Below are 54933 nucleotides of genomic sequence, written 5' to 3'. Positions count from 1 at the left end.
TGACGCTGGCCCGGCCGCGCGGCATCGACCAGATCGTCGCCGGCGTCTCCACCAGCGACGGCGACGGCGTCAAGCTCACGCGCGTGCTGCACCAGCCGCTGCAGCAGCGGCTCGACCCCTACCTGATGCTCGATGCCTTCGGCAGCGACAACCCCGGCGACTACATCGGCGGCTTCCCCAGCCATCCGCACCGCGGCTTCGAGACCGTCACCTACATGATCGCGGGCCGCATGCGCCATCGCGACAGCGCCGGCCACGAGGGCCTGCTGGCCAACGGCGGCGTGCAGTGGATGACCGCCGGCCGCGGCCTGGTGCACAGCGAGCTGCCGGAGCAGGAGGAAGGGCTGATGCAAGGCTTCCAGCTCTGGCTCAACCTGCCGGCCAAGCACAAGATGCGTGAGCCCTGGTACCGCGACATCCAGAGCGAAGAGATCCCCGAGCTCGTCACGCCGGCCGGCGTGCACGTGCGCGTGATCGCGGGCAAGAGCCATGGCATCGTCGGCGCGGTGCAGCGCGAGCACACCGAGCCGCTCTACCTCGACCTCACGCTGCCGCCGGGCACCGAGTTCGCCCAACCCCTGGCGCCGGACCGCAATGCGCTGCTCTACGTGTTCCGAGAATCGCTCTACATCGGCAGCAGCGAGATCCCGACCAAGCGCATGGCCATCCTCGCCAACGATCCGGACAGCGATGGCGTGATGCTGCGTGCGCCCGCCTCCAACCACAGCCCGGCGCGCGCGCTGCTGATCGCGGGCAAGCCGTTGCATGAGCCGATCGCGCAGTACGGTCCCTTCGTCATGAACACCCGCGAGCAAGTGACGCAGGCCGTGCACGACTTCCAGAACGGCAAGCTCGGCTGAGCGCGACGGCGCCGAGGCAGGCTGTAGTCGCCCACCTACCGCAGCTTGCGCCTGTCTCGGCGGTGCGCAAGCGCCGCGCGCTGCGTAGATTGGGGCGATGACCGAAGTCCGCAAAGGCCAGGCGCCACCGCCCATCGAACGCACCGAGTTCCACGAACGCTTCATGCAGGCTTACCGCGACCCGGCGTATCGAGCCGAGTCGGAGGCGCTGGCGCGCATCGAGCTCATCGCCTGGGAGGCCTACCACGAAGGCCGCAAGGCCCCCGTGACGCGCAAGGCGGGCCCTGGGTACGCCGACCCCGAGTACGAACTTTCCGTCGACTGGCTGGAAGCGAAGGCGCGCATCGAGCGCGCGCAGGCCGCGTGGTCGAAGCCCGAGACGAAGTCGCGCGTGCTGTTGATCAACGGCTCCCCGCGCAACGACGGCACCTGCCCCGGCGAGATGTCGAAGACCTTCCGCCTGCTGCAGCTGGCGCGCGAGGTGCTCGAGGCGCAGCAGATCGACAGCGACGTGCTGGACCTCAGCGTGCTGACCTCCGACTACGGCCGTCACATCCATCCCTGCAAGGGTTGCGTCTCCACCGCGATGCCGCTGTGCCACTGGCCCTGCAGCTGTTACCCCAACCATGCGCTGCGGCAGACCGGCGACTGGATGAACGAGATCTACGAACGCTGGGTCGCGGCCCACGGGGTGATCATCTTCACGCCTACCCACTGGTATCAGTCCACCAGCCCCCTCAAGCTGATGGCCGACCGCCTGGTCTGCGCCGACGGTGGCAATCCCGACCCCACCTCCACCCACGGCAAGAAGGCCGACGAGGCCAAGGCCATCGAACTCAAGGGCTGGGACTACCCCAAGCACCTGGCGGGCCGCGCCTACGGCCTGGTGGTGCACGGCGACGTGGCCGGCGTGGAGAGCCTGCGGCGCAATCTCAGCGACTGGCTGGACTGGATGGGCCTGATCGACGCCGGCGCCCAGGCGCGGCTGGACCGCTACCTCGGCTACTACGGCCCCTATGCGACCAGCCACGATGCGCTCGACCAGGACACAGGCCTGCAGGAAGAGGTGCGCAACGTCGCGCGTGCGGTCGCCCGCGCGGTGGGCGCCCTGCGCGCCGGCCGGCTCGCGCCGCCGGACGCCGGCCTCGAGCCCCCGCGGCCCAAGTAGAGGCCGGGGCCGAAACGGCCTGACATCTTTCTTTACGCCCGCCTCACGCACGCGCGACGGCGGCGACACAGAGCGCTTCCACACTTGCCTCACCTGCCGCCGTATCGGCAGGCTTCTTCGAAAGGAAGCACCCTCATGATCTCGTCTCGTCAGAAAAAGCTCATGGCCGGCCTGATCGCCTCGGCCGCCTTCGCCTGCAGCACCGGCTTCGCGCAGGGCTTCTCACTGTCCTCGACGGCCGCCCCGCCGCCCCGCCACCACCGCGCAGGCCGCCCGGCCGATGCCAAGCCCGCGCGCCCGCACATGGACGGGCCCAGCGCATGGAGCGTATGCAGGCCAAGCGCACGCAACGCCTGGCCGAGCTCAAGCAGAAGCTCAAGCTCGAAGCCAGCCAGGAAGGCGCATGGAACAGCTTCACCGCCGCGCAGCAGCGGCCGGCTCGCCCGGCCGGCCAGGCCCGCATGGACCGCGCCGAGTTCGCCAAGCTGACGACGCCGCAGCGCCTGGAGCACATGCAGGCCCGCCAGGCCGAGCGCAGCGCCCGCTTCGCCCGGCGCGTCGAGGCCACGCGCAGCTTCTATGCGACGCTGTCGCCGGCGCAGCAGAAAACCTTCGATGCGGAAACCGTGCATTTCGGCCATCGCGGCGGCCCCGGCCACCCGCATCACGGCCAGCGCGAACCCGCGAAGAGCTGAGCGCGGCACGCGCCCATGAAAAAGCCCGCAGCGATTGCTGCGGGCTTTTTTTCGCGACCACGACACGCTTACTGCGGCGTTCCGGTCTTGTCGGTCGGGTTGGTCGGCACTTCCGGCCGCTCGCCACGCTCACCGAAGCGCGGCTTCACCTTGCGCGCATCCGCGCTCACATCGCCACGCGACATCTCGCCCGTGGGCCGCGGCATCGCATTGGGCTGACCGTTCACCGTGGTGGTCGCCTCGCCCTTGGGGACCGGGTTGTTGATGTTGTTGCGGTTGTGGGCACGCGCCTCGGCCCTCACGGCCTCGCGCGACGCGGGGTCGGTGCCGTCGGGCCGCTGGGTGGCGTTGGCCACGCCGCCCGGCACGCTCTTGGTGCTGGCCTGCCCGCCCTTGGCCGGGTCGGGCTGCGCCGGAACACTGGTCGTCTGGCCGAAACTGGCGCCCGCCAGGCCCATCAGGCCGGTGAGCACCGCACTTGCAATCAAGGCTCTCTTCATGGTGATGTCCCCTTCAAGGATCAAACAGAAACGTGAGCCCCCCTTGCTCGAGCTCTGAGTTCACCGTAGGAAGCCCCCGGCACGCCGGATGTGGGGATCGGGCAGGCCCGCCTGTAGGAGCCGGCCGCTGCCTTCCGCAGGCCCGCGAAGAAGGTGGCAAGCTCCTACAGCGAGGGCGCACACCTCGGCTTACAACTGCGCATGTGAAGCCCTCCACCCCCGCCGCAGGTACGGTTGCCTCGCCCACCTCGCTCAAGGTCATGACGGTGAACACCCACAAGGGCTTCACCGCGCTCAATCGCAAGTTCATCCTGCCGGAGCTGCGCGAAGCAGTCCGCACCGTAGGCGCCGACGTGGTGTTCCTGCAGGAGGTGCTGGGCACCCACTCGCGCCATTCGCGCCGGATCGACAACTGGCCGGAGGCGCCGCACTACGAGTTCCTGGCCGACACCATGTGGCCGCAGTTCGCCTATGGCCGCAACGCGGTCTATCCACGGGGCCATCACGGCAACGCGGTGCTGTCGAAGTTCCCGATCGTCCACTTCAAGAACCACGACGTGTCGATCGTCGGCCCGGAAAAGCGCGGGCTGCTGCACTGCGTGCTGCGGCTGCCGGGCCGCACGGTCGACGTGCACGCGATCTGCGCGCACCTGGGCCTGGCCGAGAACCACCGGCTGCAGCAGCTCGAGCTCTTGTGCCACATCGTGCGCGACGAAGTGCCGGCCGACGCGCCGCTGATCGTGGCCGGCGACTTCAACGACTGGCGCGGCCGCGCGCACGAGATCCTCGAGCAGGGCGCCGCGCTGCGCGAGGTGTTCGTGCATGCCAACGGCAGCGCCGCGAAGACCTTCCCCTCGCGCTTCCCGCTGCTGTCGTTGGACCGCATCTACGTGCGCAACGCGGGCGTGCACGCCCCGGTCGTGCTGCCGCGCAAGCCTTGGTCGCACTTGTCGGACCACGCGCCGCTGGTGGCGGAGATCGAGCTCTGAAGAGGAACGCCATGGCCCAGCGCTGGACAACCGGCAACCGCGTGGAACTGCTCGAGAACGGCGAGCAGTTCTTTCCGCGCGTTTTCGAGGCCATCCGCACGGCCGAGCGCGAGGTGATCGTCGAGACCTTCATCTTGTTCGAGGACAAGGTCGGTCTCGCACTGCACGAGGCCATGTGCGCCGCGGCGCAGCGTGGCGTGAAGGTGGACCTGATGATCGACGGCTTCGGCTCGCCCGAGCTGTCCGACGCATTCGTCGAAAGTCTGGGCGCGGCCGGCGTGCGCGTGCGCGTGTTCGACCCGGGCCGCCAGTTCCTCGGCCAGCGGCTCAACCTGTTTCGCCGCATGCACCGAAAGATCACGGTGATCGACGGCAGGATCGCCTTCGTGGGCGGCATCAACTTCTCCGCCGATCATGTGATGGACTTCGGCCCCAAGGCCAAGCAGGACTATGCCGTCGAGCTCGAAGGCCCGATCGTTTCGGAGATCCACCGCTTCGTGCTGCACGCCATCGCCGTGGGCAACAAGGGCGCCGGCTGGTTCCGGCGCCGTCTCGCGGCGGCACCGCCGACGGCCAACGCCGCGGCCGGCGAGGCCGAGGCGCAGTTCGTCACGCGCGACAACCGGCGCCACACGAACGACATCGAGCGCCACTACCTCGCCGCCATCCGCAGCGCGCGCCAGCGCATCGTGATCGCCAACGCCTACTTCTTCCCGGGCTACCGGCTCATCAAGGAGCTTCGGCGCGCGGCGCGGCGCGGCGTGGAGGTGAACCTGATCCTGCAGGGTGAGCCCGACATGCCGATCGTCAAGGTCGGCGCCAGCATGCTCTACCACCACCTGTTGCATGCCGGCGTGTGCATCCACGAGTACTGCCAGCGGCCGCTGCACGGCAAGGTCGCGCTGGTGGACGATCGCTGGAGCACGGTCGGCTCCAGCAACCTCGACCCGCTGAGCCTGTCGCTCAACCTCGAGGCCAACGTGATCGTGCGCGACGCCGCCTTCACCGCACGGCTCAGCGAGCGGCTGGAACTTCTGATGCGGCATCACTGCAAGAAGATCGACGTGGCCGAGCTCAGCGAGTGGAGCGCCTGGCGGCTGGTGCGCAGCTTCTTCGTCTTCCACCTGCTGCGCTGGTATCCCTCCTGGGTCGGCTGGCTGCCGCGCCATGCGCCGCGACTCCAGCCGCTGGCCGGCCAGGGGCCGCATGGCGGCGCTACGCGGACGGACAACGCATGAGAACCGCACGGCCGCCCGAAGGTGTTCGCCCCCCGTTGCGCGGCGAGGCGCCGAGTCGCGGCGTGGCGCGGCACGCGTGGTGGCCCTGGCTCAAGCGCATCGCCACCTGGAGCTTCTTCGGCCTCGTGGCCTGGCTGCTGGTGCGCCAGGCACGCACGATCGATTGGAGCGAGGTGCTGCAGGCCGTGCTCGAGATCCCGCTGCCGGCCTTGTTGGCCGCCCTGCTCTTGGCTGCCTGCAGCTTCGCGATCTACAGCACCTACGACCTGCTCGGCCGCCACATGACGCGCCACCGGCTCGGCACCAGCACGGTCATGGGCGTGACCTTCATCAGCTACGCCTTCAACCTCAACCTCGGATCGCTGATCGGCGGCGTCGCCTTCCGATACCGGCTCTATTCGCGCCACGGCCTGGACAATCTCACGATCACGCGCGTGCTCGGCTTCAGCATGCTGACCAACTGGCTCGGCTACCTGGTGGTGGCCGGCCTGGCCTTCTTCTTCTGGCCGATGGCGCTGCCGCCCGAGTGGAGGATCGAGGAGGACGGGCTGCGCATCCTCGGCGGCACGCTGATCGTGCTGGCGCTCGCCTACCTCATCCTCTGCGCGGTGGCGCGGGAGCACACCTGGGAATTCCGCGGGCACGAGCTGCAGACCCCGGCGCTCGGCATGGCGCTGCTGCAGCTCGCGATGTCCTGCACCAACTGGGCGCTGATCGGCGGCGTGATCTGGCTCCTGCTGCAGCAGCAGCTGCCGTATCCGCAGGTGCTCGCCGTGCTGCTGGTGGCCGCGGTGGCCGGCGTGATCACCCACGTGCCGGCCGGTCTGGGCGTGCTGGAGGCGGTGTTCGTCGCGCTGCTGTCGCATCAGATCGCGACGGATCGCCTGCTGGGCGCGCTGCTGGCCTATCGGGCGATCTACTACCTGCTGCCCTTGTGCATCGCGTCCGCCGCCTATTTCCTCACCGAGGTGCGCGCGCGGCAACGCCGGCGGCGGGCCGCTGCCGCAGGACCCTGACGCTGGTGGGGAGCGCGAGAACGACGGAGCTTGCCATGCCTGATTCCCCCCGATCGCCTGAACTGCCGGAGGATCCCGAACAGGCCCTGGAAGCGCTGCACCAGGCGACGGACCGCTGCCGCGAATGCCCGATCGGCGAGCACGCCACGCAATCGGTGTTCGGCGAAGGGCCAGTCCGCGCCACCGTGATGGTGGTCGGCGAGCAGCCGGGCGACCAGGAGGACCTGCAGGGCCGGCCCTTCGTGGGCCCGGCCGGCCGGCTGTTGGACAAGGCCGTGGAGGACCTGGGCTGGTTGCGCGAGCGGCTCTATGTGACCAACGCGGTCAAGCACTTCAAGTTCGAGCTGCGCGGCAAGCGGCGCATGCACAAGACGCCGGCCCAGCGCGAGGTCGCGGCCTGCCTGCATTGGCTCGAAAGCGAGATCGCCCAGGTGCGCCCCCAGGCCCTGATCGCGCTCGGCGCCACCGCCTCGCGCGCCCTGCTCGGGCGGCCTGTCGCGGTGATGCGCGAGCGGGGCCATTGGCACACCGACGCGCGCGGCCTGCCGGTGCTGGTCACGCTGCATCCATCAGCCCTGCTGAGGGGCGATCCGGAGCAGCGCGAAGCCGCCTATGAACAGTGGTTGAAAGACCTCTCAGGCGCCAACGAATACCTGGCTCCGCGCAAGCGCTCGCGTCAGAAGCGATAGAGGTAGCGGACCTTGTAGAAATTCTCGCCGGGGTTCGGTCTCCTGATGCCCGCGTTCGAGAAATGCTGGATCCGCAGCGAGAGCTCGTGCTCCCCGCGCGTGCCGAAGCTGCGGCCGATGCCCAGCTGCTCGGTGAACTGGAAGCGGGTGCTGAAGCTGCGGTCTGGCGTCTCGTAGCGGTCGTTCATCGAGGTGGCGCCGAGGCCCGCCTCGAAGAACCAGGGCGAGGCGCCCTCGTCGAAGCGAAAGCGCCAGCCCGCGATGGCGCCCAGCTGCGAGAAGTTGTGATAGCCGTCACTAGCGACGGTCGGCGCACGCCACTGGCTCAGGAACAGGTCCGCATAGACCGTGACCCGGGTGCCCCAGACGAGGTGCTGCGCACCCCAGGGCAGGACCGCGCCGATCGTCAGCGACCGGGTGCTGGTGTCGTTGTGCGGCGCGCGGCCGGCATCGACGTAGAAGGCGGGGTTGCCATCCTCGAAGGCGGAGGCGGCGAGGGAGAGCGACAAGAGTCCCGCACACAGCAGGACCTTGGCGCAGGACGATTTTTTATTGGACATTCGAACAGCACCTGCGACGAACGAAAACGGTGACTACCATCGCCGCCTTACAAGAGACGGACAACGGCATGTCGCCGCGACAGAGGATAGGAAATCTTCTCTCAAATTTGGCAGCGCTGCCGCAACCTCCTTCGATAAGCCTATAGTGCATCTCAGCTCATTCGTATGACGTTCATGTCCGCAGCCCTCACCTCCCCCCGCTTCTTCAACCCGTTCATGCTGTGGGTCGACGTCGCCCTCAAGACGCAGGAGATGCTGATGCACTCCGGCTCCGTGATCCAGCTGCGCACCGGGCTCATGGCCAAGGCCGGCTTGGTGCCGAGCGACGCGGACCTTGCCGAGATGCAGCTCATGGGCCACGAGAAGCTGGCGGCAGCCACCGAGTCGGGCTCCGCGATCGCCAACCAGCTGCACAGCACCCAGTTCGCCCTGGTCAATCGCGCCATGCGGCAGTGGCTGAGCGGCGCCGTCGCGCTGGTCTCGCTCGCCACCAGCACCACGCCGGCGCAGATCGCGACGCACGGCCGGGCGCTCGCGGTTGCGGCCACGCGTTCGGCCGCCACGCTGAGCCAGCTGTCGAGCGCCGGCGCGCGCATCGCGCAGCGCGGCCTCAAGCCGATCCACGCCAAGGCGAGCGCCAACGCCCTGCGGCTCGCCGGGCCACAGGCCTGAACGCGCGCCGCGTCGCGGCGCAAAAAAACTGCCCTCGCCCAAGCTTCGCGTAGCGCGAGGCTTGCTAGCCTTGGGCTCATGCGGATCTCCGAACTCGCTCGCCGCGCCGACGTCACGGTGCACGCACTGCGCCACTACGAAAGGCTGGGCCTGCTGCTACCGGCCCGCAATGCCGCGGGCTATCGCGACTATCCGGAGTCGATGCGGCGCGAAGTGGTGTTCATCGCAATGGCGCGGCGCATCGGCTTCTCGCTGCCCGCCATCGCCGAACTGCTGCCGGCCTACCGCGCCGGCCGCCTGAGCATCACGCGCATGACCGATGCGCTGGAGGAGCGCACGGCCGCCCTCGACCAGGAGATCGCCCGGCTGCAGGCATTGCGCGCGCAGGTGATCGAGCACGCGGACTGGCTGCGGGCGCAACGCCCGCAGCGCGCTGCGATGCCCTCGAAGAAAGCGAAACAGGCGCCCTGGCCGGGCGCCAAGGAGAAGAGACGATGAACGACAGCCCCCAACTCCGGCGGGTCGAACAAGCCGTGCTCGCCATGCCGATGGCGCGCACGCTGGGCCTGCGCTTCACGCAGCTCGCGGCCGGAGAGGTCGAGATCGAGCTGCCAATAACTGAGGCCCTCAGCTTCAGCCCGGGCCGCCTGCAGGCCACCGCGGTGTTCGCAGCGGCAGACTTCGCCGCCGTGTCGGCGGCCGGCAGCGTGCTGCCCGAGGGCTGGCGCAACGCGACGGTGGACGCCACGCTGAAGCTGGTGGCCCCCGCCGTCGGCCGCGCCGTGCGTGCGCGCGGGCGCGTGGTGCACGGCGGCCAGCTGCTCACCGTGTGCGCGGCGGAGGTCTACGCCGTGGCCCCGGAGGGTGGCGAGACGCTGTGCGCCACGCTGCTGGCGACGGCGCGCAGCATCCGGCCCGACTGAGGGCGTCCGCGCCCTCTCAGGGCTGCTCCGGCACCAGCCTCAGCAGCGTGATCTCCGAGGGCGCGCCGAAGCGCTTGGGCGGCCCCCAGTACCCGGTGCCACGGCTCGTGTAGACCCACATCTCGCGCAGGCGGTGCAGCCCGGCGGTGAAGGGCTGCTGCAGCGGCACGAACAGGTTCCACGGAAAGAACTGGCCGCCGTGCGTGTGGCCCGACAGCTGCAGCTGGTAGCCCGCCTCGGCCGCGGCCGGCGCACTGCGCGGCTGGTGCGCAAGCAGCAGCCGGGTGCGCACCAGCGGCGGCGCATTGTCCAGCGCACCCTGTGGGTCGCTGGCATGGGCGGCATCGAAATGCGCCGCGGTGTAGTCGGTCACGCCGGCCACCACCAGGGCGCTGTCGAGCACCTCCTCGTCGGTCTGCGCGCCCTTCACGTTGCGGGTCTGCAGCACCACGTGCTCGTTGAGCAGCACGCGCAGGCCCAGGCGCCGAAGCTCGTCGATCCAGGCGTGGGCGCCGGCGTAGTACTCGTGGTTGCCGGTCACCACGAAGGTGCCGTGGCGCGCGCGCAGGCCGGCCAGCGGCGTCACATGCTCGCGCAGCTCGGCCACGGTGCCGTCGACCAGGTCGCCGGTGATCGCGACCATGTCGGCGCCCAGCCGGTTGACCGCGTCGACGATGCGCTGGATGTAGCCGCGCCGGATGGTCGGGCCCACGTGGATGTCGCTGAGCTGGGCGATGGTGAAGCCCTCGAGGCTCGCAGGCAGATCGCGGATCGGCACGTCGACGCGCACCACGCTGGCGGTGCGCCGGGCGTTGAAGAAGCCGATCAGCGTGACCAGCGTCGCGAGCAACGCCACTGCCGCTGCGCTCCAGGACTGCGCGCTCGGACTATCGATCGACCCACCACCGACCCAGGCGAGCGCCCAGGCCAGCAGCAGGCCTGCATCGCGCACCAGCGTGAGCACGAAGATCGAGGAGAACCAGCCCATGCTCAGCAGCCCCAGCCATTTCCAGCCATGGGCCAGCGCCGGACGCCTGGCGCCGGTGCGCGCACCGATGAAGGGCAGCGGCATGGTCGCGGCCGAGAGCAACAGCGCGGCCAGCAGCAGCGGCCAGGCGCCGGTGAGGCTCGCCAACGCAGGCAGAAGCCGCAGGCCTATGTAGACATGCAGCAACGTGACGAGGAGTGTGAGGGGGCGAAGCGGCATCGAGGCCTTGGTCGGTAGCGGAGCACCAGCAGCGCATGTGGGCGCTTGTAGCGCCGCATTCAAGGCGTGTGCCAGCAAAAAGTAACGGCCCGTTCCACGGCAGCCTCACTCGATCACGAAGGCCAGTGCCACAGCGCCCAGCGCCAGGATAGCGAGGCCGGCCAGGAACAGCAGTTCGGCACGGCGCTCGTGACGTGGCCCCTGGTGGCGCGAACGTATCGAGGCAAACGAAAGCACCGCACTCGCCAGGAAGACCAGAGCGTCGAAGGCCAGCAGCTTGTCGATCAGCACACCCGAGCGGCCGTTGCGGCGCAGCCGGCCGATCGAAAGCACCGTCATGCACACCCCGACCATGGTGGCCGAGGTCGGCAGGATGTGGGCCGAGAGGCCCCGAGGCTCCTCGGGCTGTGGCTCACGAATGCGCACTGACGTCGGTGCCGGCCGGCCAGAGGAAGAGCGTGCGGGTCGGGCTGCCGGCGTGAATCTCGACCGTTTGCTTCAGCGTGCGGCCGGCCAGCGTGGCTTCCACCTCGTAGCGGCCGGGTTCCAGGCGCGCCACCATGAAGGGGCCCTCCGCGCTGACCTGCGACAGCAGCGCGTGGCCGGCGGCATCCCGCACCGTGACGGCGACATCGGCCGCGAAGTCGGAGCGGCTGCCGTCCTTGATCGCGAACTCGAAGGTGGCCGGCCAGCGCGGCGCCACGGTCTGCATCAGCGCGGCTTCGTCGCTGCTGATGCCCCCGCTCATGTACTCGATGCCATTGGCCATGTGGATCGGCGGGTTGTACGCCGCATGCGCTGCGAGCGCACCCAGAAGCGACGCGCCTCCAAGCGCCAGGGCGGCCGCCGGCCGCCAGAAACGGGTTGTGTTCATAGCCATGTCCTTGCTCGGGTTGGGAAGCGGAGACGAAGCGTTTCGCCCCACGCCCGGGACTATGGGCGGCCAGCCTTAGATGAAGCTGAACTTCGGCGGCGCGCTGCCGCAGGCGCGCTGCGTCAGTCGCTGGTGCGCGCAGCTGCCTGCTGCTCCGCCCTGCGCGGGCCGCCGGCATTGGCGAAATCGACGTTGGAAGGCCAGACGAACACGGCCCGCGAAGCGACGCCGTTGAACACCGTCAGCGGCTGCCTCAGCGTGACCCCCGCCAGGGTGGCCTCGATCTCGTAGGCGCCGGGATCGAGCCGCGCCAGCATGAAGGGGGCGCCCGCGACGGCTTCCATGATCGGGCGGCCGGTATAGCGCTCGCGCACCACCACCGCCACATCGGCAGGTACCTCGCCGGGCTTGGCGCGGTTGACCGAGAACTCCAGCGTGGCCGCCCAGCGCGGCGACACCATGCGCATGAACGCCGCCTCGTCGTTGCTCTTGCCGCCGCACATGTACTCGATCCCTTGGGTCATCAGGATCGGCGGGTTTGACGGCAGCGCCTGCGCCGATGTCCATGCACCAAGGAAGACCCATGCCGCCAGGGGCCACCCGATCCGGTTCGCTTTCATGCTGCTGTCCTCGCTCCAAAAACGGCGTCCAATCGGCCGAAATTCTTGCTTAGCAAGAGTCGGGCTAGGTATAGCGTTTACGAGCAGTGCGGCTGCGAAGCGCGCCGGATGCGGGACTTTTTTGCAGCCCTCATGTTGGAAACCCACGTGGCGGCCAGCGCTCGAGCACAGGCAGGCGGATGGAAGGCGCCGAGGCGCCTGCCTTACACGTCGATATTCGCCGCCCGCAGCGCGTTCTGCTCGATGAACTCGCGCCGCGGCTCGACTTCGTCGCCCATCAGCATGGTGAACACGCGGTCGGCTTCGATCGCGTCGTCGATCTGCACCCTGAGCAGGCGTCGCACGTTGGGGTCCATGGTGGTTTCCCACAGCTGCTCGGGGTTCATCTCGCCCAGGCCCTTGTAGCGCTGGCGCGAGGTGGCGTTCTCGGCCTGACCGATCAGCCAGCGCATGGCCTCGCGGAAATCGCCCACCTTCTCTTCCTTGGCCTTCTCGCCCTCGCCGCGACGCGCCACGGCGCCTTCGCCCAGCAGGCCGCGGAAGGTCTTGGCGGCTTCGGCGAGCGCGGCGTAGTCGGCGCCGTGCACGAAATCCTGCGTGATCACGCTGCTCTTGATGTTGCCGTGGTGGCGTCGGCTGATGCGCAGCAAGGGCTTGTCGGTGCGCACGTCGAACTCGCTGGCCACCTCGGCCGGCACGCCGGTGGCGCTGAGCTCGCGCAGCTTGGCCTGCAGGGCCACGGCCGAAGCTTCGGCAGCGGGGGTGGTGTCCAGGTCCAGCGACACGCCGTCGGCGATGGCGCGCAGCGCCTCCGCGTCGAGGAAGTTGCCCAGGCGCGCAATCACGGCCTCGGCCAGCTGGTGCTTGCGCGCAAGCTCGGCCAGGGTGTCGCCGCCGAGCGTCGTCGGCTCGTTGCCGCCGGTCCGGATGCTCGCGTCCTTGAGCGCCACCTTCAGCAGGAAGGCGTCTAGCGCCGGGCCGTCCTTCAGGTATTGCTCCTCCTTGCCGACCTTCACCTTGTAAAGCGGCGGCTGCGCGATGTAGATGTGGCCGCGCTCGACCAGCTCCGGCATCTGGCGATAGAAGAAGGTCAGCAGCAGCGTGCGGATGTGGGCGCCGTCGACGTCGGCGTCGGTCATGATGATGATGCGGTGGTAGCGCAGCTTGGCGACGTTGAAGTCGTCGGCGCCGCCACCCGCCGTGGTCGCGCCGGCGCGGCCGATGCCGGTGCCCAGCGCGGTGATCATGGTCAGGATCTCGTTGCTGGTGAGCAGCTTCTCGTAACGCGCCTTCTCCACGTTGAGGATCTTGCCGCGCAGCGGCAGGATGGCCTGGAACTTCCGGTCGCGGCCCTGCTTGGCCGAACCGCCGGCGGAATCGCCCTCCACCAGGTAGACCTCGCACAGCGCCGGATCCTTCTCCTGGCAGTCGGCCAGCTTACCGGGCAGGCCCATGCCGTCGAGCACACCCTTGCGGCGCGTCATCTCGCGCGCCTTGCGCGCCGCCTCGCGCGCCCGCGCGGCCTCGACGATCTTGCCGCAGATGATCTTGGCGTCGTTCGGGCGCTCCTGCAGGTAGTCGCCGAGCAGCCGCCCGACGATGTCCTCCACCGGCGCGCGCACCTCGCTGGACACCAGCTTGTCCTTGGTCTGGCTGGAGAACTTGGGCTCGGGCACCTTCACGCTCATCACGCAGCACAGGCCTTCGCGCATGTCGTCGCCGGTGACTTCGACCTTGGCCTTCTTGGCCAGCTCGGTCTCCTCGATGTACTTGTTGATCACCCGCGTCATCGCGGCGCGCAGGCCGGTAAGGTGGGTGCCGCCGTCACGCTGCGGAATGTTGTTGGTGAAGCACAGCACCTGCTCGTTGTAGCCGCTGTTCCACTGCATCGCGACCTCGACGCCGATATGCGTGCCGGGGATGCCGCCGTAGGTGTCGGCCGGCCGCTCGCCTGCGGCGTAGAACACGTTGGGATGCAGGACCGTCTTGCCCTTGTTGATGAACTCGACGAAGCCCTTGACGCCGCCGGCCCCGGAGAAGTCGTCTTCCTTGCCGGTGCGCTCATCCAGCAGGCGAATGCGCACGCCGTTGTTGAGGAAGCTCAGTTCGCGCAGGCGCTTGCTGAGGATCTCGTAGTGGAAGTCGGCGTTCTCCTTGAAGATCTCGGTGTCGGGCAGAAAGTGCACCTCGGTGCCGCGCTTCTCGGTGTCGCCCGTGACCTTCATCGGCGACACCTCGACGCCGTTCACCTTCTCGACGATGCGGTTTTGCACGAAGCCCTGGCTGAACTCGAGCACGTGCACCTTGCCCTCGCGCCGCACGGTGAGGCGCAGCATCTTGCTCAGCGCGTTCACGCAGCTCACGCCCACGCCGTGCAGGCCGCCCGAGACCTTGTAGCTGTTCTGGTTGAACTTGCCGCCGGCATGCAGCTCGGTCAGCGCGATCTCGGCGGCCGAGCGCTTGGGCTCGTGCTTGTCGTCCATCTTGACGCCGGTCGGGATGCCGCGGCCGTTGTCCACCACCGAGATCGAGTTGTCGGTGTGGATGGTCACGACGATGTCGTCGCAGTAGCCCGCCAGCGCCTCGTCGATGGAGTTGTCGACCACCTCGAACACCAGGTGATGCAGGCCGGTGCCGTCGGACGTGTCGCCGATGTACATGCCGGGACGCTTGCGCACCGCCTCCAGCCCCTCGAGGATCGTGATGGAGCCTTCGCCGTAGGCATCGGCGGCGGGTGGCGTCACTTCGATCGGGATTGCGCTGTCGATCTCGGGGGTGTAGACCGGCTCGGTGTGCGGCGTTTCCGGCTTGCTGTCTTCGCTCATCAGGATCTTTCTACTCTCTCGGGAACCAGGTTTTATCGTCTCTTGAAAGACCAAGCCCGCGGAATGCGCGGGCGGTCTCGTCACTCCCTGTCGAACGCCATCAGATGCGCATCGGCATGACGACGTACTTGAAGGACGCGTTGTCGGGGATCGTCATCAGCACGGAGCTGTTGGAGTCGGCGAGGTCGAGCTTGACCATGTCCTGGCCCATGTTGGCCAGCGCATCGATCAGGTAGCCCACGTTGAAGCCGATCTCGATGGCGTCGCCGCCGTAGTCGATGTCGAGCTCGTCCTGGGCTTCTTCCTGCTCGGCGTTGTTGGAGGCGATGCGAAGAGTCCCGGGCTCGATGTTGAGGCGCACGCCCTTGAACTTCTCGCTGGTCAGGATGGCGGTGCGCTGCAGGCTGGCCAGCAGTGGCGCGCGGCCGAGCGTCACCGAGTTCTTGTGGTTCTTGGGGATCACGCGGTTGTAGTCGGGGAACTTGCCCTCGACCAGCTTGGTGACGAACTCCATGCCCTCGAAGGCGAACTTGGCCTGGTTGTTGGCGAACTGCATCTCGATCGCGCCCTCGGCGTCGGACAGCAGGCGCTGCATTTCGAGCACCGTCTTGCGCGGCAGGATCACCTCCTGGCGCGGCACCTCGACGTCCAGCATGGCGGAGGCGAAGGCCAGGCGGTGGCCGTCGGTGGCCACCAGGCTGAGTTGCTTGCCCTCGGCCACGAACAGGATGCCGTTCAGGTAGTAGCGGATGTCGTGCACCGCCATCGCGAAGGAGACCTGGCTGAGCAGGTCTTTCAGGGTTTTCTGCGGCACGCTGAACACGGGACCGAAGTTGGCGGATTCCTGCACCAGCGGGAAGTCTTCGGCCGGTAGCGACTGCAGCGTGAAGCGGCTCTTGCCGCCCTTGAGCACCAGCTTGCTGGCGCTGGACTCCAGGCTCACCGTCTGGTCGGCCGGCATGGTGCGCAGGATGTCGATCAGCTTGCGCGCGCCCACGGTGGTGGTGAAGTTGCCCTCGTCGCCGCCGAGTTCCGCATGGGTGCGGATCTGGATCTCCAGGTCACTGGTGGTCAGCTGCAGACGGGGGCCGGTCTTGCGAATCAGCACGTTGGCCAGGATCGGCAGCGTGTGGCGCCGTTCCACGATCCCCGCCACCGACTGCAGGGCGGCGAGGACTTTGTCTTGTGTAGCCTTCAAAACGATCATGACTTACCTCTTCCTTTATTTCTTTAATTCAAATTAGTAGTAGTAGATAAGGGGCGCGCCCCGCTGTGGACAGAGCCATTTTCCGCTTTGGCGACAGGTACTTGCCGTTGCCGGCTGGCTGTGTGCAGGCGTGCTTCGGTGCTGTCGCGCCAAGGCGCACAACTTCCGGGAGTGCGACTCGCCTGTGGACAACAGTCCGTTTGTGCCGGAACTTTCCCCAGAGTTGTCCTTTGACAGGCCTTCGTGAATCTGCGATGACAGCCATGCATCAGCCCTTGAGGGTTTGTTCCAGCACGTGCAGTTGCTGGTTGAGCTCGGTGAGCTGCTGGCGCTCGCCGGAGATCTTGCGCACCGCGTGCAGCACCGTCGTGTGGTCGCGGCCGCCGAACAGCTCGCCGATCTCGGGCAGGCTCTTCTGGGTCAGCTCCTTGGCCAGGTACATCGCGATCTGGCGCGGCCGCGCGATCGAGGCCGGGCGCTTCTTCGAGTACATGTCGGCGACCTTGATCTTGTAGTAGTCGGCCACCGTCTTCTGGATGTTCTCGACCGAGATCTGCCGGTTCTGGATCGACAGCAGGTCGCGCAGCGCCTCGCGCGCCAGGGCGATCGAGATCTCCTTCTGGTTGAAGCGCGAATAGGCGAGGATCTTGCGCAGCGCGCCTTCGAGCTCACGCACGTTGGAGCGCACGTTCTTGGCCACGAAGAAGGCCACTTCCTCGGGCATCTCGGCGTTCTCGGCGCGCGCCTTGTTGATCAGGATGGCCACGCGCATCTCGAGCTCGGGCGGCTCGATTGCCACCGTGAGCCCGGAGTCGAAGCGCGAGACCAGCCGCTCGTGGATGTCCGCCAGCCCCTTGGGGTAGGTGTCGCTGGTCATGACGATGTGCGACTTCTTGGCCAGCAGGGCCTCGAAGGCATTGAAGAATTCTTCCTGCGTCCGGTCCTTGTTGGCGAAGAACTGGACGTCGTCGATCAGGAGCAGATCGAGCGAGTGGTAGCGCTCCTTGAACTCATCGAAGGTCTTGCGCTGATAGGCCTTGACCACATCCGACACGAACTGCTCCGCGTGGATGTAGAGAACTTTGGCGTCGGGGCGGTCGGACAGCAGCCGGTTGCCCACCGCATGCATCAGGTGGGTCTTGCCCAGGCCGACGCCGCCGTAGATGAACAGGGGGTTGTAGAGATGGCCCGGCGTGCCGGCCACGTGCATGGCGGCGGCGCGGGCCATGCGGTTGGCCGTGCCCTCGACCAAGGTCTCGAAGGTCAGGCCGGAGTTGAGTCGGTTCTTGAAGGCGCCGCCGGACGGATCCTCGCCCGGACCGGCCACGTCGCGTGGCACATCGGTTTCGACTGCGACGGCCATGGATACAGGCCGGGCAACGATTTCGCGAGGAGCAAGCGCTAACTCGATGATCACCGGCTGGCCATAGAGCTTCTCGGCCATGGCGGCGATCTTGCCCGCGTACTGAGCCCGGATCCAGTCCAGCTTGAAGCGGTTGGCGACGAAGACGGTGACCCGCGAAAGATCGTCCGCGACCCTGGCGGTCAGCGGCTTGATCCAGGTGTTGAATTGCTGTTCCGACAGTTCCTGCGCGAGCTGGTCGACGCAGGCTTGCCAGAGGCTGTCGCCAATGCCTTCACTCGGCATGGGGGGTCTGAAAGGTCAAGTGTCCCTCGATCATTTGTCGTTCTGCTTGTGGATAGTCGCCCCTGGGATGGGCCGGTGATTCTAACTTGTCAAAACCTTATCCACATGGTTTTCCGATGCGCGGAAACCGCTCCCAGGCACGCGTGGATTGTTGCGGCGCAGAATGTTTGCGATAATCGCGGGTTTCCCTGAAAACCTCTTTGTGGGTTTCGGGGTAATCAAACTTGATCTACGGTCAGCCCGGAGCCGCTTTGGCAACAGGCGTGGCAACAGAACCCGACAGCCCAGCTTTGCGGGTCCACCAGGAAATCCATCATGAAACGCACCTACCAAGCATCCAAAGTCCGCCGCGCCCGTACCCACGGCTTCCTGGTCCGCATGAAGACCCGCGGCGGCCGCGCCGTGATCAACGCACGCCGCGCCAAGGGCCGCAAGCGCCTCGCCGTCTAAGGCTCCGTTGCCAGTCGTTCCGCTGCCGCCGTCCTTGTCCGTCGGCGCCCTGCGATTGGCTTCCATGCAGCGGCTCAAGACCCGCGCGCAATTCCAGGCTGTTCTTGCAGGTGCTACCGTGGCGCGCACCACCCATTTCGCCTTGCACCGTTGCGCGCTCGACGCGCAAGCCGGCTCTATGCCGTTGTTCGCCACGCAGGACGTGTGGGTCGGGGCAATGGTGCCCAAGCGCTGGGCGCGACGGGCCGTCACCCGCAATGCCATCAAGCGCCAGATCTACCGAATGAGTTCGGCCGCCGAAGCCTCGTTGCCACCTGCTGCGCACGTGGTGCGGCTGCGCGCGGGCTTCGACCGCAAGGAATTCGAAAGCGCGAGTTCCGACAAGCTCAAGGCCGCCGTTCGCGCCGAGCTCCAGCAACTGCTGGAACGCGCCGCCCGTGCTGCTGCTGCGAGCGCATCATGAAAGCCCTGCTGATCGGCCTGGTGAAGGCCTACCGTCTGCTGCTGAGCCCTTGGCTCGGCCAGGGCTGCCGCTTCGAGCCCACTTGCTCGGTCTATGCCATCGAGGCGCTCGAGCGCCACGGCGCGGCGGCCGGCAGCTATCTGACTCTGTGCCGTCTCGCCCGCTGCCAGCCGTGGTGCCAGGGCGGCCATGATCCCGTTCCCCCGAGGAAGGAGCGCGGTGCCCGCGATACGCGTGCGCTGTTCTCCTCCCTTTTCTCCGACGACAAGAAGTCTTCTTCATGAACGATATTCGCCGCACCATCCTGTGGGTGATTTTTGGTTTCTCGCTGGTGCTGCTGTGGGACCAGTGGCAGGTCTTCAACGGCCGCAATCCCACCTTCCTGCCGTCGACCAAGCCGCCCGCGACAGCGACGGCGCCGGTGGCCGCACCGGCCGGTGCAGCTTCGGGTGCGGCATCAAGCGCAGTGCCGCAGGCCACCAGCACGACCCCGTCCAGCACCAGCGGTGCCGGTGCGGTGCCGGATGGCAAGACCGCTGCGCCTGCGGCGAGCGAAAAGGTCGTGGTCACCACCGACGTGCTCAAGCTGACCTTCGACACCGAGGGCGGTTCTCTGGTGCAGAGCGAGTTCATCCAGCATGACGACCTGACGGAGAAGGACAAGCCCTTCGTCCTGCTCGACCAGAGCGCCAACCGCTACTACGTGGCCCAGACCGGCCTGATCGGCGGCACCTTCCCGACCCACAAGACGCCGATGACCTTCACCGGCGAACGTACGCTGAAGGAGGGTGCCAACGACTTGGCGCTGCGCTTCGAATCCGCGGACCTGGGCGGAGTCAGGCTCGTCAAGATCTGGACCCTCAAGCGCGGCTCCTACGACATGCAGGTGCGCCACGAGATCGTCAACACCGGCACGGCGGCGGTCTCGCCGCAGCTCTATCTGCAGATCGTGCGTGACGGCAACAAGCCGCCGGGCGAGTCCTCCTTCTACTCGACCTTCACCGGCCCGGCGGTCTACACCGACGCCAAGAAGTACCAGAAGATCGAGTTCAAGGACATCGAAAGCAACAAGGCCGACTTCGTCAAGGAAGCGACCAACGGCTACGTTGCGATGGTGCAGCACTACTTCGCGAGCGCCTGGCTGCTGAAGGACGGCGTTCCGCGCGACCTGTTCGCGCGCAAGGTCGACAACAACCTCTACGCGGTCGGCATGATCACGCCGGCCGGCGCGGTGGAGCCCGGCGCCTCGAAGGCCATCGACGCCGAGTTCTTCGTCGGCCCGCAGGCCGAGAAAACGCTCGAAGCCGTGGCGCCCGGCCTCGAACTGGTCAAGGACTACGGCATCTTCACCATCATCTCCAAGCCGCTCTACTGGCTGCTCGACAAGCTGCACACGATGCTGGGCAACTGGGGCTGGGCCATCGTCGCGCTGGTGGTGCTGCTGAAGGCCGCCTTCTACTGGCTCAACGCCAAAGCCTACGCCAGCATGGCGAAGATGAAGGCCATCAACCCGAAGGTGATGGAGATGCGCGAGCGGCTCAAGGAAAAGCCGCAGGAGATGCAGCAAGAGATGATGCGCATCTACCGCGAGGAAAAGGTCAACCCGATGGGCGGCTGCTTCCCGATCGTGATCCAGATCCCGGTGTTCATCGCGCTCTACTGGGTGCTGCTGTCGTCGGTCGAGATGCGCCACGCGCCCTGGATCGGCTGGATCAAGGACCTGTCGGCGCCGGACCCCTGGTTCATCCTGCCGATCGTGATGACTGCAACCTCGTTGTTCCAGACCTGGCTCAACCCGACGCCGCCGGACCCGATGCAGGCCAAGCTGATGTGGATCATGCCGCTGGCCTTTAGCGTGATGTTCATCTTCTTCCCGGCCGGCCTGGTGCTCTACTGGATCACGAACAACGTGCTGTCGATCGCGCAACAGTGGTTCATCAACAAGCGCCTGGGCGTGCTCGGAAAAATCGGCAAATAGCGGGCGAACGCACCCGTCTCGAGCAAGGGCCGCAGAATGCGGCCCTTCTTCTTGAAGATTCGACATTCATCCATGCTGGCGCGCACCACCGATCCCATCGTCGCCATCGCCACGGCCTCGGGCCGGGGAGCGGTCGGGATCGTGCGCGTCTCTGGCGCGCGGCTGGCGCCCGTGATCGCGGCGATCTGTGGGCGCAGCCTCAAGCCGCGCGAGGCCACCTACCTGCCCTTTCGCGATGCCAGCGGCGGCGCCATCGACCATGGCTTGGCCATTCACTTCCCGGCGCCGCATTCCTATACCGGTGAAGACGTGCTCGAGCTGCAGGCGCACGGCGGGCCGGTGGTGCTCCAGCTGCTGTTGGCACGCTGCCTTGAAGCTGCCGCCGAAGACGACTCCGCCACCGGCCGGCCCCGGCTGGCCGGCCTGCGCGTGGCCGAGCCGGGGGAATTCAGCCAGCGCGCCTTTCTCAACGGCAAGATCGATCTGGCCCAGGCCGAGGCCATCGCCGACCTGATCGACGCCAGCACGGAGGCGGCGGCACGCAGCGCCGGGCGCTCGCTGTCGGGCGCCTTCTCGCAGGAGATCCACACGCTGCGCGACGCCTTGATCCACCTGCGCATGCTGGTGGAGGCGACGCTGGATTTCCCGGAGGAGGAGATCGATTTCCTGCAGAAGGCCGATGCCGAGGGCCAGCTCGTCGCCCTGCAGGCGCAGCTGGGCGCGGTGCAACTGCGTGCGCGCCAGGGCGCGCTGTTGCGCGAAGGCATCAAGGTGGTCATCGCCGGCCAGCCCAACGCAGGCAAGAGCTCGTTGCTCAACGCTCTGGCCGGCGCCGAGCTCGCCATCGTGAGCCCGATCCCGGGCACCACGCGCGACGTGGTGTCGCAGACCATCCAGATCCACGGCGTGCCCCTGCATGTGGTCGACACCGCCGGCTTGCGCGACAGCACGGATCTGGTGGAGCAGATCGGGGTCGCGCGCGCCTGGGGCCAGATCGAAGGAGCCGACGCCGTGCTGTTCCTGCACGACCTGACGCGCGTGGCCGGCGCCGACTACGCGCAGGCCGATGCGGAGATCCTGCGGCTGCTGAGCGAGAAACTGCCCGCCGGCGTGCCGGTGCTCGACGTCTGGAGCAAGCAGGACGCAGCCCCATCGGCGGCGCCGGCCGCGGGCATCAGCCTGTCCGCCAGGACCGGCTTCGGGATCGAGGCGCTGCGCCAGCGCCTGCTCGAGGTGGCCGGCTGGCAGGCGGTGCCGGAAGGCGTCTACCTGGCGCGGGCGCGCCATGTGCAGGCGCTGTTGCGCGTCGAGGAGCATCTCGCGATGGCCGCCGAACACCTGGCGGCCCGCGCACAGTCCCTCGATCTGCTGGCGGAGGAGCTGCGCCTGGCGCAGAACGCGCTCAACGAAATCACGGGCGAATTCGGCGCGGACGACCTGCTGGGTGTGATTTTTTCCCGGTTTTGTATCGGAAAGTAGACAGAAAGCGTTAGTAGATGTGACTTCTGTCACTGCAATCTGACGCAATCGTCGATACTGCGTTCCGGCACGCACGCACAGCAGGGTGAATCAACATGTCTTCGAGCATCCAGGATCTTTGCCGCGCCGTCGCACAGAACACCAGCTACGACGCGTTCGCTCCGGCCTTCAATGCCCAGCAGTGGGAGATGTTCGCCGGTTATCTGCAGCCCTACGACCTCAACGCAGGCCAGGTGCTGATCGACCAGGGCGCCCACGACCGCACGCTCTTCTTCATCGAGCGCGGCGCACTCAGCGTGCATCTGATCGGCAGCCAGGGGCAAATGCGGCTCGCCATCCTCAATCCCGGTTCGGTGGTGGGCGAAGGCGCCTTCTTCTCCAGGCTCCCGCGCTCGGCGAACGTGGTGGCCACGGGCGCGGCGCGCGTCTGGCGGCTCACGGCCATCCGCTTTGCCGAGATGTCGAACCGCCAGCCTGCCCTGACCCTGGAGCTCTCGATGGCCTTGGGCGCGGTGATTGCGAAGAGAATGGTCAACAAGCCCAAGCGCGTGGCGGTGACCTGAAGCCCTCGGCCTGACGAGTGCGTCGACCACCATCCTCCGCCGCTTGGAGGGTGATGCGTACAGATTGAGGGGCTTCCAAGATGGCTGTGGAGTGCGCGTCCTGCGGGACGCAGAATCGCGACGGCGCCAAGTTCTGCAAGGGCTGCGGCCATCGGCTGGTGGCCGTTGCTGTCGCCGCGAACGACCGGGTTGCGCCCGCCGGGTGGCCGATCACGCAGCGGATGCCGCTGCCCGAGGCCCTGGAGAAGAGGTCTTCATCCGCCGCCGATGAAACAACCGTGGCGATCGGTCGTTCGCCCGCCCCGCCACCGCGGGTGCCAACTCGCCCTGCCCCCTTGCCACCGTCTCCGCACGCGGTTCGAGCGCCGAAGGCGGCATCGCGTCCCGCCGCGCTCTCCGCCCCGACGGCACGGCGCCGATCTCGGGCGCTGTGGGGCGGGGCCCTGCTGTTTGTCGTACTCGCTGCGGGCGCCTGGTACATGCAGAGCCCGCGCGACACCATGACGCCGGCCGTGAGCCAGACACCTGCCGCGGCGGGAGCGGTCGCCATGGCGCCGCCGGCTCCCGCGCGTGAGGCGGTGTCGCCCACTCCGGCCCCCCAGCCGGCGCCGCCTGCCCAGAGCGCACCGGCCCCGGCTGAAGAGCCCGCTCCAGCGCCCCAGGCGACGGCCATCGCCGAGCCGCCCGCATCAGCCCCGCCATCCGCCAAGGCCGAAGCCCCGGCGAAGCCCGCGGCCGCTGCTGCGCCGAAGGCTCCGGCCGCTGCCGCGCCCAAGGCTGTGGTCGCCGCCGCGCCCAAGCCGCGCAAGGCTCCGCCGGCCGCGCCGACGCCCGCACCCCAGCCAGCGCCGACGCCTGCAGCGGTCGCCGCCGCGGCGCCGGCCGAACCGGTCGCGCCGCCCAGCCCCGAGGCGGCATGTGCGAGTCAAGGCTTCTTCGGCCGCTCGCGCTGCATGGTCGCTCAATGCGCCAAGCCCGAGAACAGGGCCCACGCCCAGTGCGACGCGGTGCGGCGCCAGCAGCAGATCGACGAGGAGAAGCGCAACCCGAGCCTCGCCAACTGAGCCCCGTTGCGCGGGGGCTCAGCCCTTGTGCAGCAACTCGATGGCGATGGCGAGCGCGCCGGGCTTGCCCGAGAGGACCAGCGTGTCCCCGTCCGCCAGCACCACGTCGTCGCTCACCGCCGCGGCCTTGCCGTTGTGCCGGCGCAGGCCGGCCACCCGCACGCCCACGGCCTCCAGCGCCCGCTGGTCCAGCGGCCGGCCCACCGCCTGCGCGTCGGCCGTGAGCGTGTAGCTGTTGAGCCGCTCGTGGTCGAGCTCGTCGGCGTTGTCGTCGTCGGCGCCGTGGAAGTAGCCGCGCAGCAGGTTGTAGCGGGCATCCCGTTGGTCCTGCACCACGCGGATCACGCGCCGCATCGGCACGCCGACCAGCGCCAGGGCGTGGCTGGCGAGCATGAGAGAGCCCTCGATCGCCTCCGGCACCACCTCGGTCGCACCGGCGGCCTGCAGCTTCTCCAGCTCGCGGTCGTCCTTGGTGCGCACGATCACCGGCACTTGCGGCGCATGCGCCCGCGTGTTGGCCAGCACCTTGAGTGCGCCGGGAGTGTCGAGGTAGGTCACGACCACCGCGCTGGCACGCGCCAAGCCGGCCGCCATCAGCGCCTGCAGCCGCGCCGCGTCACCGAACACCACCGAGTCGCCGGCCGCGGCCGCCTGGTGCACGCGGTCGGGGTCCAGGTCCAGCGCCAGGTAGGGGATGCCCTCGCGCTCGAGCATGCGCGCCAGGTTCTGCCCGCAGCGTCCGTAGCCGCAGATGATCACGTGTTGGGCCGTGTTGATGGTCTTGCGCGCAATCGAGGTCATCTGCAGCGACTGCTGCAGCCAGTCGCTGGCCACCAGCTTGCGCACGATGCGGTTGCTGTACAGGACGATGAAGGGCGTCGCCAGCATCGATAGCACCATCGAAGCCAGTACCGGGTTCGCGAGCCAGGCCGGCAGCAGATCCCGCCCCTGCGCGAGACTCAGCAGCACGAAACCGAACTCCCCCGCCTGCGCCAGGTACAGCCCGGTGCGCAGCGACACACCGGCCGTCGCCCCCAGCAATCGCGCCAGCAGTGTGACCAGCACCAGCTTGAAAGCCAGCGGCAGCAGCAGCAGGACGCCGACCAGCGCCCAGCGCTCGACCACGATGTGCCAGTCGAGCGACATCCCGATGGAGATGAAGAACAACCCCAGCAGCAGGTCGTGGAAGGGCCGGATGTCGGTCTCCACCTGATGCTTGAACTCGGTCTCCGAGACCAGCATGCCGGCCACGAAGGCCCCGAGCGCCAGGCTCAGCCCCGCGAGCTCCGTCAGCCAGGCCAGGCCCAGCGTGACCAGCAGCAGGTTGAGCATGAAGAGCTCCTCGCTGCGCCGTCGCGCAACCAGCGTCAGCCACCAGCGCATCACCCGCGGCCCGCCGTAGAGCAACACCCCCACCAGGAAGCTGGCCTTCAGCCACGCGATGGCTAGCGCCTTCAGCATGGCCTCCGGGGGTGCGCCCAGCGCCGGGATCAGCACCAGCAAGGGCACCACGGCCAAGTCCTGGAACAGCAGCACGCCCATCACGCGCTTGCCGTGCTCGCTCTCGAGCTCCAGCCGTTCGGCCATCAACTTCACCACGATCGCCGTGCTGCTCATGGTGAGCGCGCCCGAGAGCGCCAGCGCCGTCTGCCACCCCAGCTGCCAGTCGGGCGGCAGCCACGAGGCCAGCAGCAGCCCGCCCAGGGTCGCGATCGCCATGGTTAGCATGACCTGCAGCAGCCCCAGACCGAACACATGCTTGCGCATTGCGCGCAGTTTGGGCAGGCTGAACTCCAGCCCGATCACGAACATCAGGAAGACGACGCCGAACTCGCCCAGGTGCCGGATGCCCTCCGCGTCCTGGGCCAGAGCCAGCGCATGGGGCCCGATGAGCACACCCGCCCCCAGGTAGCCCAGCATCGGCGGCAGGCGCAGGAAGCGGCAGGCGACCACGCCGACCACTGCCGCGAGCAGGTACATCAGCGTGAGATCGAAGGAGGACATGGGCCGATGCTACTGAATGGAACCCCCATTCGCGGGCGAGATCATGCCCGGCCGATAAAATCCCGCGATGCGCTCCAGCCCCGACCCGGCCCTTCAGGCCTCCTCCGACGCGATGCTCGCGCGGGCCCGCACCACTTTCGACATCGAGGCCGAGGCCGTGCTCGGCCTCAAGCAGCGCATTGGCGCGAGCTTCGTGGAGGCCGTGCAGAAGATCCTGGAAGTGCGCGGCCGCGTGGTTGTCATGGGCATGGGCAAGAGCGGCCATGTGGGCCGCAAGATCGCCGCCACGCTGGCCTCCACCGGCACGCCTGCGATGTTCGTGCACCCGGCCGAGGCCAGCCATGGCGATCTCGGCATGATCAAGCCGGTCGACCTGGTGCTCGCCATCTCCAACAGCGGCGAGGTCGACGAGCTCACGGTGATCCTGCCGGTCGTCAAGCGGCAGGGCGTGCCGCTGATCGCGATCACCGGCCGCACCGACTCCACGCTCGCCCGCCATGCCGACATCGTGCTCGACGGCGGCGTCGAGAAAGAGGCCTGCCCGCTCAACCTCGCGCCCACCGCCAGCACCACCGCGCAGATGGCCATGGGCGACGCCCTGGCGGTCGCGCTGCTCGATGCGCGCGGCTTCGGCACCGAGGATTTCGCGCGCTCGCATCCCGGCGGCGCCCTGGGCCGCAAGCTGCTCACCCATGTCAGCGACGTCATGCGTTCCGGCGACGCCGTGCCGCGGGTGGGACCCGATGCCAGCTTCAGCGAGCTGATGCGGGAGATGAGCTCCAAAGGCCTGGGCGCCACCGCGATCGTCGATCGCGAGGGCCGCGCGATCGGCATCTTCACCGACGGCGATCTGCGCCGCCAGATCGAGACCGGTGCGGACCTGCGCGCCCTGACCGCGGCCGACGTGATGCACCCCGGCCCGCGCACGCTGCGCGCCGATGCGCTGGCGGCGGAGGCGGCCGAGCTGATGGAGCAGCACAGGATCACCAGCGTGCTGGTGGTCGATGCGGCGGGCGTGCTGATCGGCGCGCTCACCATCAACGACCTGATGCGCGCGAAAGTCATCTGATGGCGCTCCCATTCACGGCGGAGACCTTGCTCGCCGCGCAGGACATCCGTGTCGCCTTCTTCGACGTCGACGGCGTGCTGACGGATGGCGGCATCTATTTCAGCGAGCACGGCGAAACGCTCAAGCGTTTCAGCATCCTCGACGGCTACGGCCTCAAGCTGCTGCGCCTGGCCGGAATCACGCCGGCGGTGATCACGGGGCGCGACTCCAAGCCGCTGCGCCTGCGCCTGCAGGCCCTGGGCATCGAGCATGTGCGCTACGGCACCGAGGACAAGCTGCCGGCCGCGCAGGCCATGCTCGCGCTGCTCGGCTTCGAATGGACACAAGCCGCCGCCATCGGTGACGACTGGCCGGACCTGCCGGTGCTCACGCGCGTCGCCTTCGCCGCCGCGCCCGCAAATGCGCATGCCGAGGTACGCGCGGTCGCGCATCATGTGACCTCCGCGCGCGGCGGAGAGGGCGCGGCGCGCGAATTCTGCGATCTCCTGCTCACGGCCGGCGGCCACTACCGCCGGCTGCTGGACATTGCGCGAGGCCCCGCCGCATGAGGGCAAAGGCGGCCTGGAACGCGCTGCGCGACGCCTTCGACCGGGTCACGATCTACCTGCCGATCATCCTGACGGCGGTGCTCGCACTGGGCACCTACTGGCTGGTGCGCAATGCTCCGAAGCTGCTCGAGCCGGTGCCCAAGGAAGCACCCAAGCACGAGCCCGACTACTTCATGCGCGACTTCGTGATCAAGAACTTCCTGCCCAGCGGCGAGCTGCGCAGCGAGCTGTTCGGCACCGAGGGCCGGCACTATCCGGACACCGACACGATGGAGGTGGACCAGGTGCGCCTGCGCTCCGTGTCGCCGGAAGGCCTGACCACGCGCGCCACCGCCAAGCGCGGCTTGTCGAATGCCGACGGCAGCGAGGTCCAGCTCTTCGGCAACGCGATCGTGGTGCGCGAAGCGGCCACCACGGCGGACGGCAAGTTGATGCCTCGGCTGGAGTTCCGCGGCGAGTTCCTGCATGCCTTTCTCGACACCGAGCGGGTCAAGTCGCACAAGCCCGTCACCCTGATTCGCGGCTCGGACCAGTTCACCGCCGATTCGATGGACTACGACAACCTCTCGGGCGTGGCCAATCTGCACGGCCGCGTGCGGGGGATGCTGATGCCGTCCACGCCTGGGACCAAGCGTTGAAGCCGCTGGCCTTCGTCACCGGCGCATCGAGCGGCATCGGCCAGGCGCTGGCGGCGCGCTTCCACGAGGCAGGCTACCGGCTCGCGCTGGCGGCGCGGCGGACCGCCGAGATCGAGGCCTGGGCCGCCTCCCGCGGCATCGGCGCCGGCGATGTCCAGGTCTATGGCGCCGACGTGGCGCAGATCGACAGCATCGTGGGGGCGGGCGCCGCCTGCATCGAGCGCCAGGGAGTTCCGGACGTGGTCATTGCGAACGCCGGCATCAGCGTGGGCATCGACACCGAAGAACGCGGCGATCTCGACGTGCTGGCCGAGACGCTGGCCATCAACAACGTAGGCCTGGCCGCCACCTTCCATCCTTTTGTCGCCGCGATGCGCGCGCGGGGCAGAGGGCGGCTGGTGGGCATCGCGAGCGTCGCGGCCATCCGGGGCCTGCCCGGCCATGGCGCCTACTGCGCCAGCAAGGCCGGCGTGGTGGCTTATTGCGAGAGCCTGCGCGGCGAGCTGCGCGCCAGCGGCGTCAAGGTGGTCACGCTGTTGCCCGGCTACGTCGATACGCCGCTCACCCGGGGCAACCGCTACGGCATGCCCTTCCTGTTGCAGCCCGAGGCGTTTGCCGATCGCGCCTTTCGCGCGATCGAGGCCGGCGCCAGCTACCGCGTGATTCCCTGGCAGATGGGCGTGGTGGCCAAGCTCATGCGGGCGTTGCCCAATGACTTGTTCGATATCGCGGTCCAGGGCCGCGGGCGAAAGCAACGGCGCAACGGATAAGTCCCGGCGCCGGTGACGAGTGGGCCGCGCCCTCAACGAAAAAAGGCTCCCTCGGGAGCCTTTTCAGTCTGTGCAGGGTGCGAATCAGTAGCCGCTGTTGCCGCCGCCACCGCCATAGCCACCGCCGCCACCACCACCACTGCGGCCGCCGCCGCGCGGGCCGGCGCCGTAGGGGCTGCGGAAACCGCCGTCGCCACCGCCACCCGCCGCCGCCGTAGCCGCCACCACCACTCCGGCCACCGCCGCCGTAGCCGCCACCGCCGCTGCGACCGCCGCCGCCACCACCGCCGTAGCCGCCACCACCACCGCCGCCGCAGCCACCGCCGCCACCACCACTGTAACCGCCGCTACGCGGTGGGCGCGCTTCCATGGGGCGCGCTTCGTTCACGACGACGCTGCGACCACCCATGTCCTGGCCGTTCATGCCCTTGATGGCCGCTTGCGCTTCCGCGTCGCTGCCCATTTCAACGAATCCGAAACCCTTGGAACGTGGCGGGCTGGAGTCGCGCTCCATCATGACCTTGGCGCTCGTCACCGTGCCGAACTGGCTGAATGCGTGCTCAAGATCACCGTCGCGTGCCGAATAGGGCAGGTTGCCGACGTACAGTTTGTTGCCCATGAAGGGACTCCTAATAAACACAAAGAAAAAGCGATGGAGTCCCGGGAGCACCACCCACGAAAAGCCGCTGGGCCGCGCGAAACTGACCGATCACCGAATCGCCCCTCCTGTCGAAAACTCAAGTGAGAGGCTCGTGCATTATGGGTGAAATGATTCGCACGCAAGTAGGAATTTGCCCGCAATGGCGCCCTCGCGAAAAATAAATGGGAAGTTTGCGCCTGCTCACAAAGCGGAGCTTGCGCATGGCTAGAATCGCCCGGTCATTGGGGAGTAGCCGCCTTCCATTGCGAGAAGGGTGTGCGTCAACAGACTTGCCCGGCCTTTGTGCCGGACATGGCGCAGACAGTGTTCCACCTGGCGAGACCTTTGACCGTGCAGCTTCGGATGTGGCCGAAGGTGTTGCACGGTCAATTGCGTCCTTCGGCCCAGGAGTCCCTTTTTCATGGAAGCTTTTCTCGTTGCGACCGGCGTGGTCGCGCTCGCCGAAATGGGCGACAAGACCCAGCTGCTCTCGCTGGTCCTCGCCGCGCGCTTTCGCAGGCCCTGGCCGATCGCGCTGGGCATCTTCGCGGCCACGGTCGTCAACCATGCGCTGGCGGGCGCGGTGGGCAACTGGGTCACCCACGCGCTGGGCCCCGATGTGTTGCGTTGGATCCTGGGCGGCTCCTTCATCGCGATGGCGCTGTGGATGCTGATTCCCGACAAGCTCGATGACGACCAGCTCCCGAAGACCTCGCGCTTCGGCGTCTTCGGCACCACGCTGATCGCCTTCTTTCTCGCCGAGATGGGCGACAAGACGCAGATCGCCACCGTCATGCTCGCCGCGCGCTACGTCGATGCCTATGCCTGGGTCGTGCTCGGCACCACGCTGGGCATGATGGTGGCCAACGCGCCGGTGGTGTGGCTGGGCGAGCGCATCGTGAAGCGCGTGCCCATCAAGCTGGTGCACGGCGTCTCCGCCGCCCTCTTCCTGCTGCTCGGCGCCGGCGCGTTGATCGGCTGGGGTTGAGCGGCATATACTCACCGGACGCGCCGATTTGCTCCAGCTTGCGGGCGCTTAACAAATGCTGCTAAAGACGGATGCCCGACCCGGCTCGTTTTTGGCGAGGCCGGGTTTTTCTTTTCCATGTCGCTGCTCGTCTCTTCGCAATCCATGTCCTTCGCGGGTCCGCTGCCGCTCAGCAGCGGCGCGACGATCTCCGACTACAGCCTGGCCTACGAGACCTACGGCACGCTCAACGCGCAGCGCAGCAACGCCGTGCTGGTCTGTCATGCGCTGAACGCCTCGCACCACGTGGCCGGCGTGTATGCGGGCCAGGAGAAGTCCGAGGGCTGGTGGGACAACATGATCGGCCCGGGCAAGCCGGTCGACACCGACCGCTTCTTCGTGATCGGCATCAACAACCTGGGCTCCTGCTTCGGCTCCACCGGCCCGATGCACGCCAATCCGGCGACCGGGCACATCTACGGCGCCGACTTTCCGGTGGTCACCGTCGAGGACTGGGTCCGCGCGCAGGCCGCCCTGCTCGACGCGCTCGGCATCGAGACGCTGGCCGCGGTGATGGGCGGCAGCCTGGGCGGCATGCAGGCGCTGTCGTGGACCCTGCAGTATCCGCAGCGCGTGCGCCATGCGGTCGTGATCGCCAGCGCACCCAGCCTGACGGCGCAGAACATCGCCTTCAACGAGGTGGCCCGCCGCGCCATCGTGACCGACCCCGACTTCAACGGCGGCCACTTCTACGAGCATGGCGTGATCCCCAAGCGCGGCCTGCGCATCGCCCGCATGATCGGCCACATCACCTACCAGAGCGACGACCTGATGAACGAGAAGTTCGGCCGCGCGTTGCGCAGCGCCGTCGAGGGCGATGTGGCCGGCACGGACTTCCTCTACTCGACCCAGGAGGTCGAGTTCCAGATCGAGAGCTACCTGCGCTACAACGGCGACAAGTTCAGCGAGTACTTCGACGCCAACACCTACCTGCTGATCACGCGCGCGCTCGACTACTTCGACCCCGCGCGCGCGCACGGCGGCGACCTGCGCGCTGCGCTGGCGCCGGCCACCGCCCGCTTCCTGCTCGTGAGCTTCACCACCGACTGGCGCTTCGCGCCGGCGCGCAGTCGCGAGATCGTGAAGGCGCTGCTCGACAACCGCCGCAACGTGAGCTATGCGGAGATCGACGCACCGCACGGGCACGACGCCTTCCTGCTCGACGACGTGCGCTACATGAGCGTCGTGCGCTCGTACTTCGAGCACATCGCGAAAGAGGAGCCTCTTCAATGAGCGCCGCCCGGCCGCCCGAAGGCGCTCGCACCGCAGCGCGCAGCGCGGAGGTTGCCTGATGAGCGATGTGCACACTCAGCGCCTGATCGCGCGCCTCGTGCCCGAGGGCTCGCGCGTGCTCGACCTCGGCTGCGGCGACGGCGCCCTGCTCGACCTGTTGCAGCGCGAGCGCGGCTGCAGCGGCTACGGTGTCGAGATCGCCGATGGCAACGTGCTGCAATGCATCCGTCACGGCGTCGACGTGATCCAGCTCAACCTCGACGAAGGCCTGGCGATGTTCGACGATGCCTCCTTCGACGTCGTGCTGCAGATCGACACGCTGCAGCATCTCCGCAATGCCGAGGTGATGCTGCGCGAAACGGCGCGCGTCGGCCGCATCGGCATCGTCGCGTTCCCCAACTTCGCGCACTGGCCGAACCGCATCAGCATCGCGCGCGGCCGCATGCCCGTGACGCGGCGCCTTCCCTATCAGTGGTACGACACGCCCAACATCCGCGTCGGCACCTTCAAGGACTTCGAAGTGCTCGCGCGCAAGAACCGCCTGCGCGTGCTCGACGCCTTCGGCCTGCAGGAAGGCACCGAGGTGCGCTGGCTGCCGAACGCGCGTGCCGGCACAGCAGTCTTCAAGTTCGAGCGCGAGCGCTGAAGCAGCCGAGCCTTCGGCCCCGCGCCGGGAACCAATGGCCTTCACCCTCGCCGCGCCGCTGCACAGCGAACTCCTGATCAAGAAGAGCCGCTTCATCGGTTGCGTGCAGCCGGTGGCCGATCGCGCGGCCGCGCAGGCCATCGTCGATGCACTGCGCAGCGCGCACCCCGGCGCGGCCCATGTGTGCTGGGCGCTGATGGCCGGTGGGCAATCGGCCGCCAACGACGATGGAGAACCCGGCGGCACCGCCGGGCGCCCCATGCTGGAAGTGCTGCGGCACCACGCGCTCGAAGGCGTGCTCGCGACCGTCGTGCGCTACTTCGGTGGCGTCAAGCTCGGTGCCGGCGGACTGGTACGCGCGTACACCGACAGCATTGCGCAGGCGCTGCTCGGCGCAACGCTGGTACCGCTGGTGAAGCACTGTTGGCTGCAATGCGCCGTCCCTTACGCGCTCGAGGGCGTGGTGCGCCGCGAGATGGCGACGGCGGGCGCCACGCTGCGCGAAGTGCGCCATGAAAGCCTCGTGCATTTCGCTCTCAGCTTGCCCGAGACCGCGGTCGCCGGCTTCATCGCAACGATCGACGATGCCGCCCAAGGGCGCGCGGTGTGGCAGACTGCGTGAGCCGACGCCGCGAGACGCAGACGAAAGTTCCCAGGCACTGCCATTCGAGACGTATTCAGTTACGCTTCTTGCGCAATGAAGTGCAGCGAGCTCGGAGCGTCTTCTTACGATGACCCCTTTTGAGGAGCTTCCCATTGGCCACACAGTCCCCCTTCTTCGGCAAGCGTGAACGCGAAGCCGAACCCCTTGCCTCTCGTCCCGCGCCACTGATGGGTTCCGGCACCAACCTTTCGGGTTCTCCCGTGACCCCGACCAACCTGTCGGCGCAGTCGACGGCGAGCGCGGCGGCCAAGGAAGGCGGCAGCAAGCTCACCGTCGGCCCCAACATCAAGCTCAAGGGCGTCGAGATCACCGATTGCGACACGCTCGTGGTCGAAGGCCTGGTCGAGGCGACCATGGACTCGCGCGTGATGCAGATCGCCGAACAAGGCGCCTTCAAGGGCTCGGCCGAAATCGACATCGCCGAAATCCGCGGCCTGTTCGACGGCAACCTGACAGTGCGCGAAAAGCTTGTCATCCATTCCACCGGCAAAGTCACCGGCAAAATCCGCTACGGCAAGATCGTGGTCGAGGAAGGTGGCCAGCTCTCCGGCGAGATCAGCTTCGGTGCCGCCGCTGGCAGCAGCAGCCCCAGCAAGCCGGCGCTGCAAGCCGCAGCCTGAGCCGCGGCGCCTCTCGCGCCGCTCAATCGAGGCGCTGAATCAAGGCACCGGCAGCCGCCGGTGCCTTTTCTTTTGCGCCGTTGATGAAGTAGATGAAGACGTCGCGCGCGCTCTTCGTGCCCTTGCCGCCCTCCTCGACATAGGGCAGCGCCTCCGGCAGTCCGCCGCCGGCCCAGGTCTTCGCCGCCTCGGCCCAGGCATCGAGCGCCTTGGGCGCATACCCGGTTTTCTGCCCGGCGTCGCTCATCATCAGCCGCGCATAGACGAAGTCGCTCGTGAGATCGGCAAAGGACGGGAACTTGTCCGCGTCGGTGAAGACCGTCGCCGCCTGGTACTTGCGCGCCAGCGCCAGGTAGGCCGGCGCCATGAAGCTCGGATGCCGCACATCCATCACGTGGCGCAGCGCACGGCTGCCCTCCTTCTTCGGCAGCAGCGCGAGAAAGGCCTCGAAGTCCTCGGGATCGAAGGCCTTGGTCGGCAAGAACTGCCAGACGATCGGGCCCAGCTTGTCGCCCAGTTCCGTGATGCCGCTTTCGACGAAGCGCGAGACCGACTCGCCCGCGGCCGACAGCTGCTTGCGGTTGGTCGCGAAGCGCGAGGCCTTGAGCGAGAAGACGAAGTCCTCCGGCGTCTCGTCGTGCCACTTCTTGAAGGTCGGCGGCTTGAAGCTGCTGTAGTAGGTGCCGTTGACCTCGATGGCCGTGAGCTGCCGGCTCGCGTAGTGCAGCTCCTGGCTGTGCGGCAGGCCCTCGGGATAAAAGTTCTTGCGCCAGGGCTCGTAGGTCCAGCCGCCGATGCCGACGCGAACGTGCATGCTGTTGCTGCTCAAAATCTGCCTCCGATCGGGTTGCCACTTCGAAGCCGGCAGAGATTAGCCCAAAGCCCTGCGGGCCGCGCGGCATGCGCCCATAATTCGCGAGATCCTCGCCCAGACCCACCACGCGGAGAACCCCATGAACGCTCCCCTGCACCGCGAAATGCCTTCGGGCCTGCTCGATGCCGAGCGCGCCCTGTCCGACGTCTCGACGAAATGGGACCAGGACATCGTCCGCCAGCTCACCGAGTACATCGCCATCCCGGCCAAGTCGCCCGGCTTCGACAAGGACTGGGTGCAGAACGGCTATCTCGACACCGTGATGCGCAATGCCGCCGCCTGGGTCGAGGCACAGAAGGTCGAGGGCCTGAAGCTCGAGATCGTGCGGCTCGAAGGGCGCACGCCGGTGCTCTTCTTCGAGGTGCCGGCCACCGGCACCGACATGAGCGAGACCGCGCTGATGTACGGCCACCTGGACAAGCAGCCCGAGTTCACCGGCTGGCGCAGCGACCTCGGCCCGTGGACCCCCAAGTATGAAGACGGCCTGCTCTACGGCCGCGGCGGCGCGGATGATGGCTACGCGGTCTACGCGAGCGTCGCGGCGCTGCAGGCGCTCAAGGCGCAGGGCGCGGCCCATCCGCGCGTGGTCGGCCTGATCGAGACCTGCGAGGAGTCCGGCTCCTATGACCTGCTGCCCTACATCGACGCGCTGCGGCCGCGCCTTGGCGAGGTGGGCCTGGTGATCTGCCTCGACTCGGGCGCCGGCAACTACGACCAGCTGTGGCTCACCACCTCGCTGCGCGGCATGGCGAGCGGGACGCTGAAGGTCGAGATCCTGACCGAGGGCGTGCACTCCGGCGACGCCTCGGGCCTGGTGCCCTCGAGCTTCCGCATCATGCGCCAGGTGCTGGACCGCCTCGAGGACAGCAAGACCGGCCGCCTGCTGCCGCAGAGCTTCCACTGCGAGCTGCCGGCCGATCGCCTCGTGCAGGCCAGGGCCACCGCCGAAATCCTGGGCGACGAGGTCTACAAGCGCTTCCCCTGGGCGCACTACGACTGCGGCGGCGCGACCGCCTTCGCGCTGCCGACCACCAGCGATCCGGTGGAGGCGCTGATCAACCGCACCTGGAAGCCCACGCTCTCCGTGACCGGCGCCGAAGGCTTCCCGGCGCTGAAGGACGCGGGCAACGTGCTGCGTCCGTACACCGCGTTCAAGCTCTCGCTGCGCCTGCCGCCGCTGGTCGATGCCGACCGGGCCGTGCAGGAGCTCAAGACGCTGCTCGAAGACAACGCGCCCTACCAGGCCAAGGTCACCTTCGAGAGCAACGGCGGCGCCACCGGCTGGAATGCGCCTTCCACCGCATCCTGGTTCGAGCGTGCGCTCAACGCCGCTTCGCAGGCGCACTTCGGCGCGAGCTGCGGCTACATCGGGCAAGGCGGGACCATTCCGCTCATGAACATGCTGAGCGTCGGCTTCCCGAAGGCGCAGATGATGGTCTGCGGCGTGCTCGGCCCCAAGAGCAATGCGCACGGACCCAACGAGTTCCTGCATGTGCCCTACGCCAAGAAGCTGACCGCGGCCGTGGCCGAGGTCATCGCCGCGCTGCCGGCCGCTCGCGCCGCCGGCGCCTGAAGCCGGCCGCCGCATTCGTGGCGCAAGCGCAGTTGCGCACGCCGGACGGCGAGACGCTGGCCCTGCACGACTGGCCGCTTTCGGCCGATCGCCCCGCCCGGGCCGTCGTCGTGCTGGTGCATGGCATCGGCGAGCATGCGGGTCGTTACGCGCATCTGGCGCAAGGTCTCAACGACTGGGGTTTCGCGGTCCGCGCCGCCGACCACTACGGCCACGGCGCGTCGAGCGGCGCGCGCGGCGGTCTGCCCGGCGTGATGCGATTGGTCGATGACCTCGCGCTGGTGGTCGACGACACGCGCCGCCTGTACCCGGGGCTGCCGCTCGTCGTGCTGGGTCACAGCCTCGGCGGGCTGGTCGCCGCGAGCTTCGTGGCGCGCGCGGTGCGGCCCGTCGATGCGCTGGTGCTCTCGTCGCCCGGACTGGATCCGGGGCTCAGCGCGTTTCAGAAACTGCTGGTCGCCGTGCTGTCACGCGCGGCGCCCACGCTGCGCGTGGGCAACGGCCTCGATGACCGCTATCTCTCCCACGATCCGGCGGTGGTCCAGGGCTACCGCGCGGACCCGCTGTGCCACGACCGTATCGGCGCGCGGCTGGCGCGCTTCCTGGCCGACGAAGGCGCGGTCGTGCAGGCGGCGGCGCCTCGATGGACGGTGCCTACCTTGCTGGTCTACGCCGGCGACGACCGGTTGGTGAAGCCAGCCGGCAGCCGCCGCTTTGCGGAGGCCGCGCCGGCCAAGGTGCTCAGCGCCACCTGCTTCCCGGCGCTCTATCACGAGATCTTCAACGAGCTGGAATCGAAACCCGTCTTCGACACGCTGGCGCGCTGGCTCGATGCCCGCTTCCCGCCGGCCTAAGCCGCCGCCGCCGCCGCGGCACGCCGCTTGCGCGCGAGCCACAACAGTCCTGCGCCGGTCAGCAGCACCGGCACCAGCGAGCCGATGTTCAGCAGCTGCCAACCCTGCGTCGTGACCAGCACGCCGGAGGCGAAGGAGCTGAGCGCCAGCGTCGCGAACACGCAGAAGTTGAGCGCGCCTTGCGCGCGGTCCTTCTCCTCGGCCGTGTACGCCGAGAGCGACAGCGTCGTGCTGCCCGTGAAGAGGAAGTTCCAGCCCAGCCCCAGCAGGAAGAGCGCGACGAGGAACTGGTGCAATTCCACACCCGACAGCGCCACTGCGATGCAGCCCAGGTTGAGCAGCAGGCCCGCGCCCATTACCGGCAGCGCGCCGAAGCGGCGGATCAGGTGGCCGGTGAAGAAGCCCGGCGCGAACATGCCGATCACATGCCATTCGAGCACCAGCGCGACGTCGTCAAAAGGCAGGTTGCAGATCTGCATCGCGATCGGTGTGGCGGCCATCAGCAGGTTCATCACGCCGTAGCTGAGAGCGCCCGCCATCGCAGCGACGATGAACACCGGCTGGCGCACGATCTCGCCCAGCGGGCGCCCGCCGGTTGCCGCATTCCTCGCGGGCGGCGCGGGAAAGTCGATGAAGTGCATCAGGCCCATCGCCAGCAGCGCGACGGCGCCGAGGGCGAGATAGACGCCCGCGAAAGGCACCGCGAACCAGTTGCGCGTGAGGGCCGCGAGGTTCGGGCCCGCCACCGCGCCGATGAGCCCGCCCGCCATCACCAGCGAGACCGCCTTCTCGCGCCACGCCGGCGCGGCCAGTTCGGCGGCAGCGAAGCGGTAGAGCGCGGCGTTCGCGTTGTAGTAGCCGGCCACCACGGTGGCCGCGCACAGCAGCCAGAAGTCTTGCCAGAACGCGGCCTGCGCACACAGCAGCGCCGAGCCCAACGCCACGGCCAGGCCGATCTGGAAGGAGCGGCGCCGCCCGAGGCGCCGCTGCGTGCGTGCCACCAGGCCGGTGGCCAGCGCGCCGCCGACCACATAGCCCATCACCGGCAGCGTGGCCATCCAGCCGCGCGGCGCCAGCGCCAGACCGACCAGGCCGTTGATCGCGATGAAGGCGACGTTGTTGGTCAGGAACAAGCCCTGGCAGACGGCGAGCAGCCAGAGATTGCGGTTCATCGAGAGGAGCTCAACCCTTGTGCAGCAGACTGCTGAGCGAGGACAGCAGCTCGTCCTGGTCGCCCAGGCCCTCGGCCGGCGCCTGGCCCCGGGGCGTGAGCCGGTCGATCAGCATCGGCAGCAGCGTGGCCAGCATCGGCAGCAGGGTGGCGGCGTTGATGCCGAGCTTCTGCGCAAGGCCGGAGACGACGTCGCTGCCCAGCGCGTTCTGCAGCTGGTCGTCGGTGACCGGCTGGTTTTCGCCCTTGCCGATCCACGAGCCGATCACGTCGCCCATGCCGGCCTGTTCGAACTTGGAGACCAGCCCGCCGAGGCCGCCCACCTCGCCGTTGTTGGCGAGCAGGCCGCCGAGCGCGCCGGCGAGGCCGCCGAGCTCACCGAGCCCGCCCAAGCCGCCGCCCTGGGGTTGCTGTGGCTGCGCGCCGCCGAGCACTTGTCCGAGTACCGAATCGAGCAATCCCATGATGGACTCCTGAAGTGAATGAGGGGGAAGGGCTAGGGCTGCGGGCGCGGCGGGCGCTTGGGCAGCAAGGGCTCGCTCACGCCCTGCACGCCGACCAGCCCGAGCACGGTCGCGAGGGCATTCTGCGCGCCTTTCCAGCCGTCTGTCACTTCGATCCATTCGGAGAGCGCGTGGAAGCCGCCGGTCTTGCCGCCGCCGCCGATGATGATGGCCGGGATGCCCAGCGACATCGGCACATTGGCGTCGGTGCTGGCGCCGCTCAGCAGGGTCTTGTGCCCGAAGGCGCTGTTGGAGCGCACGGCGGCCTCGACGATCACCGAGTCCGAGGGCGTGCGCCCGCCCGGCCGGTCGCCGATCAGCTTGTTGCTGACGCTGAGCGTGTTGACGTTCCAACGCTTGTTCTCCTCCGCCACCGCCTCGTCGATCGCGGCCAGCACCTTCTTCTCGGTCTCGAGCAGCGCGCCCATCTCGTCGGAACGGATGTCCACCGCCATGCGCGCATCGGGCGCGATGGTGTTGACCGAGGTGCCGCCGCCGACCGTGCCCACGGTGAAGGTGGTCTTGGGAAAGCTGGGCGTCTTGATCTCGGCGATCTTGGCGATCGCGCGCCCCATGCCGTGGATCGCGCTGGGCACCTGGCCGAAGGCCCCGTAGCTGTGGCCACCCGGGCTCTTGAAGCTCACCTCGTAGCGATGGCTCGCGGTGCCCAGCACCAGCACCGTGCCGTCGGGCGCCGGCTCCACGCCCACCATGCCGTCGATGTCGACGTGCTCGCGGAAGAGGGCCTTCATGCCGCGCAGGTTGCCCAGTTCCTCCTCGCCCACGTTGCCCACGAACAGCAGGTCGCCGACGGTCTGGATCTTGTTGTCGTTGAGCACCTTGAGCCAGGACAGCAGCACAGCGAGGCCGCGTGTGTCGTCCGAGATGCCGGGCGCGTACAGCTTGCCGTCGCGCTCCTTCACCTTGACGTCGGTGCCGGCGGGGAAGACCGTGTCGAGATGGGCCGAGATCAGCAGCTTGGGCCCTTTGCCCGTGCCGTTGCGCAGGCCCACCACGTTGCCTTCGGCATCGATGCGGGCGTCGCTGAGGCCCAGCGCCTTCATGCGTGCGAGGAAGGCCTCGGCGCGCTTCTGCTCCTTGAAGGGCGGTGCCTCGATCTCGGTGAGCATCTTGAGGTCTTCGACCGAGCGCTCGTGATCCGCTTTCACCGCGTCGAGCAGTTGCTTCATGGCGGGCGCGGCCAGCAGCTGCGTGTAGGCCTGGTCGACCGCCGGCCGCACCTGGGTCGGCGTCGGCGCCACGGCCGTGCCCTGGGCATGGGCGGCACCGGCGGTGCACAGCATGGCGAGCAGGAGGGGCGCGAGGCGCAACGAAGAGGGCAGGAGCGACGGCATGTATGGGCGGGTAGGAGTGGAAGAAGAGGCGGGGATTCTGGTCACGGGTGCGCGAGCAAGGCCAGCGCCGCCAGCGCCGCGGTCTCGGCGCGCAGCACGCGCGGGCCGAGCGTGAGCGGCGCGAAGCCGCGCGCGATGGCGTCGCCCTCCTCGGCGGCGCTCAGGCCGCCTTCGGGGCCGCTGAGCACGCAGGCGCCGCGCAGGCCGGTGGCCGGCGCGCCATCGCGGATCTCGCGCAGGCTGTGCGCGCCATCGGCCAGGCTGAGTACGAAGCGCTCGGCGTCGTCGATCGGCGGCGAGTCGATCCAACCCGCCAGCGCTCGCACGGGGTGGACCAGCGGCACCCGGTTGCGGCCGCACTGCTCGCAGGCCGCGATCGCGATCGCCTGCCAATGCGCGCGCTTCTTGTCGGCGCGCTCGCCGGCCAGGCGCAGCACGCCATGCGCGGTCATCAGGGGCTGGATGCTGGCGACGCCGAGCTCGGTTGCCTTCTCGACCAGCCAGTCCATGCGCTCGTTGGCCGGCATGCCGATCGCCAGGTGCACGGCGCGCGGCGCCTCGCGCTCGAGCGCGGCGTGCGCGCCGACCTGCACCGTCACCTCGCTGCGGCCCATGCGCTCGACGGTGGCGGCGTACTCGCCGCCGCTGCCGTCGAAGAGCGTGAGCGCGTCGCCGGGCTGCATGCGCAGCACCTGGACGTGGCGCGCGGCGCCGGGCGGGAGCGCCATCGCGCTGTGCGCGGCGAGGGCCGTGGTGCAGTGGAAGCGCGGCTTCACATCCGCCCGTACGCGAAGCCGCTCTGCGGCTGCGTGCCTTCGATCTCGTCGATGGCGCGCAGCAGCGGCGTCAGCTCGCGATAGCGCCCCGCGGTCGCGCGAATGTAGGCGATGAAGCGCGGCGTGTCGGCCAGGTACTTCGGCTTGCCGTCGCGCAGCGTCAGCCGCGCGAAGATGCCCGCCACCTTCAGGTGGCGCTGCAGGCCCATCCATTCGACCGCGCGGTAGAAGGCGCCGAAGTCCTCGTCCACCGGCAGGCCGGCCTTGCGCGCCTGCTCCCAGTAGCGCACCGTGACGTCGAGCACGAAGTCCTCGTCCCAGCTCAGGAAGGCGTCGCGCATCAGGCTGGCGATGTCGTAGGTGATGGGGCCGTGCACCGCGTCCTGGAAGTCCAGTACGCCCAGGGCCGGGCCGCTGGTGATCATCAGGTTGCGCGGCATGAAGTCGCGGTGCACGTAGACGCGCGGCGCCGCGAGGTTGTTCTCGACGATCAGCTGGAAGCTGCGTTGAAGCCGCTCCTGCAGCGGGCCTTCGACGGCGAGGCCACGGTACCGGGCCACGTACCAGTCGGGGAACAGACCCAGCTCGCGCTCGAGCAGCGCCCGGTCGTAGGGCGGCAGCACCTGCGGCCTGGACGCGAGTTGCCACCGGATCAGGGCATCGATCGCCTGGGCGTAGAGCGGACGCGCAGCGTCGGGGTCGGCGGGGTCGATCACCTCGAGCATGGTCTGGCGGCCGAGGTCGTCGAGCAGCAGGAAGCCTCGCGGCTCGTCCCATTCGAGCACCTGGGGTGCGGTCAGCCCGGCGTCGCGCATCAGCCGGGCGACCTGCACGAAGGGGGCGCTGTTCTCCTGGGCGGGGGGCGCATCCATCACGATGCGCGTGCCGGCCGGGTCCTCCGTGTCGATGCGAAAGTAGCGGCGGAAGCTTGCGTCGGCCGAGGCCGGCCGCACGGTGGCCGGCAGCAGCCGGTGCCGCGGGCCGATGGCGGCCAGCCATTGCGCGAAGGCCTGGGCACGCTCCGGATCGCTCCAGCTGATCGGTTGGGAAGGCGTCGAGGCGCCGTTGTCCGGGGGCGGGGAGGCTGTCATGGATAATCAATTCTACAAATCCGCCCGGCGCGGGCCTGTCGCAACCCCCGACCATCCGGCGCTCCCCCCAGAAGAATTCTTTCCGTACCGATGCCTGACCTGACCCGAGCTGACTGGCGCCGGTGCCGACCGCCTCTGCCGCTGGCCTTGCTGACGCTGGCGCTGCTGCAAGCCCAAGGCGCATCGGCACAGGACGCCGGCCTGGACGCGCCGATCACGCTCAAACGCACGCCGCAACTGCTGGAGACCATCCCGAAGACGCAGCGCGGCGAGCTGCCGAGCTTCGTCGATGGCGATCGCATCTCCGGCCGGCCCGACCTCGAAACCGTGATCGAGGGCAATGCCTCGCTGCGACGCGGCGACACGGTGATCCACGCCGACCGGCTCGAGTACTACCAGCCCGAGGACCTCGCCAAGGCCAGCGGCAACGTGCGCGTGAACCAGGCCGGCAATGTCTACGAGGGCCCCCAGCTGGAGCTCAAGCTCGAGACCTTCGAGGGCTTCTTCAACAAGGTGCGCTACCGCTTCCTGGCCTCGGGCGGCGAGGGCGACGCCGAGCGGGTGGACTTCGTCGACAGCAACGTCTCGATCGCCAGGCAAGGCACCTACACCACCTGCCGGCGCGAGGACTATCCCGGCTGGATGCCGGCCTGGCTGCTGAGCGCCGCGACCCTGACCACCGACACCGAGGAGAACGTCGGTGTGGCCACCGACGCGCGGCTGAGCTTCATGGGCATCAGCACGCCGCCCTTTCCGTCGCTGAGCTTTCCGCTCAGCAACGACCGCAAGAGCGGCTTCCTGCCACCGACCATCGGCATCGGAAGCGTCAACGGCGTCGACATCACGACGCCTTACTACTGGAACATCGCGCCGAACCGCGACGCGACCTTCTACCCGGAGGTGATGGGCAAGCGCGGTGTCAATCTCGGCACCGAGTTCCGCTACCTCGAAAAGGGCTACAGCGGCGACGTCCGCGTCGACTACATGCCGACCGACAGCCTGCGCAACCGCAAGCGCTGGGGCATCTGGACGAACCACTCGCAAACCTTCGACCCCAAGCCCCTGGGCCTGGACTCGCTGACCGCCTCTCTGAGGTTCAATCGGGTGAGCGACGACGACTACTGGCGCGACTTCACGCGCACGCCGTCGCTGACGACGCGTCTGCTGGCCAACGATGCCTCGCTCAACTGGACCAAGGGCGACTGGAATGGCGTCGTGCGCACGCTGAAGTACCAGACGCTGCAGTACGACCTGTCGCCGATCGTGCCGCCCTACGACCGGCTGCCGCAGATCACCGCCAACTACAACAAGTACGACTGGAACGGCTTCGACTTCTCGTTCAACGCCGACTACTCCCGCTTCCGCGGGGACCCGTCGCTGCAGAAGCAGCCCGACGGCGAACGGGTGTTCGCGCTGGCCTCGCTGAGCCGGCCCTTCCTCACGCCCGGCACCTTCGTCATTCCCAAGATCCAGCTGCACACGACCAGCTACCAGTTCGATGCGCCGCTGTCCAACGGCGCCAGCTCGGCCAGCCGCACGGTGCCGACCTTCAGCCTCGACAGCGGCATGATCTTCGAGCGCGACGCCAATTTCTTCGGCCGCGCCTTCCGCCAGACGCTGGAGCCGCGCGCCTTCTACGTCTACACGCCCTACCGCGACCAGAGCCTGCTGCCGAACTACGACTCGGCTGCCAACGACTTCAACTTCGCGACCGTCTACACCGAGAACGCCTTCTCCGGCAACGACCGCATCTCCGACAGCAACACGCTCACTACCGGCGTGACCTCGCGGCTGATCGATCCCGAGACCGGCGCCGAGGCGGCCCGCTTCGGGATCGCGCAGCGGCTGCGCTTCAAGGACCAGCGCGTCACGCTTCCTGGCGGCACGGCGGTGACCGACCGCGTCAGCGACCTGCTGCTCGGCGCCCAGATCAACTGGACGCCGCAATGGAGCGTGGACGGCACCGTCCAGTACAACCCCGACGATCACAAGTCGACCCGCACGGCGCTGAGCGCGCGCTACAACCCCGGGCCCTACCGCAACATCTCGGCGGCCTACCGCTACCAGGCGAACACGACCCCCACCTCCAACGACGGCAACAAGTCGCTGGACGTGAGCTGGCAGTGGCCGGTCAACGACCTGTGGGGCGACAAGGGCAAGGACCTCGGCCCGGGCCGAGGCCAGGGCGGCGGGCGCTGGTACGCCGTGGGGCGGCTCAACTACAGCCTGCAGGACCGCAAGCTCACCGACGGCGTGCTCGGCTTCGAGTACGACGGCTGCTGCTGGATCGGTCGCGTGGTCCTGGAACGCCTGACCACTGGCCAAGCCACCGCGAACACGCGCATCATGTTCCAGATCGAATTCGTCGGTTTCGCCTCCATCGGATCGAGCCCCATGCGCACCCTGACCCAGAACATCCAGCGCTACCAGCCTCTGCGGCAACCTTTCCCCGCACCGAGCCGCTTCACCAACTACGACTGAGCCTTCCCGCCATGAACCACATCCGCTCCATCCTCACCCTGGCGTGCCTCGCAACGCTGGCCGCGGCGGCCGGTGCGCAGGGACAGGGCTCGCGCCCCGGCGTCGGCATCACGGACATCATGCGTGCCGGCCCGCGTCTCGCGCCAGCACCCGCCGCACCCCGCGCCGCGCCGGCGGCACCGACCGGCCAGCGTTCGGCCGAATACATCGTGGCGCTCGTCAATTCCGAGCCCATCACCAACAACGAGGTGCAGACCCGGGTCGAGCGCCTGATAAAGGAAAACGCCGAGGCGCAGCGCGTGCCGAGGGCGGAGCTCACGCGCCTGGTGCTGGAGCGCCTGATCGCCGAGCGCACCCAGCTGCAGGCGGCCAAGGAGGTCGGCATCAAGGTCGACGAGCTCGCCATCGACCAGGCCGAGCAGACCGTGGCCCGGCAGAACCAAATGAGCCTGACCGAACTGCGCAGCCGCGTCGCGGCGGAGGGCATCTCGCCCCAGAGCTTCCGCAACGACCTGCGCGACCAGCTCCTGCTCACCCGCCTGCGCGACCGCGAGATCGAGGCCAAGGTGAAGATCAGCGACGTCGAGGTGGACCAGTTCATGCGCGAGCAGCGCAACGGGCCCAATGCCGCCGTGGCGCCGAATCTCAACATCGCACAGGTGCTGGTGGCGGTGCCCGAGACCGCCACCGAGGCGCAGATCGCGACGCTGCAGCAGCGCGCCCAGGGCGTCGCCCAGCGCGCGCGCGCCAGCGAGGACTTCGCCAAGCTCGCGCAGGAATTCTCCGATTCGCCCGATCGCGCCAATGGTGGCGTGCTGGGCATGCGCAGCGCGGACCGCTACCCCTCCCTGTTCGTCGAGGCGACGCAGTCGACCGCGGTCAACGGCATCGCCGGGCCGATCCGCTCGGGCGCCGGTTTCCATGTGCTCAAGGTGCTGGCCAAGAGCCAGCCGGGCTCGGCCGACGCGGTCGTCACCCAGACTCAGGTGCGCCACATCCTGCTGCGCAACGACCCGAAGCGCACCACCGCGCAGGCGGTGGCGCAGCTGGCCGAGTTCAAGGATCGCATCCAGAAGGGCACGGCCGATTTCGCGGGGCTGGCCCGCGACAACTCGCAAGACGGCAGCGCCAAGGATGGCGGCGACCTGGGCTGGTCGCGTCCTGGGCAGTTCGTGCCCGAGTTCGAGGAAGCCATGAACCGGCTGGCGCCCGGCCAGGTCAGCGACCCGGTCGTGTCCCGTTTCGGCGTGCACCTGATCCAGGTGGTCGCGCGGCGCGACGCCAAGCTGAGCCAGTCCGAGCAGCGCGAGGCTGCGCGCGGCGTGCTGCGAGAGAAGAAGCTGGAAGAAGCCTACGAAACCTGGGCGCAGGAACTGCGCACGCGCGCCTACGTCGAGTACCGCGAGGCACCTCAGTCCTGACGGCAAGGCGCCTCGGCGGCCCTCGGTGAAGCACATTGCCCGCAAGCGCTTCGGACAGCATTTCCTGTCCGACGCCGGCATCATCGATGCGATCGTGCGCGAGATCGCGCCGCGGCCCGGCGATGCGATGGTCGAGATCGGCCCGGGCCTCGCGGCGCTGACCCAGCCGCTGGTCGAGCGCCTGGGCCGGCTGACGGTGATCGAGCTGGACCGCGACCTGGCGCAGCGGTTGCGGGCGCATGGGCAGCTCGAGGTGATCGAGTCGGACGTCCTGAAGGTGGATTTCGCCGCCCTGGCCGCGCGCCTGGCCGTGCCTCCGGCCACGAAGCTGCTGCGCGTGGTGGGCAACCTGCCCTACAACATCTCGACGCCGATCCTGTTCCACCTGCTGGACTTCGCGCACTTGGTTGCCGACCAGCACTTCATGCTGCAAAAGGAAGTCGTCGATCGCATGATCGCGCAGCCGGCCACCTCGGACTACGGCCGCCTGAGCGTGATGCTCCAGTGGCGCTACGCGATGGAGAACGTGCTGTTCGTGCCGCCCGAGAGCTTCGATCCGCCGCCGCGGGTGGACAGTGCCGTGGTGCGCATGGTGCCGCTGGCCGAACCGCCGCCGGTCGACGCAGGCCGGCTGGGCGAAATCGTCCAGGTCGCCTTCAGCCAGCGCCGCAAACTGCTGCGCCATAGCTTGGGCAAATGGCTGGAGCAGCATGGATTCGCCGGTGATTTCGACACGCACCGGCGCGCCGAAGAGGTGCACGTGGCCGAGTACGTCGCGCTCGCCCAAGCCACCACCCCATAAAGAAAAAGGCCCGTCAGAGACGGGCCTTCTCGGGCAAGTCTACGCGGCTGCGAGCCAGTAGCCTGCGTTGAAAGGACTGCTCATTCGCAGCGCCAGGGGCGACACGTCGACCAGTTTGTCGGTCGGCATCTTTTCTGCCGCCGGATCACTATTGCCTTGGACTTCGATACCGGGCACCGATTCGGTACCGTTAGCCTCGTTCGCCCGTTCTGCTTGGCTGGTGGATGCAGAACGGGCTACAGAAAAGAATAGAAGCACCGGAACGGTATCTTCCGATCTCCCCAGTAGTCGGCGGCGTCCCGGAAGATGTCGAGCAGCTGCTCGCGTGCTTCCTTGTCGAACTTGGCGTTGGCCGGGATCTGCTCGAGCACGATAACGAAACCGGGCTGCGGGCCCGATTTATGCAACGGGTCGGTCATGCAGTCGTACAGCGCATCGAAGTTCTTGCCGAAATGCTGCGGAAAGGTGAACTGCTGGGCGATCAGGTCCAGCACGTCCTGCTTGGACTGGGCGTTGCCCAGGTTGGCGTAAAGGAAGTGCTGGCCCGCTGCGTGCGCCGCCTCTTGCAGATCGCTCACGCGAAACGCACGAATCGACTGCACGATATTGGGTCGCACGCCCCGAAGGGTGGGGGTCATCTCCGCTGGTCTTTCCATAGTTGTCGTGGTCATCTTTACCTCAGGGCGCCTGGGTGCGCCGCTCAAATCCAGTTCATCGCTCATGGCTCGATCCGCCTGAAACTCGCATAGTGGTCTGCCGTGTACCAGCACACCGAGGGTGTCGTGCGCTCGCCTCCGCAGACGATGCGTCGTGCGCCACGGTCACGCGAGCCGGGTGTTTCGACCGTGTACTCTCGGTAATGGCCCCGGCGCTCTCGCGGCAACAGGCGTTCGCGATTGCCGAACACCGAGCCGTCCTTTTCATGTCGGAAGGGGCCACCCTTCAAGATGGCTCCGTAAGTGCGCTGGCCCTGCACCGGCAATTCGGCCAGCGCGATCGTTTCCTGTGCCGGCTGTCCGGCGCGGGTGCCAAACCATTCACGGGCCTGGGCTCCGGCGCCGAGGGCCACCAGCAGGAGGCCCGTGAGCGCGAATTTGGAAACCGGGGACGTGATCGAGGCGTAAGCCGCCATGGGGCACCAGAAGGAAAAGAGCGAGGGCCGAATCGCAGGTCAACCTCCGGGTTAACCCGCAAATTCAAGGCCGCAAGTGTGCCCTAGGGCCGTACAAAACGCAAGCGCCTGCTCAATCTTTGAGCAGGCGCCAGGGTCTCATCGTCACAACTGAAGTTAGCGACCGCTGTCGCACGAAGACTTAGCGCTCGGCGTTGGCGTCGGCAACGGTGAGGGCCGTCATATTGACGATACGGCGTACCGTGGCGCTCGCCGTGAGGATGTGCACCGGTTTGGCAGCCCCGAGCAGGACCGGACCGATGGCGATGTTGCCGCCGGCCGCCGTCTTGAGCAGGTTGTAGGAAATGTTGGCCGCATCGATGTTTGGAAATACCAGCAGATTGGCATCGCCGGCCAAGGCGCTGTGCGGCATGACCGCGGCGCGCTGCTTGCCATCCAAAGCGACGTCGCCGTGCATTTCGCCGTCGACCTCCAGCCACGGCGCCTGTTCGCGCAGCAGTGCAAGCGTCTGACGCATCTTGACCGCGCTCGGGTGTTCGCTGGTTCCGAAGTTCGAATGCGACAGCAGCGCGGCCTTGGGCTTGAGGCCGAAGCGCATCATCTCCTCGGCCGCCATGGTCGTGATCTCGGCCAGTTCCTCGGGCGTCGGGTCGTAATTGACGTGCGTGTCGACCAGGAACACCTGCCTGTCGGGCAGCAGCAGGCCGTTCATGCAGGCGTAGATCGGCACGTCCTGGGGGGTGCTCGCGCAGCCGCCGGCGCGCTTGCCGATGACCTGGTCGATGTAGCGCAGATGCAATGCCGTGGTGCCCCAGGTTCCGCAGATCAGCCCGTCGACGTCGCCCTTGTGCAGCAGCATGGCACCGATCAGCGTGAGGCGGCGGCGCATCTCGATCTTGGCGACCTGCACCGTGATCCCCTTGCGCTCGGTCATGCGGTGGTAGGTCTGCCAGAAGTCTCGGTAGCGGTGGTCGAAATCGGTGTTGACGACGTCGTAGTCGAGCTCTTCCTTCAGCCGCAGGCCGAACTTCTCGATGCGCTGGGCGATGATCGCCGGCCGGCCGATCAGCGTGGGCCGTGCGACGCCTTCGTCGACCACGATCTGCGCGGCGCGCAGCACGCGCTCTTCCTCGCCTTCGCTGTAGGCCACCCGCTTCTTCGGCGCGCGCTTGGCGGCGTCGAAGATCGGCTTCATCGTGGTGCCCGATGCGTAGACGAAGCTCTGCAGCTTGTCGCGGTAGGCATCGAGATCGGCAATGGGCCGCAGCGCGACGCCGCTCTCGGCCGCCGCCTTGGCGACCGCGGGCGCGATCTTCATCATGAGCCGCGGGTCGAAGGGCTTCGGGATCAGGTACTCGGGGCCGAAGCTGAGCTTCTCGCCGACGTAGGCCGCCGCCACGCGCTCGCTTTGCTCCGCTTGCGCGAGCTCGGCGATGGCATGCACCGCCGCGACTTCCATCTCGTCGGTGATGGTGGTCGCACCGCAGTCGAGCGCGCCGCGGAAGATGTAGGGGAAGCACAGGACGTTGTTGACCTGGTTCGGGTAGTCCGTGCGGCCGGTCGCCATGACGACGTCGTCGCGCACGGCCTTCGCGTCCTCGGGCGTGATTTCCGGATTCGGATTGGCAAGCGCGAAGATCACCGGCCTGGCCGCCATCTTGGCCACCATGGCGGGCTTGAGCACGCCGCCGGCGGAGAGGCCCAGGAACACGTCGGCGCCCTCGATCACCTCGGCCAGCGAGCGCGCCGACGTCTTCTGCATGTATTGGCGCTTGTCGTCGTCCATCAGCTCGGTACGGCCTTCATAGACCACGCCGGCCAGGTCGGTCACGAACACGTTCTCGCGCTTCAGGCCGACCTTGAGCAGCAGGTTGAGGCAGGCCAGCGCCGCGGCGCCGGCGCCGGAGGTAACCAGCTTGATCTGTGCGATGTCCTTGCCCACCACCTTGAGGCCGTTGAGCATGGCGGCCGCCACCGTGATCGCGGTGCCGTGCTGGTCGTCGTGGAAGACCGGGATTTTCATGCGCTTGCGCAGCTCGCGCTCCACGTAGAAGCAATCGGGCGCCTTGATGTCCTCGAGGTTGATGGCGCCGAAGGTCGGCTCCAGTGCCGCGATGACCTCGACCAGCCTGGCCGGGTCCTTCTCGTCGATCTCGATGTCGAACACGTCGACGCCCGCGAACTTCTTGAACAGCACGCCCTTGCCTTCCATCACCGGCTTGGAGGCAAGCGGCCCGATGTCGCCTAGGCCCAGCACCGCGGTGCCGTTGGTGATCACCGCCACCAGGTTGCCGCGCGCGGTGTACTTGAAGGCGTTGACTGGATCCTTGACGATCTCCTCGCAAGGCGCCGCCACGCCGGGCGAGTAGGCCAGCGCCAGGTCGCGCTGGTTCAGCATCTGCTTCGTCGCTGCGATCGCGACCTTGCCCGGAACAGGAAACTCGTGGTACTCGAGGGCCGCCTTGCGCAGTTCGGCGCGCTTGTCTTCGGGCGTAGGGATCGGGGAGGTCAGATCGGACATGTGCCTTGGCTCCGTGCAACGCTTCTTGTGAGGGGCGCCGATTGTAGACCTCGCGATTCGCGGGACACCGGCCTTGCCGCGCCGGCGGTGCGGCCAAAAAGGCCCGAAGCATCGAGCCGTTGTGGCAATATGCCCGCTCAGAAAAACCGGACGAGGATCGACCATGGCGCTGATGGATTTCATCAAGAAGCAGTTCATCGACATCATCCAGTGGACCGAAACTGGAGACGGGACGCTGGCCTGGCGCTTCCCGATGGCCGAGATGGAAATCCAGAACGGCGCCTCGCTCACGGTGCGCGAGTCGCAGGTGGCGGTCTTCGTCAACGAGGGCCAGGTGGCCGACGTGTTCGGACCGGGCATGTACAAGCTCACCACGCAGACGCTGCCGGTGCTCACCTATCTCAAGAACTGGGACAAGCTCTTCGAGTCCCCATTCAAGAGCGACGTCTACTTCTTCAGCACCCGCCAGCAGGTCGACCAGAAATGGGGCACGCCCCAGCCGATCACGATCCGCGACAAGGACTTTGGCGCCGTGCGCCTGCGCGCCTTCGGCAACTACAGCTTCCGCATCGGCGACGCCAAGCTCTTCCACACCGAGATCTCGGGTACGCGCGACATCTACAGCGTGGCCGACCTCGACGGCCAGCTGCGCGGCCTGGTGCTGCAGAACATCAGCAACGCGATCGCTTCCAGCGGCGTGCCCTTTCTCGACCTGGCGGCCAACCAGATCCAGTTCGCGCAGGCGCTGGCAGCGCAGCTGGTGCCCGAGTTCGCCAAGATCGGCATTCAGCTCGAGGCCATCACGGTCCAGAACGTTTCCCTGCCCGAAGAGCTGCAGAAGATCCTCGACCAGAAGATCGGAATGGGCATGGTCGGCCAGGACATGGGCAAATTCATGCAGTACCAGACGGCGCAGGCAATTCCCAAATTCGCCGAGGGTGCCGGCCAGGGCAGCGGCATTGCCGGCGATGCGATGGGCCTGGGTGCCGGCGTCGCGCTGGGCCAGGTGCTGGCGCAGAACCTGCAGCAGGGGCTCAATCCGAACAACCCCGCGGCGGCGCAACAGCAACCCGTTGTCGCCGTGGTCAATCCGGCGGACGTGATGACCACCCTCGAGAAGCTCGGCGAGCTCAAGACCAAGGGCATCCTCACGCAGGAAGAATTCGACGCCAAGAAGGCGGAACTGCTGAAGAAGCTGGTCTGAGCCCGTTCCGCTGCGGCGAGCCCGTCGACGCGTCGACAGGGGCGCGCTGAGCGGATCCTTGCCGTCTTTTCGTGGCCACCGACTCCTCCCAGCAGCGCTACTACCGCGCGCCCTGCCCCGGGTGCGGCGCGCCCGTCGAATTCCGCTCGGCGCAGTCCACGCACGCCGTCTGCCCCTATTGCCAGAGCACGGTCGTGCGCCAGGGCGAAACGCTCGCGCGCACCGGCAAGATGGCGGAGCTGTTCGACGATTTCAGCCCGCTGCAGCTCTTCGCCACAGGGCGCATCCAGGACCAGCCCTTCACGCTGGTGGGCCGCCTGCAGTACAGCTACGAGGGCGGCCGCTGGACCGAGTGGATCGCCGCGCTCGACGGCGAGCGCACCGGCATCCTGAGCGAAGACAACGGCGCTTTCGTGTTCTCGCTGCCCCACACCTTGCAGCGCGAGGCGCCCGACTCCGCCGAGCTGCGCGTGGGCGCCACCACGGCCTTCAACGGCCAGAGCTACACGGTGGCCTCGAACGAGCAGGTCCGGCTGGTCTCGGCCCAGGGCGAGCTGCCGCGCCTGCCAGAGCTTGGCCGGCCCTTCGCAGTGATCGAGCTGCGCAGCGACCAGGGCCTGGTGCTGAGCCTCGACTACGACACCCAGCCGCCGGGCGCCTATCTCGGCCGCTCGGTGCAGCTCGAGGACCTGCAGCTCACCGGCCTGCGCGACGAATCGGCGAAGGAGGAAAAGGGCCGCAGCTTCAACTGCCCGAACTGCGGCTCGCCGGTCACGGTCAACTTTGCCGAGAGCAAGAGCATCACCTGCCGCGCCTGCAACAGCATCATCGACCTGACGCAGGGCATCGGCGGCGAGCTGCGCCACGCCGAGCAGCACGAGCCGGTGCAACCGTTGATTCCCGTCGGCACCACCGGCCAGCTGCAGGGCGCGCAGTGGCAGGTGGTGGGCTTCCAGCACCGCATGGGCGTGGCACCGGGCGACGACGAGCACTTCGGATGGAACGAATACCTGCTCTACAACAAGAAGCGCGGCTTCAGCTTCCTGGTCGATGCCGAGGACGGCTGGAGCCTGGTCAAGCCCACCACGGGTGCGCCGACCATGGCCGAGAGCGGCTCGCGTGCCACCTACCTGGGCAAGGTCTACCAGCAGCAGTACGCCTACAACGCCGAAACCACCTACGTGGCGGGCGAGTTCTACTGGCAGGTCGAGCGCGGACAGAAGAGCTTCAACCGCGATTTCGCGAGCGGCACGGCCCTGCTGTCCATGGAACGCTCGGCCAACGAGTTGACCTGGTCGTCCGGCAGCAAAATCGACAGCGCAGCGGTGGCTGCGGCCTTCAAGCTCGACGGCAAGAAGGACATGTTCAAACGCGGCGACGCGCTGCCGGTGAGCGCGGCCGGCAAGCTCGGCTGCGGCACCATCATCTTGATCATCGTGGTGATCATCATCCTCTTGATCATCCTGAGCACCTGCACCAGCAGCTCGGGCGGTTCGCGCAGTTCGGGCGGCTCCTATGGCGGCTATTCGAGTGGCGGCGGTCACAAATGACGTTTTTTTCCGGAGGTCCTCATGTTGGGAATTGAATGGCTAAGGCCCGCGGCCTTCCTGGGCTCGATCCTCTACGCGATCATCGGCGTGCTGGTGTTCTGGATCACCTTCCTGCTCATCGACAAGCTCACGCCCTACGACCTGTGGCAGGAGATCGTCGAGAAGCAGAACGTGGCGCTCGGCGTGGTGGTGGCCGCGATGAGCCTGGGCATCTGCATCATCGTCGCCGCCGCGATCCACTAAGTCTTCCCGGCGGTCGATGAGCGAGGCAGCCTTGGACCCGGCTCCCGCAAGGGCAGCGCGCGGCCCGCAGCCGGTCGAGATCGCGCTGCTGGCCAGCGTGTTCGTGGTCGCGGCCTGCGGGCTGGTCTACGAGCTCAGCGCCGCGGCGCTGAGCTCCTATCTGCTCGGCGACTCGGTGCTGCAGTTCAGCACCATCATCGGCACCTACCTCTTCGCGATGGGCGTGGGCTCCTGGCTCTCGCGCTACTTCGAGCGCCAGCTGCCCGCGCACTTCCTGCGCATCGAGCTGATGGTGGCGCTGATTGGCGGCGCGCTCCCCGCCCTGCTCTTCATCGCCAACGCCTACATCCCCGGCGCCTTCCGGCTGCTGCTCTACGGGCTGGTGCTGGTGGTGGGCACACTGGTGGGGCTCGAGATCCCGCTGGTGATGCGCATCCTGCGCCGCAATGTGATGCTGAAAGACCTGGTCTCGCAGGTGCTGACCTTCGACTACCTGGGCGCGCTGGCGGTGTCGGTCGCCTTCCCGCTGCTGCTCGTGCCCCAGCTCGGCATGATCCGCACCGGCCTGCTCTTCGGCCTCATGAACGCGGCGGTGGCGCTGTGGGCGCTGTGGCTCTTCAGGCACGAGCTGCGCCGCTTGGGCGCGCATGCGCTGGCCTGCGTGCTGGCCCTGGCTGCGCTGGCCGGCGCCTTCGTCTTCGCCGGGCACATCACGACGCTGGCGGAAGACAAGTTCTACCAGGACCGCATCGTCTTCAGCGAGAGCTCGCCCTATCAGCGCATCGTCGTCACACGGGGCGCCGCCGGGCACCGGCTCTTCCTCAACGGCAACCTGCAGTTCGCCGAGCGCGACGAGTACCGCTACCACGAGGCTCTGGTGCATCCGGCCATGGCGGCGCAGGGCGCACCGAAGAAGGTGGCCGTGCTCGGCGGCGGCGACGGCATGGCGGTGCGAGAGGTCCTCAAGTACCCGTCGGTGGAGAGCATCACGCTGGTCGAGCTCGACCCGAACATGACGCGGCTTTTCAGCGAGCACGAGACGCTGGCGGCGCTCAACGGCGGCGCGCTCAAGTCACCGAAGGTGCATGTCGTCAACACCGACGCCTTCCAGTGGCTGCAGCAAGCCGGCGACATGTTCGACGTGATCGTGGTCGACTTCCCAGATCCCACCAACTTCGCGATCGGCAAGCTCTACACGAATTCCTTCTACGCCCTGCTCGACAAGCGGCTGGCCGCCAGCGGCTATGCCGTGATCCAGACCACCTCGCCCCTGGTCGCCCGCAAGAGTTTCTGGACCGTGGTCGCGACCGTCGAATCGGTGGGCCTGCGGGCCGCGCCCTACCACGCGCATGTGCCCAGCTTCGGCGAGTGGGGCTTCATCATCGCGAGCCGCAGGCCTTACCGGCTGCCCGAGGCCCTGCCCGAGGGCCTGCGCTTCCTGGCCGCGCCGGCGCTGCCGCAGCTCTTCGAGTTCCCGCGTGACATGGCGCGGGTGCCGGCTGAGGTGAACCGGCTGTCGAATCAGACCCTCGTCACGACCTACGAGCAGGAGTGGGGCAAGGTCGCCGGCCACTGATGAAGCGTCGCGAGTTCCTGAATGCCGCCGCCGCCGGCGCCTTGGCGCTCGGCGGCTGCGACGCGCAGCACGAGATCGAGGGCGGCTTTGCCGGCATCGACGTCGAGCGCGGCCATGCGCTGCGCGACGGAACCTGGAGCCGCAAGGACGCGCCTGCGGCTACGCGCCGCACCCGCGTCCTCATTGCCGGCGGCGGCGTGGCCGGCCTGGCGGCGGCGCGTGCCCTGCGGCTGGCCGGCATCGAGGACTTCGTGCTGCT

General features: G+C 67.9%; 55 protein-coding genes, 1 pseudogene and 1 riboswitch (2 of these 57 only partly in view). Of the genes and pseudogenes, 36 read left to right on the top strand and 20 right to left on the bottom strand.

All coding sequences use genetic code 11. The annotated features are described in order from the left end of the window. The 3 genes from GXN78_RS12825 to GXN78_RS12815 all read left to right on the top strand — a co-directional run. Positions 1-860: the 3' portion of a pirin family protein gene (locus GXN78_RS12825; RefSeq protein WP_106559674.1), read on the top strand. 46 nt of this gene lie to the left of the window's left edge; 860 of the gene's 906 nt are visible here — the last part of the coding sequence; its start codon lies off the left edge, out of view; the stop codon is at positions 858-860. Positions 861-957: 97 nt separating this feature from the next. Further along, complete coding sequence (locus GXN78_RS12820; RefSeq protein ID WP_106559673.1) at positions 958-2028, top strand: flavodoxin family protein; 1071 nt, start codon at positions 958-960, stop codon at positions 2026-2028. Between the two features lie 320 nt (positions 2029-2348). Beyond that, positions 2349-2723 (top strand): Spy/CpxP family protein refolding chaperone, encoded by a 375-nt coding sequence (locus GXN78_RS12815; RefSeq protein ID WP_239142691.1) that lies wholly within the window; start codon positions 2349-2351, stop codon positions 2721-2723. A 68-nt stretch (positions 2724-2791) separates the two neighbouring features. Here the strand turns inward: GXN78_RS12815 and GXN78_RS12810 are convergent, their stop codons facing one another. Continuing rightward, positions 2792-3223, bottom strand: coding sequence for a serine/threonine protein kinase (locus GXN78_RS12810; RefSeq protein WP_106559565.1), 432 nt, complete (start codon positions 3221-3223; stop codon positions 2792-2794). A 260-nt stretch (positions 3224-3483) separates the two neighbouring features. Here GXN78_RS12810 and GXN78_RS12805 point away from each other — a divergent pair, with 260 nt between their 5' ends. From GXN78_RS12805 to GXN78_RS12790, 4 genes are read left to right on the top strand one after another with little or no spacing between them, the layout of a single operon-like run. Continuing rightward, positions 3484-4212: an endonuclease/exonuclease/phosphatase family protein gene (locus GXN78_RS12805; RefSeq protein WP_106559618.1), complete on the top strand. Its 729-nt coding sequence runs from the start codon at positions 3484-3486 to the stop codon at positions 4210-4212. 11 nt (positions 4213-4223) lie between these two features. Further along, positions 4224-5450, top strand: a complete 1227-nt coding sequence (gene clsB / locus GXN78_RS12800; RefSeq protein ID WP_106559566.1) for a cardiolipin synthase ClsB — start codon at positions 4224-4226, stop codon at positions 5448-5450. Next, positions 5447-6466: a lysylphosphatidylglycerol synthase domain-containing protein gene (locus GXN78_RS12795; protein WP_106559567.1), complete on the top strand. Its 1020-nt coding sequence runs from the start codon at positions 5447-5449 to the stop codon at positions 6464-6466. The genes clsB and GXN78_RS12795 overlap by 4 nt, the downstream gene beginning before the upstream one ends. 35 nt (positions 6467-6501) lie before the next feature. Continuing rightward, positions 6502-7155, top strand: a complete 654-nt coding sequence (locus GXN78_RS12790; RefSeq protein ID WP_106559568.1) for a UdgX family uracil-DNA binding protein — start codon at positions 6502-6504, stop codon at positions 7153-7155. Here the strand turns inward: GXN78_RS12790 and GXN78_RS12785 are convergent. Continuing rightward, a complete protein-coding gene (locus GXN78_RS12785) occupies positions 7143-7715 on the bottom strand; it encodes an acyloxyacyl hydrolase (RefSeq protein WP_106559569.1) in 573 nt (190 codons plus the stop codon). The genes GXN78_RS12790 and GXN78_RS12785 overlap by 13 nt on opposite strands. 174 nt (positions 7716-7889) lie before the next feature. Here GXN78_RS12785 and GXN78_RS12780 point away from each other — a divergent pair, with 174 nt between their 5' ends. The 3 genes from GXN78_RS12780 (at position 7890) to GXN78_RS12770 (ending at position 9310) form a co-directional block, all read left to right on the top strand. Further along, a complete protein-coding gene (locus GXN78_RS12780) occupies positions 7890-8387 on the top strand; it encodes a polyhydroxyalkanoate granule-associated phasin (RefSeq protein ID WP_106559619.1) in 498 nt (165 codons plus the stop codon). A gap of 78 nt (positions 8388-8465) precedes the next feature. Further along, positions 8466-8885, top strand: a complete 420-nt coding sequence (locus GXN78_RS12775; RefSeq protein ID WP_106559570.1) for a MerR family transcriptional regulator — start codon at positions 8466-8468, stop codon at positions 8883-8885. Then, positions 8882-9310: an aromatic catabolism protein gene (locus GXN78_RS12770; RefSeq protein ID WP_106559571.1), complete on the top strand. Its 429-nt coding sequence runs from the start codon at positions 8882-8884 to the stop codon at positions 9308-9310. Before GXN78_RS12775 ends, GXN78_RS12770 begins: the two co-directional genes overlap by 4 nt. A 16-nt stretch (positions 9311-9326) precedes the next feature. Here the strand turns inward: GXN78_RS12770 and GXN78_RS12765 are convergent, their stop codons facing one another. From GXN78_RS12765 to dnaA, 7 genes are all read right to left on the bottom strand, one after another. Further along, on the bottom strand, positions 9327-10517 hold the full coding sequence (locus GXN78_RS12765; protein ID WP_106559572.1) for a metallophosphoesterase: 1191 nt from the start codon (positions 10515-10517) through the stop codon (positions 9327-9329). A gap of 105 nt (positions 10518-10622) precedes the next feature. After that, entirely contained in the window at positions 10623-10943 is a 321-nt protein-coding gene (locus tag GXN78_RS12760; RefSeq protein ID WP_239142690.1) for a hypothetical protein, read from the bottom strand. Then, complete coding sequence (locus GXN78_RS12755; protein WP_239142689.1) at positions 10930-11391, bottom strand: carboxypeptidase-like regulatory domain-containing protein; 462 nt, start codon at positions 11389-11391, stop codon at positions 10930-10932. The genes GXN78_RS12760 and GXN78_RS12755 overlap by 14 nt, the downstream gene beginning before the upstream one ends. 122 nt (positions 11392-11513) lie before the next feature. Then, entirely contained in the window at positions 11514-12011 is a 498-nt protein-coding gene (locus tag GXN78_RS12750; RefSeq protein ID WP_106559575.1) for a hypothetical protein, read from the bottom strand. A gap of 203 nt (positions 12012-12214) precedes the next feature. Next, positions 12215-14839: a DNA topoisomerase (ATP-hydrolyzing) subunit B gene (gene gyrB, locus GXN78_RS12745; RefSeq protein ID WP_181360652.1), complete on the bottom strand. Its 2625-nt coding sequence runs from the start codon at positions 14837-14839 to the stop codon at positions 12215-12217. 97 nt (positions 14840-14936) lie between these two features. Beyond that, the gene (dnaN, locus tag GXN78_RS12740) at positions 14937-16043 is read right to left on the bottom strand and encodes a DNA polymerase III subunit beta (RefSeq protein ID WP_106559577.1); all 1107 of its coding nucleotides are present in this window, start codon (positions 16041-16043) and stop codon (positions 14937-14939) included. A gap of 268 nt (positions 16044-16311) precedes the next feature. Next, positions 16312-17691 (bottom strand): chromosomal replication initiator protein DnaA, encoded by a 1380-nt coding sequence (gene dnaA, locus GXN78_RS12735; protein WP_106559578.1) that lies wholly within the window; start codon positions 17689-17691, stop codon positions 16312-16314. Positions 17692-18006: 315 nt separating this feature from the next. On the opposite strand from dnaA, the gene rpmH reads away from it, so the two are divergent. The 7 genes from rpmH to GXN78_RS41200 all read left to right on the top strand — a co-directional run bounded on the left by rpmH (position 18007) and on the right by GXN78_RS41200 (position 23688). Further along, entirely contained in the window at positions 18007-18141 is a 135-nt protein-coding gene (gene rpmH, locus GXN78_RS12730) for a 50S ribosomal protein L34 (RefSeq protein ID WP_007834827.1), read from the top strand. Between the two features lie 64 nt (positions 18142-18205). Further along, entirely contained in the window at positions 18206-18604 is a 399-nt protein-coding gene (locus tag GXN78_RS12725; RefSeq protein WP_106559579.1) for a ribonuclease P protein component, read from the top strand. After that, positions 18601-18888, top strand: coding sequence for a membrane protein insertion efficiency factor YidD (gene yidD / locus GXN78_RS12720; protein WP_106559580.1), 288 nt, complete (start codon positions 18601-18603; stop codon positions 18886-18888). The genes GXN78_RS12725 and yidD overlap by 4 nt, the downstream gene beginning before the upstream one ends. Beyond that, positions 18885-20582: a membrane protein insertase YidC gene (yidC, locus tag GXN78_RS12715; protein ID WP_106559581.1), complete on the top strand. Its 1698-nt coding sequence runs from the start codon at positions 18885-18887 to the stop codon at positions 20580-20582. The genes yidD and yidC overlap by 4 nt, the downstream gene beginning before the upstream one ends. Before the next feature lie 72 nt (positions 20583-20654). Beyond that, complete coding sequence (mnmE, locus tag GXN78_RS12710; RefSeq protein WP_106559582.1) at positions 20655-22061, top strand: tRNA uridine-5-carboxymethylaminomethyl(34) synthesis GTPase MnmE; 1407 nt, start codon at positions 20655-20657, stop codon at positions 22059-22061. Between the two features lie 95 nt (positions 22062-22156). Then, positions 22157-22624: a cyclic nucleotide-binding domain-containing protein gene (locus GXN78_RS12705; protein WP_106559583.1), complete on the top strand. Its 468-nt coding sequence runs from the start codon at positions 22157-22159 to the stop codon at positions 22622-22624. Positions 22625-23103: 479 nt separating this feature from the next. After that, the gene (locus GXN78_RS41200; RefSeq protein WP_239142688.1) at positions 23104-23688 is read left to right on the top strand and encodes a hypothetical protein; all 585 of its coding nucleotides are present in this window, start codon (positions 23104-23106) and stop codon (positions 23686-23688) included. 18 nt (positions 23689-23706) lie between these two features. Here the strand turns inward: GXN78_RS41200 and GXN78_RS12695 are convergent, their stop codons facing one another. Next, a complete protein-coding gene (locus tag GXN78_RS12695) occupies positions 23707-25692 on the bottom strand; it encodes a monovalent cation:proton antiporter family protein (RefSeq protein WP_106559585.1) in 1986 nt (661 codons plus the stop codon). 67 nt (positions 25693-25759) lie between these two features. Here GXN78_RS12695 and GXN78_RS12690 point away from each other — a divergent pair, with 67 nt between their 5' ends. From GXN78_RS12690 to GXN78_RS12675, 4 genes are read left to right on the top strand one after another with little or no spacing between them, the layout of a single operon-like run. Next, positions 25760-26761 carry a KpsF/GutQ family sugar-phosphate isomerase gene (locus GXN78_RS12690; RefSeq protein ID WP_106559586.1) on the top strand — a complete coding sequence of 334 codons (1002 nt, stop codon included), beginning with the start codon at positions 25760-25762 and terminating at the stop codon, positions 26759-26761. Continuing rightward, positions 26761-27309: an HAD hydrolase family protein gene (locus GXN78_RS12685; RefSeq protein WP_106559587.1), complete on the top strand. Its 549-nt coding sequence runs from the start codon at positions 26761-26763 to the stop codon at positions 27307-27309. Before GXN78_RS12690 ends, GXN78_RS12685 begins: the two co-directional genes overlap by 1 nt. Continuing rightward, positions 27306-27947: an LPS export ABC transporter periplasmic protein LptC gene (lptC, locus tag GXN78_RS12680; protein ID WP_106559588.1), complete on the top strand. Its 642-nt coding sequence runs from the start codon at positions 27306-27308 to the stop codon at positions 27945-27947. The genes GXN78_RS12685 and lptC overlap by 4 nt, the downstream gene beginning before the upstream one ends. Further along, positions 27944-28717 carry an SDR family oxidoreductase gene (locus tag GXN78_RS12675; protein WP_106559589.1) on the top strand — a complete coding sequence of 258 codons (774 nt, stop codon included), beginning with the start codon at positions 27944-27946 and terminating at the stop codon, positions 28715-28717. Before lptC ends, GXN78_RS12675 begins: the two co-directional genes overlap by 4 nt. Before the next feature lie 84 nt (positions 28718-28801). On the opposite strand, the pseudogene GXN78_RS41925 reads toward GXN78_RS12675, so the two are convergent. Then, positions 28802-29336, bottom strand: a pseudogene (locus GXN78_RS41925) (RNA-binding protein). A 253-nt stretch (positions 29337-29589) separates the two neighbouring features. Continuing rightward, a riboswitch (yybP-ykoY riboswitch) is annotated at positions 29590-29771 on the top strand. A gap of 7 nt (positions 29772-29778) precedes the next feature. On the opposite strand from GXN78_RS41925, the gene GXN78_RS12665 reads away from it, so the two are divergent. From GXN78_RS12665 to GXN78_RS12645, 5 genes are all read left to right on the top strand, one after another. Then, positions 29779-30345 (top strand): TMEM165/GDT1 family protein, encoded by a 567-nt coding sequence (locus GXN78_RS12665; protein WP_106559591.1) that lies wholly within the window; start codon positions 29779-29781, stop codon positions 30343-30345. A gap of 117 nt (positions 30346-30462) precedes the next feature. Beyond that, positions 30463-31617: a homoserine O-acetyltransferase gene (locus GXN78_RS12660; protein WP_106559592.1), complete on the top strand. Its 1155-nt coding sequence runs from the start codon at positions 30463-30465 to the stop codon at positions 31615-31617. A 58-nt stretch (positions 31618-31675) separates the two neighbouring features. Next, positions 31676-32263, top strand: coding sequence for a methionine biosynthesis protein MetW (gene metW / locus GXN78_RS12655; protein ID WP_106559593.1), 588 nt, complete (start codon positions 31676-31678; stop codon positions 32261-32263). 34 nt (positions 32264-32297) lie between these two features. Then, positions 32298-32885, top strand: coding sequence for a YigZ family protein (locus GXN78_RS12650; RefSeq protein WP_106559594.1), 588 nt, complete (start codon positions 32298-32300; stop codon positions 32883-32885). Positions 32886-33019: 134 nt separating this feature from the next. Further along, entirely contained in the window at positions 33020-33547 is a 528-nt protein-coding gene (locus tag GXN78_RS12645; RefSeq protein ID WP_106559595.1) for a polymer-forming cytoskeletal protein, read from the top strand. Positions 33548-33569: 22 nt separating this feature from the next. Here GXN78_RS12645 and GXN78_RS12640 read toward each other — a convergent pair whose 3' ends face one another. Next, positions 33570-34361: a DUF72 domain-containing protein gene (locus GXN78_RS12640; protein ID WP_106559620.1), complete on the bottom strand. Its 792-nt coding sequence runs from the start codon at positions 34359-34361 to the stop codon at positions 33570-33572. A 139-nt stretch (positions 34362-34500) separates the two neighbouring features. Here GXN78_RS12640 and GXN78_RS12635 point away from each other — a divergent pair, with 139 nt between their 5' ends. Together GXN78_RS12635 and GXN78_RS12630 are read left to right on the top strand one after the other, a co-directional pair. After that, positions 34501-35994, top strand: coding sequence for a M20 family metallopeptidase (locus GXN78_RS12635; RefSeq protein WP_106559596.1), 1494 nt, complete (start codon positions 34501-34503; stop codon positions 35992-35994). A gap of 17 nt (positions 35995-36011) precedes the next feature. Continuing rightward, on the top strand, positions 36012-36848 hold the full coding sequence (locus tag GXN78_RS12630; RefSeq protein WP_239142687.1) for an alpha/beta hydrolase: 837 nt from the start codon (positions 36012-36014) through the stop codon (positions 36846-36848). On the opposite strand, the gene GXN78_RS12625 is transcribed toward GXN78_RS12630, so the two are convergent. From GXN78_RS12625 to GXN78_RS41190, 5 genes are read right to left on the bottom strand one after another with little or no spacing between them, the layout of a single operon-like run. Then, on the bottom strand, positions 36845-38020 hold the full coding sequence (locus GXN78_RS12625; RefSeq protein WP_106559597.1) for an MFS transporter: 1176 nt from the start codon (positions 38018-38020) through the stop codon (positions 36845-36847). The two genes, GXN78_RS12630 and GXN78_RS12625, sit on opposite strands and share 4 nt — an antisense overlap. A gap of 10 nt (positions 38021-38030) precedes the next feature. Beyond that, the gene (locus GXN78_RS12620) at positions 38031-38483 is read right to left on the bottom strand and encodes a YidB family protein (RefSeq protein ID WP_106559598.1); all 453 of its coding nucleotides are present in this window, start codon (positions 38481-38483) and stop codon (positions 38031-38033) included. A 32-nt stretch (positions 38484-38515) separates the two neighbouring features. Next, on the bottom strand, positions 38516-39877 hold the full coding sequence (locus tag GXN78_RS12615; RefSeq protein WP_106559599.1) for a M20/M25/M40 family metallo-hydrolase: 1362 nt from the start codon (positions 39875-39877) through the stop codon (positions 38516-38518). Positions 39878-39918: 41 nt separating this feature from the next. Next, on the bottom strand, positions 39919-40653 hold the full coding sequence (locus GXN78_RS12610; protein ID WP_258187188.1) for a 16S rRNA (uracil(1498)-N(3))-methyltransferase: 735 nt from the start codon (positions 40651-40653) through the stop codon (positions 39919-39921). Beyond that, positions 40650-41744 (bottom strand): phosphotransferase, encoded by a 1095-nt coding sequence (locus GXN78_RS41190; RefSeq protein WP_106559601.1) that lies wholly within the window; start codon positions 41742-41744, stop codon positions 40650-40652. Before GXN78_RS41190 ends, GXN78_RS12610 begins: the two co-directional genes overlap by 4 nt. 90 nt (positions 41745-41834) lie before the next feature. Between GXN78_RS41190 and GXN78_RS12600 the strand changes: the two genes are divergently transcribed. The 3 genes from GXN78_RS12600 to rsmA are packed head-to-tail and all read left to right on the top strand — an operon-like array spanning position 41835 to position 46448. Then, on the top strand, positions 41835-44225 hold the full coding sequence (locus GXN78_RS12600) for an LPS-assembly protein LptD (RefSeq protein ID WP_106559602.1): 2391 nt from the start codon (positions 41835-41837) through the stop codon (positions 44223-44225). A gap of 11 nt (positions 44226-44236) precedes the next feature. Beyond that, the gene (locus tag GXN78_RS12595) at positions 44237-45646 is read left to right on the top strand and encodes a peptidylprolyl isomerase (protein WP_106559603.1); all 1410 of its coding nucleotides are present in this window, start codon (positions 44237-44239) and stop codon (positions 45644-45646) included. A gap of 25 nt (positions 45647-45671) precedes the next feature. After that, a complete protein-coding gene (gene rsmA / locus GXN78_RS12590; RefSeq protein ID WP_106559604.1) occupies positions 45672-46448 on the top strand; it encodes a 16S rRNA (adenine(1518)-N(6)/adenine(1519)-N(6))-dimethyltransferase RsmA in 777 nt (258 codons plus the stop codon). Between the two features lie 236 nt (positions 46449-46684). Here rsmA and GXN78_RS12585 read toward each other — a convergent pair whose 3' ends face one another. The 3 genes from GXN78_RS12585 to GXN78_RS12575 form a co-directional block, all read right to left on the bottom strand. Then, entirely contained in the window at positions 46685-47119 is a 435-nt protein-coding gene (locus GXN78_RS12585; protein WP_162577690.1) for a barstar family protein, read from the bottom strand. A 47-nt stretch (positions 47120-47166) separates the two neighbouring features. Then, positions 47167-47580, bottom strand: coding sequence for a ribonuclease domain-containing protein (locus GXN78_RS12580; protein WP_106559606.1), 414 nt, complete (start codon positions 47578-47580; stop codon positions 47167-47169). 181 nt (positions 47581-47761) lie between these two features. Beyond that, positions 47762-50101 (bottom strand): NADP-dependent malic enzyme, encoded by a 2340-nt coding sequence (locus GXN78_RS12575; protein ID WP_106559607.1) that lies wholly within the window; start codon positions 50099-50101, stop codon positions 47762-47764. A gap of 163 nt (positions 50102-50264) precedes the next feature. Between GXN78_RS12575 and GXN78_RS12570 the strand changes: the two genes are divergently transcribed. The 5 genes from GXN78_RS12570 to GXN78_RS12550 all read left to right on the top strand — a co-directional run. Next, positions 50265-51305: an SPFH domain-containing protein gene (locus GXN78_RS12570; protein WP_106559608.1), complete on the top strand. Its 1041-nt coding sequence runs from the start codon at positions 50265-50267 to the stop codon at positions 51303-51305. 71 nt (positions 51306-51376) lie between these two features. Further along, positions 51377-52855, top strand: coding sequence for a DUF4178 domain-containing protein (locus GXN78_RS12565; RefSeq protein ID WP_106559609.1), 1479 nt, complete (start codon positions 51377-51379; stop codon positions 52853-52855). 21 nt (positions 52856-52876) lie between these two features. Further along, the gene (locus GXN78_RS12560) at positions 52877-53098 is read left to right on the top strand and encodes a DUF350 domain-containing protein (protein WP_106559610.1); all 222 of its coding nucleotides are present in this window, start codon (positions 52877-52879) and stop codon (positions 53096-53098) included. Between the two features lie 16 nt (positions 53099-53114). Then, on the top strand, positions 53115-54674 hold the full coding sequence (locus GXN78_RS12555; RefSeq protein ID WP_106559611.1) for a polyamine aminopropyltransferase: 1560 nt from the start codon (positions 53115-53117) through the stop codon (positions 54672-54674). Continuing rightward, positions 54674-54933, top strand: partial view of an FAD-dependent oxidoreductase gene (locus GXN78_RS12550; RefSeq protein WP_106559612.1) — the beginning only. It continues 1315 nt past the right edge of the window; only the first 260 of its 1575 coding nucleotides appear in the window; it begins with the start codon at positions 54674-54676; the stop codon falls past the right edge of the window. The genes GXN78_RS12555 and GXN78_RS12550 overlap by 1 nt, the downstream gene beginning before the upstream one ends.

The organism is Variovorax sp. WS11, assembly GCF_010499245.1.
Lineage (GTDB): Bacteria > Pseudomonadota > Gammaproteobacteria > Burkholderiales > Burkholderiaceae_C > Variovorax.
Note: the sequence above shows the minus strand (reverse complement) of the source record. Positions and strands in the feature narration are given on the sequence as shown.

Bases quoted from the DNA above. Each gene is read 5' to 3' on its own strand.
- GXN78_RS12820 (WP_106559673.1), top strand. From the start codon at position 958: ATGACCGAAGTCCGCAAAGGCCAGGCGCCACCGCCCATCGAACGCACC.
- GXN78_RS12815 (WP_239142691.1), top strand. From the start codon at position 2,349: ATGGAGCGTATGCAGGCCAAGCGCACGCAACGCCTGGCCGAGCTCAAG.
- GXN78_RS12810 (WP_106559565.1), bottom strand. From the start codon at position 3,223: ATGAAGAGAGCCTTGATTGCAAGTGCGGTGCTCACCGGCCTGATGGGC.
- GXN78_RS12805 (WP_106559618.1), top strand. From the start codon at position 3,484: ATGACGGTGAACACCCACAAGGGCTTCACCGCGCTCAATCGCAAGTTC.
- clsB (WP_106559566.1), top strand. From the start codon at position 4,224: ATGGCCCAGCGCTGGACAACCGGCAACCGCGTGGAACTGCTCGAGAAC.
- GXN78_RS12795 (WP_106559567.1), top strand. From the start codon at position 5,447: ATGAGAACCGCACGGCCGCCCGAAGGTGTTCGCCCCCCGTTGCGCGGC.
- GXN78_RS12790 (WP_106559568.1), top strand. From the start codon at position 6,502: ATGCCTGATTCCCCCCGATCGCCTGAACTGCCGGAGGATCCCGAACAG.
- GXN78_RS12785 (WP_106559569.1), bottom strand. From the start codon at position 7,715: ATGTCCAATAAAAAATCGTCCTGCGCCAAGGTCCTGCTGTGTGCGGGA.
- GXN78_RS12780 (WP_106559619.1), top strand. From the start codon at position 7,890: ATGTCCGCAGCCCTCACCTCCCCCCGCTTCTTCAACCCGTTCATGCTG.
- GXN78_RS12775 (WP_106559570.1), top strand. From the start codon at position 8,466: ATGCGGATCTCCGAACTCGCTCGCCGCGCCGACGTCACGGTGCACGCA.
- GXN78_RS12770 (WP_106559571.1), top strand. From the start codon at position 8,882: ATGAACGACAGCCCCCAACTCCGGCGGGTCGAACAAGCCGTGCTCGCC.
- GXN78_RS12765 (WP_106559572.1), bottom strand. From the start codon at position 10,517: ATGCCGCTTCGCCCCCTCACACTCCTCGTCACGTTGCTGCATGTCTAC.
- GXN78_RS12755 (WP_239142689.1), bottom strand. From the start codon at position 11,391: ATGAACACAACCCGTTTCTGGCGGCCGGCGGCCGCCCTGGCGCTTGGA.
- GXN78_RS12750 (WP_106559575.1), bottom strand. From the start codon at position 12,011: ATGAAAGCGAACCGGATCGGGTGGCCCCTGGCGGCATGGGTCTTCCTT.
- dnaN (WP_106559577.1), bottom strand. From the start codon at position 16,043: ATGATCGTTTTGAAGGCTACACAAGACAAAGTCCTCGCCGCCCTGCAG.
- dnaA (WP_106559578.1), bottom strand. From the start codon at position 17,691: ATGCCGAGTGAAGGCATTGGCGACAGCCTCTGGCAAGCCTGCGTCGAC.
- rpmH (WP_007834827.1), top strand. From the start codon at position 18,007: ATGAAACGCACCTACCAAGCATCCAAAGTCCGCCGCGCCCGTACCCAC.
- GXN78_RS12725 (WP_106559579.1), top strand. From the start codon at position 18,206: ATGCAGCGGCTCAAGACCCGCGCGCAATTCCAGGCTGTTCTTGCAGGT.
- yidD (WP_106559580.1), top strand. From the start codon at position 18,601: ATGAAAGCCCTGCTGATCGGCCTGGTGAAGGCCTACCGTCTGCTGCTG.
- yidC (WP_106559581.1), top strand. From the start codon at position 18,885: ATGAACGATATTCGCCGCACCATCCTGTGGGTGATTTTTGGTTTCTCG.
- mnmE (WP_106559582.1), top strand. From the start codon at position 20,655: ATGCTGGCGCGCACCACCGATCCCATCGTCGCCATCGCCACGGCCTCG.
- GXN78_RS12705 (WP_106559583.1), top strand. From the start codon at position 22,157: ATGTCTTCGAGCATCCAGGATCTTTGCCGCGCCGTCGCACAGAACACC.
- GXN78_RS41200 (WP_239142688.1), top strand. From the start codon at position 23,104: ATGCAGAGCCCGCGCGACACCATGACGCCGGCCGTGAGCCAGACACCT.
- GXN78_RS12695 (WP_106559585.1), bottom strand. From the start codon at position 25,692: ATGTCCTCCTTCGATCTCACGCTGATGTACCTGCTCGCGGCAGTGGTC.
- GXN78_RS12690 (WP_106559586.1), top strand. From the start codon at position 25,760: ATGCGCTCCAGCCCCGACCCGGCCCTTCAGGCCTCCTCCGACGCGATG.
- GXN78_RS12685 (WP_106559587.1), top strand. From the start codon at position 26,761: ATGGCGCTCCCATTCACGGCGGAGACCTTGCTCGCCGCGCAGGACATC.
- lptC (WP_106559588.1), top strand. From the start codon at position 27,306: ATGAGGGCAAAGGCGGCCTGGAACGCGCTGCGCGACGCCTTCGACCGG.
- GXN78_RS12665 (WP_106559591.1), top strand. From the start codon at position 29,779: ATGGAAGCTTTTCTCGTTGCGACCGGCGTGGTCGCGCTCGCCGAAATG.
- GXN78_RS12660 (WP_106559592.1), top strand. From the start codon at position 30,463: ATGTCGCTGCTCGTCTCTTCGCAATCCATGTCCTTCGCGGGTCCGCTG.
- metW (WP_106559593.1), top strand. From the start codon at position 31,676: ATGAGCGATGTGCACACTCAGCGCCTGATCGCGCGCCTCGTGCCCGAG.
- GXN78_RS12650 (WP_106559594.1), top strand. From the start codon at position 32,298: ATGGCCTTCACCCTCGCCGCGCCGCTGCACAGCGAACTCCTGATCAAG.
- GXN78_RS12640 (WP_106559620.1), bottom strand. From the start codon at position 34,361: ATGCACGTTCGCGTCGGCATCGGCGGCTGGACCTACGAGCCCTGGCGC.
- GXN78_RS12635 (WP_106559596.1), top strand. From the start codon at position 34,501: ATGAACGCTCCCCTGCACCGCGAAATGCCTTCGGGCCTGCTCGATGCC.
- GXN78_RS12625 (WP_106559597.1), bottom strand. From the start codon at position 38,020: ATGAACCGCAATCTCTGGCTGCTCGCCGTCTGCCAGGGCTTGTTCCTG.
- GXN78_RS12620 (WP_106559598.1), bottom strand. From the start codon at position 38,483: ATGGGATTGCTCGATTCGGTACTCGGACAAGTGCTCGGCGGCGCGCAG.
- GXN78_RS12615 (WP_106559599.1), bottom strand. From the start codon at position 39,877: ATGCCGTCGCTCCTGCCCTCTTCGTTGCGCCTCGCGCCCCTCCTGCTC.
- GXN78_RS41190 (WP_106559601.1), bottom strand. From the start codon at position 41,744: ATGACAGCCTCCCCGCCCCCGGACAACGGCGCCTCGACGCCTTCCCAA.
- GXN78_RS12600 (WP_106559602.1), top strand. From the start codon at position 41,835: ATGCCTGACCTGACCCGAGCTGACTGGCGCCGGTGCCGACCGCCTCTG.
- GXN78_RS12595 (WP_106559603.1), top strand. From the start codon at position 44,237: ATGAACCACATCCGCTCCATCCTCACCCTGGCGTGCCTCGCAACGCTG.
- GXN78_RS12585 (WP_162577690.1), bottom strand. From the start codon at position 47,119: ATGACCACGACAACTATGGAAAGACCAGCGGAGATGACCCCCACCCTT.
- GXN78_RS12580 (WP_106559606.1), bottom strand. From the start codon at position 47,580: ATGGCGGCTTACGCCTCGATCACGTCCCCGGTTTCCAAATTCGCGCTC.
- GXN78_RS12575 (WP_106559607.1), bottom strand. From the start codon at position 50,101: ATGTCCGATCTGACCTCCCCGATCCCTACGCCCGAAGACAAGCGCGCC.
- GXN78_RS12570 (WP_106559608.1), top strand. From the start codon at position 50,265: ATGGCGCTGATGGATTTCATCAAGAAGCAGTTCATCGACATCATCCAG.
- GXN78_RS12560 (WP_106559610.1), top strand. From the start codon at position 52,877: ATGTTGGGAATTGAATGGCTAAGGCCCGCGGCCTTCCTGGGCTCGATC.
- GXN78_RS12555 (WP_106559611.1), top strand. From the start codon at position 53,115: ATGAGCGAGGCAGCCTTGGACCCGGCTCCCGCAAGGGCAGCGCGCGGC.